The organism is Paenibacillus sp. (assembly GCF_035645235.1).
Taxonomy (GTDB): domain Bacteria; phylum Bacillota; class Bacilli; order Paenibacillales; family YIM-B00363; genus Paenibacillus_AE.
The window spans coordinates 1-52,421 of sequence record NZ_DASQMZ010000059.1 but is presented as its reverse complement, the minus strand read 5'-3'; the positions used below and the strand labels follow the sequence as shown (position 1 = coordinate 52,421).

The following is a 52,421-nucleotide window of genomic DNA, read 5'->3' as shown; positions in this document are numbered from 1 at the left end:
GAGGCCCAGCTCGTCCTGCGAGGCGAGCCACGCGTCGCGCCGCTGCGCGAGACGCTGCAACGCATCGTCGAACGTCAGCCCGAACTTGTCCATCTGCTTTTGCACGGTGCCTTCCAGCAAGGTGAACTGCTGCCGCGGGACGACGATCGGCGTCGAGAAGCCGAGCAGCGCGAACGCCTCCTTGAGCGTGCTCCAATACGCGATTTCGCTCGGCCCGAGTACGGTCGCGAGCGTCGGGAACACATACTCTTGCATGAGCGGACGCGTCAGCGCGTTATTGCTGAAGTCCCCGGGAGCGTCCTCCGCGCGGCGAAGCAGCTCCTCGCGCGTCAACCGCACCGTGCCCTTGCGGTCGACCGCGCCGGCGCCGCGCTCGTCGAGGAACAACAGCTTCCGCTCGCCCCCGTCGAACAGAAACAAGTTGAAGCCGTCGGCCGCGGATTCGGCCTGCAGCGGGTATCCCGCCGCCGACACCGACCGTTCGCCTTCTCGAAGCGCGGCGGACAACGCCTCGCGGCGCTCCAGCAGCGCGCGGAACATCGGCGCTTCCGCTTCGCGCAGCGCCGGGTTGTCCGCGTCGATCAACACGAGGCCGTGCTTGCCGAATAAGAGAGACATCGTCTTCGCGAACGCCTCCGACAAATTCGCGGACGCGTCGGCGACGCGCCGGAGCGCATCCAGGACGCCCGGTTTGAACTCGGTGTCCAGCATCGTCTCCGCGAGCGCCTCGATCGCCCCCGCCCACGCCTCCGGACCGACCGGCGTACGGCTGACCGCCGTCCGCCCCTCGCCCGTCGGATGCGCGATCGCGATCTTGCGAAGCTCCAGCTGCGGGGTGACGGCGTATGTATGGTTCGCTTCGTCCCAATCGTGGTCCTCGCCGGCGATCCAAAACACCGGCACGACCGGACGGCCGAGCCGCTTCTCGGCTTCGCGGGCCGTGCGCAAAATCGTCATCGCTTTATAAACGACAAGCATCGGTCCCGTAAACAGCCCCGCTTGCTGCCCGCCGACGACGACGAGCGCCTCCGGATCCCGCAGCCGTTCCGCGGCCGCGAGCGCCTCCGGTACCGGATTATGCTCGCGATTGTACCGAATTACCGCCGATGCGACCGCCTCGCGGCTCGCGGCGAGCCCGCCGCCCGACCGAGCCCGGTCGACCGCGGCGGCCCGTTCCGTCCAAGCCCGGTCCGGCTCGGCGTACGGGCTCGGCGCGTCGAAGCGGGACGTCGCCGCCGGCTTGCCGGCGGCGTAATCCGCGGCGATCGGGTGCATGCTTATATGGTCGTACGTCTCAAACCGCATCGGATACCCCTCTCTCGTGCTCGTGACTTTCATTTTACCCCTGAGGGGCGCTCTCGTCAAAAGGCAGCCTCCCGAGAGAACGACGAAAGGCCGCGTCTCGGGTGCATGTCGCACCGGACGCGGCCTTCGGCGGCCGAACGTTACACGTAATGGCAAGCCGCCCAATGGCCCGGCTTCGTCTCGACGAATTTCGGCTCTTCCTTGGCGCACTTCTCCGTCGCCGCGGGGCAGCGCGTTCGGAAATGGCAGCCGCTCGGCGGATGAATCGGCGACGGGATGTCGCCCTTGAGCACGATGCGCTCGCGCGTCGCCTCGATTTCCGGGTCGGGGATCGGAATCGCGGAAAGCAGCGCCTTCGTGTACGGATGCAGCGGGTTCGCGTACAGCTCCTCCGACGTCGTCAATTCCACCATCTTCCCGAGATACATGACCGCGACGCGGTCGCTGATATGCTTTACCATCGCAAGGTCGTGCGCGATGAACAAATACGTCAGGCCGAATTGCTTTTGAAGCTTCATCAGCAAGTTAACGACCTGGGCTTGAATCGAAACGTCCAACGCGGAAATCGGCTCGTCGCAGACGATAAATTTCGGATCGACCGCGAGCGCCCGGGCGATGCCGATCCGCTGGCGCTGGCCGCCGGAAAATTCGTGCGGATACCGCGTCGCGTGGTCGGGGTTGAGCCCGACGAGGTCGAGCAGCTCTTCGACCCGCTTCTTCCGTTCGCCTCGGCTGCCGACGAGACGATGCACGTCGAGCGCTTCCCCGATAATGTCGGTCACCGTCATGCGGGGATTCAGCGAGGCGTAAGGGTCCTGGAAAATCATCTGCATGTTCCGGCGCAGCGCCTTCATCTTCGAGCCGCGCAGCGAGTAGATGTTCGTCCCCTCGAACTTCACCTCGCCCTTCGTCGGCTCGTACAGCCGGAGGATCGTTCGGCCGGCCGTCGACTTCCCGCAGCCGGATTCGCCGACGAGCCCGAGCGTCTCGCCCTTGCGCAGCGAGAAGCTGATATCGTTCACGGCTTTGAGAGTGTTGCCTCCGCCGACATTGAAATACTTCGTCAAATTGCTGACTTCGAGCAAATTGGAGCTCATTGCGCCCCCTCCTTCCCTGCCGCCACCTGCGCGCTCGGCGCCATCGGATGGAGCAGCCAGCATGCCGCTTTATGGCTCGGGCTGATCTCCGTCATGTCGACGTCCCGCGTCTGGCAAATCTCCATCGCCTCGTCGCAGCGCGCGCAGAAGCCGCAGCCCGCCGGCGGCTTAATCAAATCCGGCGGCGTGCCGATGATCGGAATCAGCTCCTCGTCCTTCTTCTGGTCGAGGCGCGGCACCGACCGCAGCAAGCCTCTCGTGTACGGATGCTTCGGATTTTTAAACACTTCCCACTTCGTGCCCGTCTCCACGACCTTGCCCGCGTACATGACGATGACGCGGTCGCACATGTCGGCCACGACGCCGAGATCGTGCGTGATCAGAATGATCGACGTGCCGAGGCGCGTCTGCAAATCCTTCATCAGCGTCAAAATTTGCGCTTGGATCGTCACGTCGAGCGCCGTCGTCGGCTCGTCCGCGATGAGCAGCGCCGGGTTGCACGCCAGCGCGATCGCGATCATCGCCCGCTGGCGCATCCCGCCGGAAAATTCGTGCGGGTACTGCGCGAAGCGAGCCTCCGGGTTCGGGATGCCGACGAGCTTCAAAATTTCGATCGCCCGCTCCTTCGCTGCGTTCCTCGACATCTTCTGATGCTTGATCAGACCTTCGGTAATTTGCCGTCCGATCGTCAACGTCGGGTTGAGCGACGTCATCGGGTCTTGGAAAATCATGCCGATATCTTTGCCGCGCACGGCTTCCATTTCCTTTTCCGACTTCTTGGTGAGTTCTTCGCCTTTGAATCGGATGGAGCCGTTCTTAATCACGCCCGGAGGATTCGGGATGAGGCGCATAATCGTCTGCGCGGTCACGCTCTTGCCGCAGCCCGATTCGCCGACGATCGCGACGGCCTCGCCCTTCTTCACGTCGAAGCTGACGCCGCGCACCGCCTGCACCTCGCCGCCGCGGACGTTGAAGGAGACTTGCAAATCCTTTACTTCCAAAATCGTTTCCGACATCGTCGGTCACCTCCTACTTTTTCATTTTCGGATCGAATGCATCCCGCAGACCGTCGCCCATGACGTTAAAGGCGAGCATCGTGAGCGACAAGCAGAACGCAGGGAACAAGAAGCGCCACGGATAAATTTGAATGACCGCGAGCGAATCGTCGATCATCGTGCCCCACGATGCGTTCGGCACTTGCACGCCTAAGCCAAGGTAGCTGAGGAACGCTTCCGCGAAAATCGCGCCGGGAATCGTCAGCGTCAACGTAACGATGATCGGCCCCATCGCGTTCGGCACGAGATGGCGGAACATAATGCGCCACATGCTTGCGCCGAGCGATCGGGAAGCGAGCACGTACTCCTGATTCTTTAATTGTATGATTTGGCCGCGCACGATCCAGGCCATGTTGATCCAGCCCGTAATCGAGAGCGCCAAAATAATAACGAGGATGCTCGGCTCGAACACGACGACAAGCAGGATCGATACGAGCAGGTTCGGGATGGCGTACAAAATTTCCGCCGTCTTGTTCATGACCTCGTCGACGCGGCCGCCGACGTATCCCATAATCGCGCCGTAGACGACGCCGATCAACAGGTCGACGAGCGCGACGCACAGGCCGACGAGCAGCGACACCTTCGCGCCTTCCCACGTCCGCGCGAACAGGTCCCGCCCGAAGTCGTCCGTTCCGAACCAATGCGCGTTCCAGCTCGAAAGATTCGGCGGTTCGTTCGTCGCGAACAGGTCGTTCACGGTCGCGTCCCACGGCACGATCATCGGGCCGAACAACGCGAACAGCGTCATGACGACGATAATATACAAACCGGCCATCGCGAACGAATTTTTCCGGAATCGATACCAAATATCGGCCCAGGCGGACAAGCTTTCGCGCTCGATTTTCTCCGCCTTGGCCTCGTCCTTCGTAATTTTCCGGAACAGCTCCGGCTTCAAATCGGAAGGCTTCAATTGCGTCATGTCGGTCAACCTCCCTTTCCGCCGGAAAGCTTAATGCGCGGGTCGACCAACACATAAGCGATATCCGTTAAAAATCTGCATACCATCAAAATAATGCCGTAAAAAATCGTAAGGCCCATAATGAGCGTATAATCGCGGTTGTTGATGCTTGTGACGAAATGCTCGCCGATGCCGGCGATGCCGAATACTTGCTCGATGACGATCGAGCCGGTAATAACGTTCGCGGTGAGCGGGCCGATGTAGGTGACGACCGGCAGCAGCGCGTTGCGAAGCGCGTGGCGGGTCGTGACGACGAACGAGGACAAGCCCTTCGAACGCGCGGTCCGAATGTAATCGGAGTTCAGCACCTCGACCATCGTCGAACGGGTCAATCTCGCGATGAAGGCGACGGACAACGCGCTGAGCGCGATCGTCGGCAGCACGTAATGCAGCGGCGACTTCAATCCAGTGACCGGGAACCACCGCAGCTCCGCCGAAAAATAATATTGCAGCAGCGGCGCCAAGACGAAGCTCGGAATCGACACGCCGAGCACCGCCAGCACCATCGTCAAATTGTCGAGCAGCTTGCGGTGATACAGCGCGGCGAGGACGCCCATGCCGACGCCGAACATGACGGACGCGATAATCGATACGATCCCAAGCTGGGCGGACAAATAAAACGATTCGTTAATCATCGTCGCGACCGAACGGTATTGGTATTTCATCGAAATGCCCAGATCTCCGCTGAACAGCTTGCCCATATACGTCAAGTATTGCTCCCAAATCGGGCGATCGAGCCCGTAATGCGCCATGATGCGTTCTTGAATCGCCTTCGGCGTCTTTTCCGACAAGAACGGATTGCCGGGAATGAGCTTCATCAGCACGAACGTAGCCGTAGCGAGTACGTAGAGCGAGGCGAGCGTGAAGATCAGTTTTTGTAGCAGGAAACGTAGCAAGCGCGAAACACCTCTTCCTCGACAGAATTCTATTCTAATATTGTAAACGGCGGCAACCATTCTTTCTATTTTAAAATGTTGCCAAGCGCGCCGGAGTGATCGATTTCATAGAAGTGCCTATCCACGCAGAAAAAGGGGCATATATAGGGACGCTATATATACCCCAATTCCGAAAAGCGTTACAAGCTTACTTGCCGATTAGTGAGCCTCGATATACCCGCGAGTATAATCCATGTTGCCGGAGTAGTCGATGACGACGTCTTTCACGTACGGCTTGTTCATCCAAATCCGCGTGTAGTAGTACAGCGGGAGGAGCGCCATCTCATCGCCGATCAAAATTTTCTCGGCTTGCGCCATCAGCTTCATGCGCTCCGCGTTGTCTTGCGTCGCGTATGCGTCTTTGACGAGTTGATCGTACTGCGCGTTGTTGAACCCGAGGTCGTTGTTGCCGGACGTCGACGTGAACATGTCGATGAACGTCATCGGATCGTTGTAGTCCGCTCCCCAGCCTGCACGTGCGACGTCATAGTTGAGCGCCGTGCGGTTTTGGAGGAATACGGCCCATTCTTGCTCTTCGATCTTGACATTAACGCCGAACGTCGATTTCCACATGTCGGCGACGGCCGTAGCGATCTTCTTGTGGCCTTCGCTCGTGTTATGAAGCAGCGTGAAGCCCGTTGCCGGGTCCCAACCCGCTTCCGCGATGCCTTCCGCCCACAGCTTCTTTGCTTCTTCCAAATCTTCTTTAAAATATTGCGTATGGTCGACTTCCTCGCGGAACGTCGCTTTCTCGCCTTTGATGCCCGCGGCTACGAAGCCGTATGCCGGCGCTTGGTTGCCGAGCGTAACCTTGTCGATCAGCAATTGACGGTTTACCGCCATCGTCAGCGCCTTGCGCACTTTCGCGTTGTCGAAAGGCTTTTTCTTGTTGTTGAAGTTATAGTAGTACGTGGACGCGATACCTTGGATGATCAAGTTCGCTTCCGGATCGTTCTTCAGCACCGGAATTTGCTCCGTCGGAATTTCGCCGTTCGGACCGCCTGCCCAGTCGAGTTCGCCCGTGTTGTACAGGTTAAGCTCGGTTTGCGGCTCGGCAATCATCGCCATCGAAACTTCCGAGAAGTTGACTGCGTCTTTGTCGAAGTACGTGTCGCTCTTCGTCAGCTTGATGGAGTCGTTGTGCGTCCACTCCGTCAGGTTGAACGGACCGTTGCCGACGAATTTCGCCGCTTCCGTCGCCCATGCCGGGTCGCCTTCGACCGTAGCCTTATGCACCGGATAGTACGTGAAGAAGGACGTCAGGCTCAGGAAATAAGGCGTCGGGTTCACGAGCTTTACTTCAAGCGTGTAGTCGTCAAGCGCTTTGACGCCGACTTGGTCGGCCGTTAGGCCGCTGTCCGGCGTGTTGTACTCCGCCGCGTTTTCGATGTAGTACAACTGATAAGCGTAAGGCGCCGGCGGATTCAGGTTCGGATCGAGCGTCCGCTTCCAAGAATACTCGAAATCATGCGCCGTCACCGGATCGCCGTTGCTCCACTTCGCGTCTTGGCGAAGCTTGAACGTCCACGTCTTGCCGTCATCGGAAGTCGTCCAGGATTCGGCGACCGCCGGCTCCGCTTCGCCCGCCGCGTTCATGCGAGTCAACCCTTCATAAAGACCGATCATGACCGTGAAGGAAGTTTGGTCTTGCGCCTGCGCCGGATCCAAAGAAGGCGGCTCCGTCGAGATATTCATGCGGAACACCTGGTTGTCCGCTTTTCCTCCTGCTGCAGGCTCATCCGCCGTAGCGTTGTTGCCCTCCGTGTTCTTGCTGCCTTCGCTCGTGGACGGCGTGTTCGTCGTCTCGCCCCCGGAGCTGCTTCCGCAAGCCGCCAGCACCGTGCCCATCATTAGTACGATGGCCAAGATCGCCAGCGTGCCGCGTTTGATCCCCTTCGACATTAGGCTTTTCCTCCTCAAAAAAATTAGTAGTAAACTACCTGCAACATAATATACAACCACCGGTCAAAAAGGTCAATAATGAATTTTCCAAGTTTGTAAATCAATCTCACACTTATGTAACATAAATATTCCATTCGGTGAGATTTCCGTTCAAGCCGCTTGACCCGGGCCCGCAACGCTATTAACCGTAGTTTAAATAAACGCAGGGAAAAAGGCAAGCAAACGCTTTCAAATTTTACAAAAAAAATCGACCGCAAGCTGCGGGCGATGTCGTTAGCGATCTTTCGTTATCTTGGCGATTTCGTGACAATCTTGTATGCCTCGCTTAATTCGCGGTATACATCGCTCTCGAGCTGGGCGCGGACCTGCGACTTTACGATGACCTCGCCGCGCGTCGTCGTCGTATATCGCGGCGGCAGCTTGTTCAGCGCGATCGCCATCATATCGTCCCGATGGATCGGCTCGAGCTTCTCAAGCTCCGGCATGGCCGTAATCATCTCCTTCAATACTTTGGCGACGATCTCTTCCATTAAGTTATGTACCGCCACGCCCATCCCCCGCTCACCATAAATTTTTCGTGATCCCGACCGCCATCAGCAAAATATACGCGGCGGAGAGTCCTAGAAACCCGATGCGCCATACCGCCCGAAGCGTCCGTTTGACGTCGAACGCCCCCTTCGCACGCTGCTGCAGGTTGCCGAGCACCCCAAAGCCCAGAAGAAACATCAACAACAACAGATACAATCCGAACGTCGATTGGAACAATTGGTTATAAAGGGCGGCGACGATGCCGATGAGCGCGAAGGTCGTGACGTCCATCGCACGCTTCGTCGCGAGTTTCTTTTCCTTCCTATATACGTATACCCCGCCCCACACCAGCGCGAACGGCAGGAATGGAGCGATCGCCAAAATCGCGTAAATCCGTATGACCGCGTCTATGACCCATGACACGAAGTCCCCCAACGTTCGACACCTGCCTTCCGTTCCGCGGCTGCGCCGATCGGGAACGAGCATATATTGTGTCATATTATACCATGAGGTCGTTTTCAAACAAAAGATCCCTAGCCATTTTCTATGAGAATAGGGCCGGGATCCTGTTGCATCGCATTTCTATTCGATTCGTTCGAGATTTCCGTTCGCATCCATCTTAAAGCGAGACTTTAACTCTTCCTCGTCCTCGACGAGGAACGCCATCTTCCGGGCTCGATCCATAATTTGAATCAACGCCTTGTAATCGTCGTTCACCGTCCGATAATCCGTCTGCACGTGATTCACTTCGCTCGATAGTCTCTCATTTTCTTCCCGAAGCCGCGCCAGCTCCTCGTCCTTCTCGCGAAGCTCCTTCTCGAGCTGGCGAATCTGGCGGTTAAGCTCCGTCTGCGTACCCTTCCACTGCCGCAGGAAGCGAATGATGCCGTCGAACGAAATCGCCTCCTCCGCGCCGCTCTCGTAACGAGTCCCGCTGTCGACGTCCGCGGTCGCAACGCTCGCCGTTCTCGCTTCCTCCGACATCGCGTGTTTGCGAGAGCTCCGCTTTTGTCGCTGCGCCTTGGCGATTTGGATCGCGGCTTCGTATTTTTTCCGCACGCAAGAGTTCCACCGGAACCCGCAAGCGGCTGCCGTACGCCCGATACGCTCCCCGACCTCCTCGAACGCGAGCAGCTGCGTGCTGCCCTCCCGTATATGCCGGAGGGTGACCTCCGCCAACATTAAATCGTCCTCCGGACTCCATGCGTCTTGTCGAACTGCCGACATGATCCGTAAACCTCCTAACCAATGTTTCGGGTATAGATGCACAATTTATCTCTATGCCCATAGTAGAGTTCATAGAATCTATTTCATACTATTTTGTATGTCCAAAAAAACGGCTCGACATACGTCTTTGGTCCTATCTGAAAAGTTTCCGTTTCTGTCACGGATGCGTCGTTTACACGGATGTGCGAAACGGATATAATGACCATTAGATGATTTTTTACGACTGCAATGTAGAGAGGGGGAGCGTCATGCCGCGCATGTTTCGAGTTCTCGGCTTCTGGACTCTCGTCATCGGCTTGATGGCGTTAGCGGGCGATATGTACGCGATGGCGTTGCTGTTCTTTTTTCAGACGGCCGCCTTCGTCGTTTTGGGTTACATGAATTTGTCCGAACGGACCTACATACTCCTGTTCTGGGGGTACATGATCCTGTCGTTCACAGGATTCACGTATTGGTCCTTCTTCAAACTGGAGACGTTCTAAATTCGATTTTCGGAAACAAAGGGCTGCCGAGGACGTTCCTCGGCAGCCCTTTCTCGTCGCTCGGCGTCGGTTCCTTATGCGGGAGCGCCGTCCGTCTTTTCCATCGTCATGACCTTGAACAGCTCGCTCATGCCGTCGCTGATCAACAGCTGCCGAATGGCCCGATTCGCGCGCGCCTCCGGAGAGAACGGATCGCGACCGGCGTGATTTTGCAGCTTGTTCAGGACGCCTTCGTCGACGAGGAACTGCTTTTGCGTCACGACGCGGACATCGGCGAATCCGGCCGCTTCGGCCGCTTCCGCGCACCACTCGAAGTTGACGTGAGCGGTGATGTCCTGGGCGCCGGGCCGCTGGAGCGCATCGTCGCTCGCCGTATGGCCGCGGTACGTTAGGAGCGTCCCGGCCATCCGATGCGGTCCGTACAGCTCCGCGGAGACGTCGCCGTAATCGGCCAGCAGCGCAAAGCCCCGGCGCATAGTCGCGCCGAGACGCTCGAGCCAGCGCAAGCCGGCCAGCCCGACCTCGAGACGCTGCCCCTCGGCCGCCTCGATTCGTGCCGACGTCAGCCGTTCCGCGACCGCCTCGTCCTCGATCGGGCCGACCGCTTCGCGCAGCGCGCCGCTCGCTTCGTCCCGTTCGACGTATATTTCGTACCACTCGCCGCCAAGGCGAACGATTCGGTGCACCGGGAACGCGTCCAGCAGCTCGTTCGCGAACAGGAGCGTCGTCTCCTCCCGCAGCGTCCGTTCGACCTGCGCGTCGCCCGGGTCGCACACGCCCGCGATCCGTTCCGCATGCGAGGCCAGCCGTTCCCGTTGCAGGCGCCGGTGGTGCGGGCTGCCCTCGACCGCCAGGAACGCCATTCGGGCATACGTATCCGGGAACGCTTGGCGCAGCTCGTCCAGCACGGCGCACGCCAGCCTCCCGTCGCCCCCGCCCCACTCGACGATCGCGATCCGCTCGCCGGCCGGCGCCGTTCTTCGCGCCGCGGCGTCCAGCCGGGAGGCGATGCATCCGCCCATCACGTTGCCGATATGCGCGCTTGTGTAAAAGTCCCCGGCTTTGCCGAGCTTCGTCTCGCCGCGTTGGTAATAACCGATGCCAGGCTCGTATAAACATAATTGCATATACGCGGCGAACGTCATGCGACCGCCCCGCTCGCGCAGCCTTCGAGCCACGGCGGCTTCGACCGCCCGATTGCGAACTTCCGTCAACGTCTTCCGCCCCTCTCGCGATTGCCAACCATTCGCATCGCCGCCGTACAGACAAACGGCGGCTCCGTCGTTATAATAATACTAGGCTTTCAGGAAGGAGTCACACGTTCATGGCGTACCCTACGAATTCGAGACAACATCCGTTGCTTCGCGCCGCCGTCCTTACCGCGCTCTCGCTCTCGCTGCTTGCCGGCTGCAAGTCGGCGCCGGTCCGCGATTACGCCGCCGAGGGCGCCGTATGGAAGGCGCGCATCGCCGAGGCTTATGAACGGAACGACTCGTTAGACAATTTCAAATTCGACGGACATTTTTCTTATGAAGCATCGGAACCTACGAAGGCCGCCGACGCTCCGAACGGCGTGCTGCCCACGTTGGCGGACGGCCTCGCCTGGTCCGGCGTCTGGTACCGGGAGCCGCTGCGCCTTGAAGCCGAACTGCGGCTCGGCGAAGCCGAGACGGCTCCCTCCATGCCGTTCCTTGTCCAAGACGACAAGCTTTATGTCCATATCCCTTCGCTGAACCGTCAGGACGAGTACTTCTCCGTCGACCTGTCGGCGAACGAAGCCGACGGACCGCTCCCGATCGAGCCGCTCGTCCGCGCCGCCGGCGCTTTCGACGAGCTCGCGAAGGCCGTCGTCGAGCGCGTCGATCCGGCTTGGGTCCGCGCGGCCGACGGCTCGGCTCCCCCGGCGGAAGGCGAAGGGACCCGCGACGAGACCGGCGTCGAGGCAGCCGAAGCCGAAGCGGCGGCGAACCGCCTGCCGGACGTCTTCGTCGTCGAAGCGACCCCCGATAACGCCGAGCATCTCGCCTCCGCTTTCCGCGACGGCTACGCCGCGTGGTCGTCCGCGTTCCCCGATCGGCTCGGGGCGTCCCAAGCCGCGTTCCTGGACGAGACGCTCCGCGTCGGAGAAGGAAGCGTGCTTCGGATCGCCCTCGACGAGGCGGGCTACATCGTCGAGCAATCGATCGACTGGACGTTCGTCCGCGCTCAAGACGGCGAGGCGTCCTCGAGCGAAGCCGCTCCGGCGTCCGAGCCGGCCGTCGAAGCCAGGCTCGCCTACGCGGCGCGCCTGGCCGAACCGAACGGCGCCCCGGCGATGAACGCCGTGCCGCCGTCGAACGTCTTGCCGCTCGAGCATGTGCTCGCCTTCTTGAAAGCGGGGCAAGCGCAAACGCCGGCGCCGTAACCAAGCGATCGATAGCGGACCTCGCCAACGTCAAAGGCGAAGCAGGAAACTTTTATTTCACGGACGGGCGGTGAGCAACGATGCGAAGATGGATCGCGGGGTACGCGGCGGCGGCGTTAACGGCGACGACGCTGTTTTCGTTCCCGGCCGGGGCGAGCCCGGTCGTCGGCGAACCTACGCAGGAGCCGTCTGCCGTACAGGAGACGGAAGCCGTAACGGACGGCGGCTCGCCGTTCGTCCAGCAGGGGTTGACGATTTACGAGCTGGATAAGGAGTTGCTTCGGCTTCAAGCCGAGGAAGCCGACGTCGACGCGTCGATCGAGGAACAACGGCAACAAATCGCCCGTCAGCAGGTCGCGCTCGATCAGCGGACCGCTTCGGCGGGCCGCGTGCTTCGATCGTATTACATGGGTCAGCGCGATCGGATGTGGCTGCTCCTGTTTCGCATGAGCTCCCTGAGCGAGGCGCTGACCGTATTGGATTATTTGCAGGCGATCGTCACGAACGACTTTCGGACGTTGGAGCTGTATCGGGAAGCGTACCGGGAGCGGCAGTCGCTCCTCGCGGAGCTGACGTCCCGTCAGGCACGGCTCGACTTCGTCATCGCGGAGCACGAGAGGCAGCGCGTTCGACTGCTCGAAGAGCAAGCCGAGCTGGACCGGCGGCTGGCCGAGTTGGACGAAGCCGAACGGGAAGCCCAGCTGGCGGCGATCGCGGCCGCGACGACCGAATGGGAGGAAGAAGGAATCCCTCTGTTCGAGGAGGTGTTGTCCGCGCTCGGCGCGGCCATGACGGATTTGCCGGCGCTGCTCTCCGACCCGGAGCTCATTTCGGTAAAAGGCGGATCGATGGAAATTCGATTGACCGAGGATGCGTTCAATGCGTTCCTTATGGAGCGCAATCCGATTTTCGAAACGTTCCGCTTCGGCTTTGCGCCATCCGGATTGACGGTAACGGGCGCCTACGAGGAGAAGACGGCGACGCTGCAAGGCGCTTACATATTGGAAAAGGAACCCGCGAACGCGCTTCGCTTCCAGATCGACAGCGTGCGCTTCAACGGCTACGAGCTGCCGGAGCCGACGCGAGCGGCCATGCAGGATCGATACGATCTTTCCTTCGAGCCGGGTCGTCTCGTCGCCGGTCTCGAGGTTTCCGAGCTGATCAACGAACAAGGCGTACTGCGCGTCAAGCTGCGCTTTGCGATCGGCGCCTCGCGCCAGTAGCTCTACGGCAAGGCCGCATACGCCGGCGCGGCGGTCGGAGCCCCGTAGGATGCCGGCGCGGCGTCGATCGCCCTCATTAGAGGCCGAAGCGCGAACCGCACCTCTGTCGCATCCAGACCGCCCCCGAGCGGGAGCGGAGAAGCGGTCCAAGCGCCTGCGCCGCCAAGCATGGTGGGCGTCCCCGCCGCGAGCGACGCCGATAGACCGAACGACGAGCGCGTCACGGGCAAGTAGGCGCCGACCCGCCCGTCGCGTTCGAACGATGCCGGGTCGGTCACGAAACGAATCCACTCGGCGGCCTCCGCCGGATGCGCCGTCGACGGCGATACGACGTAGCTGCTGCCGGCGAACGGCGGCAGCCCGCCCGGCGCCGCCCCTTCGTCCGCCACATAGGCGGCAGCCAACCACGCGCCCCCTTCCTCGCCGGATAACGTCTCGAACGCTTCGCTCAGCCGCACCAACGCCCATGGCGCCTCCCCGCTCGACACCGCGGCGATCGAATCGACGATCGGCGCTTCCGGCAGTCCCGCTGTGCGCTCGCTCCCATCCGCCTCCGCCTCCGCCTCGGCTTCCGCCTCCGCCGCAGGCGCCTCTTCGGATATCGCCGTCGCCTCGGCGGCTGCTTCGCCGCCCCCTTCCCCCGGATCCGCTTCGGCCGTGCCCGCGTCAGCGGCGTTCCCGTCGTCGTCCGCCGCTTCCGCCGGGGGTTCTTGCCCCTCTTCGGGGCTCGCGGGCGCCGGCGCCGCCGCCCCGCCGCGCAGCAGCCGCGAAGCGTATCCGGCATCTTGCGCCGCATCTCCCGTAAGCGCGATCCCTCCGGCCTTCAACCAATCCGACACCCGCATCGGCCGTTCCGCTTGCGGCGCGAACGCCGCATCCGAGCGGTAAACGAACACATAGGGATCCCAATCTGCCGGCACGCCCCACAAATAGCCGTTCCATCGTGCGGCGCCGCGCACCGTCTCGAACCATTGGGATTGGCGTTCGGCCGTTATGTAATCGTCCAACGACAGCAAGCGGCCGCCCGCCGCTTCGTTCCGGACCCACTCCGCAGGGTACAACAAAATATCGGGCGCTTCGCCCGTTTCGGTTTGCGTTCGGTAATCGTCCCTAAGCGCTTCCGGGTCGACGTTGATCACGTCCACGGATACATTGGGACGCTCCCGCTCGAATCGTTCCGTCGCGCGGCGAATCGCCGCGAACGTATCGGCGTCCGTCGAGACGACGGCCCGCAGCGCGACGAGGGGCACCGCCGCTTCGTCGGCTTGTCCCGGCTCGGGCGTTACCGCCGCGCCGAACGGATCGGGGACTTCTTCTCTTGTGACGTCGCCGAGTCCGACCAGCATAAACAGCGTCATGCCGACGGCGCTCATCGCGAGAATGAACCATTTGCGCATGAATGCGTTTCCCCTCCTGCTCCTCCATCTTACCAGATCTCGGAACGGGCGTGGATTTCATTTGTGTTACAAGCCGGACTGGCTTAGAATATATCGAAATGCGACGTGCGGAGAAGGAGCGGAGATGCCATGTTGAAATTCGGCGTGCTTATGGATTTGCCGGAGGGCAAGCGCGCAGGCTATTACGCGCAAATCGTGAAGGCGCTGGCCGATGCGGTCGAAGTGTTCGACCGGGATAAAGAGTTAATCGTCGTCGACGACGCGGAGGCGGCGCGGCGGACGGCGGAGGTGCTGGAGAAATATCGTGTCGGCTGGGAGCCGATGCGCTTGTGGCTCCTCCCGGAAGGCGCCGCGCTGCCGGCGTCCGCGGCGGAATACGGGTTCGAGAGCAAATTCGGCAATGCGTATCTGTATGCCGATCGCGTCGCCCTCTTCCGCGTGCCGAACGAGCAAGAGGCGGGAGCCGAGCTCGCTCCCGCCTTGCTGCAAATCGAGGAATTCGTCTTGCTCGTCTACGTCGAGGGCGCGACGAAGACGTACGCTTGCGAACCGCATCTTCGCGAGACGGTCGAAGGCGTCGCGCGCCGGTACCGCGTCGCGGTACAATTTATCCTCTGACGATTCGAACTTACAATAAGTCCGCGGCGAGCTGCGCGAGATGCGAGCGCTCGCCCTTTTCCAATGTAATATGACCCGATAACGATTCCGTCTTGAAGCGCTCCACGACATGCGACAGCCCGTTGCTGGTGGCGTCGAGATACGGATGGTCGATCTGCTCCGGATCGCCCATGAGCACGATCTTGCTGCCCTCGCCGACGCGGGAGACGATCGTCTTCACCTCGTGACGGGATAAGTTTTGCGCCTCGTCGATGATAATGAACTGACCCGGGATCGAGCGGCCTCGGATATACGTCAGCGCTTCGACCTGGATGCTCGTCAGCCCCGCCAAAATTTTGTCGATGTCCCCGTTCTTCTTCGTGTCGAACAAATACTCGAGGTTATCGTAGACCGGCTGCATCCACGGCCGCAGCTTCTCCTCCTTCTCCCCGGGCAGGTAGCCGATATCCTTGCCCATCGGAACGACCGGCCTCGCAATGAGCAGCTTCTTATATTTTCGTTCGTCCTCCACCTTCATGAGACCGGCCGCCAACGCCAGCAGCGTCTTGCCCGTCCCGGCTTTGCCGGTCAACGTCACGAGAGGCACGTCGTCGTTGAGAAGCAGCTCCATCGCCATCCGCTGCTGCGCATTGCGGCCCGAGATGCCCCACACCGGCTCGTTGCTCAAATACAACGGCTCAAGCCGCTTCCCGTCGGCGTTCACCTTCAGCAGCGCCGACTTCGACGAGCCCATCTCGTCCTTGAGAATGACGAACGTATGCGGATACAAAGACGTGTAAGGGGATACGCTCGAGACCGGCAGCATTCGATACGTATAAAACTCGTCGATGACCGACGGATGCACCTTCATCGTCATATAACCGGTATACATATCGGACAGACTGACCGTTCTATCGTTTAAATAATCCTCCGCCCGCAGTCCCAGCACATCCGCTTTAATACGGACCAGCACATCTTTGCTGACGATGACGACCGGCTTCGGATTCGGATTTTCTTGTTCTTCGTAATAATAATTCAGCGCAACCGCCAAGATTCGATTATCGACCGTCGATTCGCCGAAAAGCTCTTGCATGCGGGCAAAGCTGCGGTGATTCAGCTCGACCTTGAGCGTTCCCCCGCTCTCCAGCGCGATCGAATCGTGCAGCCTTCCCTTGCCGCGGAGGCCGTCCAACAGCCTCGAGACGTATCGGGCGTTCCGGCCGAGTTCGTCCGCGTTGCGTTTCTTTGTATCGATTTCCTCGAGCACGACAGCGGGAATGATGACGTCGTTGTCTTCGAACGCATAGATGGCATTCGGATCATGGAGCAGTACGTTCGTATCCAGCACGTAAATTTTCTTCATCGCAATTCCCTCCATAGCATCGGTTGGCGGTTCGGGAATACATAGTCGGAGCCTCGTCAGAGCACACTACCTGCAATGAAACTTCATTTTCCCGAAAGGACGGAACCGAGATGCGAAAGCAAACACTTGGACTCGCGGGCGCGCTTCTCGCCCTAACCTTCGTCGCAACGGCCTGCGGCGGACGCGGCGATGCGAATTCGGAGGCGCAAGGGGCGAATGACGCCTACGAGGTGCGCGTGCAGCAATCGGCGCCGAACGTAGACGAGGAACGGTCTCGCGCGACCGAAGCGCGGCTCGAGCAGCTCGCCGAAGGCATTCAAGAAGTCAAGCATGCCAATTGCGTCATCGTCGGCAATACGGCGATCGTCGGCATCGACGTCGGAGGCGATGTCGAGCGGTCCCGCGTCGGCACGATCAAATACGCCGTAGCGGAGGCGTTGCGCAAAGACCCCGTAGGGATTCACGCGATCGTCACCGCCGATATGGATCTAAATCACCGCCTTCAAGAAATTCGGCAGGACATGGCGAACGGGCGGCCGATCGAGGGCATTGCCGAAGAGCTGGCGGATATCGTCGGTCGCATCGTTCCCCAGCTGCCAAGGGATACGCAACGGATCGGGGGCGAGCCCGAGGATCCGATGGCGGCCACCCAAGAGCGCGGGGTGAACCAAGTCGAATCGGAGCAGAACGGTTCGACGAAGGCGTCGAATGCTGGAGAACCGAAAGACAACCGAGATTTTCCGGGTCACCCTTCCAATCGATAATGCCGTCGAAATGTCGAATATCCCCTTACAAACACGGAAAGCCTAGTCGAATAATCGACTAGGCTTTCTTCATGGCGGCGAACACCTGATTGTCCAGCTTCTCCGCCGCGCGCTTGTCATACGTCTTCTCATACGCCGGCTCGACGGAAATCCGCGCGCCGTAAAACATCGAGTCGCGCACCGATTCCACCTCGATGTCGATGCACACCAAGGCGAAAGGCACGCCCTCGAGCGCGTCCTTCACGATCTTCGCCGCGCCGTACACCGTGTGTACGCTGCCCGCCGCGAATAAGGTCGCGTTCACCCGCGGATTCGCGCGCACGTTGCCCGCGATGCGCGACCGTCCGTCGACGGCGAAGCGCATGGTGCGTTCGTTAGGCGCGTACACCCACGAGATCGCGTTCGCGACCGGTCCGCCCGTCTCCGCATCGATCGTGCCGAGGATGACGAGCTTTTCGTCGTTCAACTGCGAAATCAGTTCCGAAGATAAAACCGTAACGACTTCCGACATGTGTCCGTTAGCCTCCCAGCATATGCCTATGTTGCCGTCCGCAGCCCCATTATACCATAGCCCTGGGGGAAGCGACAGCGGCGAACGCGGCGTTAGTTCGCCGCCGCATTCTCCGCCTCGCCGGCGCCCTCGGCCGCAGGCGCGGGTTCCGCCGGCGGGGGGCCGTCCCGAAGCAGTTGGTTTTGAAGCTTGACGGACGCGGCATCCACGTCTTCTTGGGACAGGCGGACGTACTGTCCGTCCCATTCCCCTTCCAAGTGGATGTATTCTATTTTATCGTTATCGATGCCGATATATGTTTCGATCATATGCTCGATTTGCTTCGACGGAATATCGGTCTTCACGTTGTTCGACACCGCGTCGAAGACGCTGCCGACCTTCAGCAGCCCTTGCGGCGTCTTCATCTTGTCGAGCAGCTTCGAAATGACTTGCTGCTGACGCGCGTTGCGTTCGAAGTCGTTCGACTCCTGCGTGCGCGGGCTGCAGCCGGCCGACGATTTCCGATAACGAACGAAGTCGAGCGACTGTCGACCGTCGAGCGGCTGAACGCCTTTTTTGAGGTTAATGTTCGTGCCGTCGGCGTTGTCGCGGTAACACATATTTTGATCGACGTCGATCGTCAGGCCGCCGTACGAATCGACGACATCGACGAACGTCTGGAAGTCGATGACGCTCACATAGTCGATCGGAACGTCCAAGAAATCACTGTATAACGCTTTGATTTTTTCCATCGCGTATTGCTGTCGTTCGTCTTTGTCCTCCGGCGCTTCCTTCAGGTTCCCATACAAGTAAGCCGCGTAAAAGCTGTTCGCTTTGGCCGCGCGAAGGTCTTCCGGATCGATGAACGTATCCCGCGGAATCGATACGAGCGAAGCCGTCTTGCTGTTCGGATTCAGGGTGGCGACCATGATGACGTCGGTATTGGCGCTGCGCAGCACTTCCCGATAGTCGGTGCCAAGCACCAGAATCGAGATCGGTTTCTCGCTGGCGCGTTCCTCCGGCGCGATCGTCTCGTCCGTGCCGATGTCGGCGACCAAGTCCTTCGCTTCGTAATACAAATACACGCCATAGCCGACGATCGCCAGCAGCGCGATAACCATAAGAATAATGACGCCTTTGAAAAGGCTGAGCCCGCGCGGCTTCGCCGGCTTGGGCGTGCAGATGACCGCCTTGCCGCCGCGCGGCGGCAGCGATGCGTTCGGGGGGTTCGTCATGCGTCTCACCTGATCTATTCGTTATATTTCGGATTGGCGGTAATATCGACGAGCAGCTGCTCGGCCGCTTCGCGGTCGTACATCTGCGTCTTGCGTTTGCCTTCCTTCACATAAGTAACATGATACATGGTGTCGTCGACCTTGCCAATCGCAAATAACTCCAGACCATGATCTTCCTTCAAAATCTCTTCGAAAAAGAGCGCCGTCTCCTTCGCCGCCCCGTCTTCGGGCCGGCCTTCCTCGACTAGCTTAATTTGCAGCCAGTTAAATAGTGCGTCTTCGAGCCGCATGGACTTACTCCTCCTTCAACAGCATCGCCCGCCAGCCGGCGCGCCACCACGCGCGAACCGCGTCGAGACGAGGGTCGGGCGGCAGCCGGTCCGCCGCCGCCAACGCCTCGGCGGGAGAAAGCAGGCGGTCCAGCAGCGCCGCCCCGCAATGAGAAACCGCGAGCGGAGCGGCGAGCGTCACGTCGCCCGGCTCGTCCAGCCGAAGCGAAGCGCCCTCCCCGCCGCAGGCGGCCTCGTCGTCCCCGAGCAGCAAAGCAAGCTTAAAACTGGGCAATAAAAACGGATGCGCCGCCTGCGCCAAGCGCCGCAGCGCATCTCCTTCCTCCGCTTCCAGCGGAAACCTCGCCGAGAGGAGCGTAGGCGCGTCGGGCGTTCCGACGACGGGCGTCGCCCAATACCGATAAGCCGCCACGCCGCCGCTATCCCTTCGTATCGCCGTTCGCTTCGCGCTTGCGCCGCTCGCGGCCTTCGACCCAATATCGAACGCGCACGAGCAGCATCAGGCCGACGGCGACGAGCAGGCAAAGCACGATCGGCAAGCCGAACATTTGGAAAATCAACAAGACGAACGTGCCGACGCCGATCAACAAATAAATGATCGCATCCTTCAGGAGCGGAAGCTTCCGCACGCGAAACACCTTATTGTATACGTACGTCACCAAGGCATAGATGATGGCGTACGTAATCCAGACATGTTCGAAGAGCCATTCGTTCATGTGTTGACCAACTTCTTATTTTTTTCCGACCGTTCGCGTTCGCTCTTGTTAAGAATCTTCTTGCGAAGGCGAATCGACTTCGGCGTAATTTCGCAATATTCATCGTCGTTCAAGTACTCGAGCGCCTGCTCGAGGCTCATGATGCGCGGCGTCTTTAAACGCACCGTATCGTCCTTCGAAGCGGACCGTACGTTCGTCAGCGCCTTTTCCTTACAGATGTTGACGATGATGTCGTTGTCGCGGTTATGCTCGCCGACGAGCATTCCCTCGTACACCTCGGTGCCCGGCGTAACGAACAAGATGCCGCGATCTTCGACGGACATCATGCCGTAAAACGTCGCCGTTCCGGTTTCGCTTGCGACGAGCACGCCCTGGTGGCGTCCGCCGACGCCCGCGCCGGCGTACGGACCGTACGAATCGAACGCGTGGTTCATGATGCCGTAGCCGCGCGTCAACGTCAGGAAGTCCGTCCGGTAGCCGATCAACCCGCGGGACGGGATCAGGAACTCGATCCGCACGTTGCCGCTGCCGTTGTTGACCATGTTGACCATATCGGCCTTGCGCGCGCCGAGGCTTTCCATGACCGCGCCCATGCTCTCCTCCGGTACATCGATAAGCAGACGTTCGATCGGCTCCATCTTCACGCCGTCGACGTCTTTCACGATGACTTCCGGCTTAGACACCTGGAGCTCATAGCCTTCGCGGCGCATGTTCTCGATCAGAATGCCGAGGTGCAGCTCGCCGCGCCCGCTGACGACGAACGCGTCGGGGCTTTCGGTATCTTCGACGCGCAAAGCGACGTCGGTCTCGAGCTCTTTATACAGACGCTCCCGCAGCTTCCGGGACGTTACCCACTTGCCCTCGCGGCCCGCGAACGGCGAGTTGTTAACCACGAACGTCATCTGCAGCGTCGGCTCGTCGATCGTGAGCACCGGCAGCGGCTCCGGATGAGCCGGGTCGGCGATCGTCTCGCCGATGTTGATTTCCTTGATTCCCGCGATCGCGACGATTTCGCCTGCGCCCGCTTCCTCGATCTCGATCCGCTTCAAGCCTTGGAAGCCGAACAGCTTCTCGACGCGCGCTTGGCGCTGCTTGCCCTCGCGATCGAGCACCGCGACGGATTGGCCGGCGCGAATCGTACCGCGGTTAATGCGGCCTACGGCGATGCGGCCGAGGTATTCGTTATAGTCGAGCAGCGTCACTAAAAATTGCAGCGGGTCGACCGTGCTCTCGGTGGGCGCCGGAATGCGCTCGAGAATCGTCTCGAACATCGGCTGCATCGTAGCTTCCTGGGACTCCGGCTCGAGTCCGGACGTGCCGTTCAGCGCCGAGGCGTATACGACAGGGAATTCCAGCTGAGCGTCGTCGGCGCCGAGCTCGATAAACAGATCGAGCACTTCGTCGATGACTTCCGCCGGACGCGCGTTCGGACGGTCGATTTTGTTGACGACCACGATCGGCGTCAAATGCTGTTCGAGCGCTTTGCGAAGCACGAACTTCGTCTGCGGCATGCAGCCTTCGAACGCGTCGACGACGAGCAAAACGCCGTCGACCATCTTCATGATGCGCTCGACCTCGCCTCCGAAATCGGCGTGTCCCGGCGTGTCTACGATATTAATGAGATGATCCTTATACGTAACGCCCGTATTTTTCGCGAGAATCGTAATGCCGCGTTCCCGCTCCAAATCGTTGGAATCCATGGCGCGTTCGACGACGGCCTCGTTGTCCCGGAACGTGCCGGCTTGCTGAAGCAGCTTATCCACGAGCGTCGTCTTTCCGTGGTCGACGTGAGCGATAATGGCGATATTGCGAATCCTGTCTCTTGAAATCATCTCTTTATTCTCCACTCCAGTACTTGTTCTGTTCATAAAAGAAGCGTCGGAGACGAATCCGACGCTGACCTATGTCTTTTAAATTATACGCTTCGCGACGCGAAAAAGCAAATCTTTTAGCGAAAGTTCGGTCTTCTTGCGATAACCGCAACGCCGACGACGATGAACAAGAGCGCTACGACGTACCCGTTCGCGTGAATCAACAGCGCGACGATCCAGGCGAGCGCCGAGACGGCCCCGATCCCGAAAGAAACGACGCGGAGCGTGCCGCTCCGTTCGGCGGAGGCGAGCTCGAACAAACCGACGGCCAGCGACAAAGGAAACAGCGGCCATAGCGCCTTCATCCACGGCCATCCGAACCAAGCGCAAAACAAGCATGCGAGGGAACCGCCGACGAGCAGCGCGCCGGGTAAGTAGACGATAGCGGGGAGCGTCCGACGCCATACCGCGTAATGCAAGTAGACGCCTGCGGCCAGCGGCGCCACCGGCCAAAACCATGCGGCCAATGCGCCGAAGAATCCAAGCTTGCCCAATGCGATCACGATCCCGGCGCCGATAATCGCGAGGCCGAGGGGCAGCGTACGGTTGTTCATCGTCGACCACTCCCGTTTCCACATTGACGCCAAGACTCGACGCCGTTAGCTATCAGTTTATCGGAAACGTGTCGAAATTTCCACCCATACATTTCGCTTTCGGTTATACCGCCGCGCTTCTTCGCTTCTTCCACAAGCCGGCCGCCACGACGAGGGCCGCAGCCGCGATCGGCAGCGCCCAGTGAATCGCGTGCGGCGCGGCGCCGAGCCATGTCTCGACCGTATCGTCCTTCAGGAACATCTCACCGGCCGTATATCCGAGAATGCCTGCTCCGATATAGATGAGTACCGGGTATTTATGAAGCAGCTTCATCACGAACGTGCTTCCCCACACGATCAGCGGAATGCTGATCAAAATGCCGATGACGATGAGCAGCCAGTTCCCTTCCGCGATTGCCGCGATCGCCAGCACGTTGTCGAGGCTCATCACGAAATCCGCCACGATAATGGTCCAGATCGCGGCTCCGAGCGTCGTCGCGCTCTTCACGTCGCCATGGCTCTCGTCGTCGAGCAGCAGCTTTACCGCGATGTACATCAGCAGCAAGCTGCCGAGCAATTGAATCATCGGGATTTGCAGCAGGAACACCGCCGCGACCGTTAACACGATCCGAAGCCCGACCGCCCCCGCGGCGCCCCACCATACCGCCTTCGCCCGCTGCCGCTCCGGCAAATTTTTGCTCGCCATCGCGATCACCACCGCATTGTCCCCGCTAAGGACAATGTTCACCATAACGATTTTAAGTATTAAGAAGAGGCCCTCCACGCGCCCTTCCCTCCTTACGGTTGTCCGATTCGATACGATTCATTGTATGTGACAAGCTTTCGGAATATGTGCGCGGAACGCCCGGCGGGCCGCTTGACGGGACGCTTGAGAGGGACATATAATAGAGCCAGTGGAAAAAGGGGAGTAGCTGTACAACAAAGTCGTCAATACGGAGCGGTCTCGTTCCCGGCTTTGTTGGCAACGGATCCGTTGTTAGCAAGACCTTTGCCGAAGGCGTATTTGCCGCATCGGTAAGGGTCTTTTTATATTTATACACATATCTTTTAGGGAGTTGGAAGAATGGACATCATGTCCCCGGAGTTTTGGGTGGCGCTCGGCACAATTATTTTCATCGATTTGATTCTGGCCGGCGACAATGCGATCGTCATCGGCATGGCGGCTCGGAAGCTGGCGCCTGAGCAACAGAAGAAAGCGATTTTCTGGGGCACGTTCGGCGCGGTCGCCATTCGGATCGTGGCGACGGTGCTCGTCGTGGAATTGTTGAAAATTCCGGGTTTACAGCTTGTCGGCGGCCTCCTGCTTGTCTGGATCGCGTATAAGCTGTTAGTGAACGATGATGACCATAAGGATATTCAAGCGAAAGACAGCTTGTGGGCGGCCGTTCGCACGATCGTCATCGCGGACGCGGCCATGGGCATCGACAACGTCATCGCGGTCGCGGGCGCGGCGCACGGCGACTTCGTCCTTGTCGTCATCGGTCTGCTCGTCTCGGTGCCGATCGTCGTCTGGGGCAGCACCTTGTTTATCAAGCTCGTCACCAAGTTCCCGCCGATTATTTACATCGGGTCCGGCGTACTAGCTTATACCGCCGCCAAGATGATTACGCACGAGCCGTTCATTCATGGCTGGTTCGCTCATCCTGCCGTCTACTGGGCGTTCCTCGTCCTCGTCGTCGCAGGCGTGCTTGCCGGCGGCAAGCTGCGCAACGCCAAAGCGGCGCCGAAGCTCGAGCACACTTCGGAGAGCGCGTAAGCCGCCTGGAAGACGCAAAAAATCCAAATAGGGGCGCGCCGCGAGGTAGATGACATATCTACGCTCGCGGCGCGCCCCTATTTTCATGTCCCCCCGAAGGAGGATCGGCGACGCCTATCCTCTCTCCCGGAGCACTTTGCCGACATACGCTTGCGTCTCTTCCGGCAGCCGCTCCATAGCCTGCAACAAATCGGCATCCGTACGAATGCCCAGCCGATCGACGCGGCCCGGTCCGGCATTATAAGCCGCTAGGGCTACGCCTTCGTTCCCGTTGTATTTCGTAAGCAGGAAGGACAAAAACCGCGTGCCTCCGTTCACGTTCTGCACGGGGTCGAACGAATCGGCGACGCCTAGCGAAGCGGCCGTCGCGTCCATCAGCTGCATCAGCCCCTTCGCGCCTGCGGACGATACCGCCTTCGAATCATATCCGGATTCTACGCGGATCACGGCGTGAACGAGCGCGGGGTCGACGCCGTAACGTTCGCTGGCTTGGCGAACGATCGCGTCCACGTCGGCCGGCGCCTCCGCGCGTTCTACGCCGGCCGCCTCAGCCGTCGGGCCGGAGCGGACGAGCGGCCTTAGGCCCGCCAGCGGATCGAGCCCAAACGGCGCGTTCGCGGCGGCGCCGTCGTACGGTCCCATCGCGGCGGTCCCGTTCCCGGATTGCGCCGTAAGCAGCTGCAGCAAGGCCGAAAAATCCGGCGCGTCGCCGTTCGTCCCGCCGAGCGAGGAGGACGTGACGTCGGCTGCCGATAGAAACTGGGTGCGCAGCCATGCGGAAAGCAGCTTCGGGTCCACGGAGGTAGTATGTATGCTCATCTTTGGTCTTCGCTCCGATACGTTAAGTCTTGTCCCTATTATAAGAGATTTTCGCTGCAGGCTCCATCGTTATTTCATGGGAGTCTTCGCCTGTAAAAAACAACGCCGTCCGAACGTACCGGACGGCGCGGGGCGACGGTTAATACACCGCCGTATGCTGAAGCGATAATAAGAACATGACGAACGAAATCGTGCCCAGCAGCATGGACCATGCGCCTAGCGCCTTCCGGCCTTTCGCGTAAGCCATGAAACCGACGACGACAGCCGCGGGGCCGAGGATGCTTTGAAGGAAAAAGAAAGAAACGGCTGCCATCACGATGGCGATCAGCCCGATCGTCGCGCCGGCCGCCATGCCTCCGGTCGACTCGCTTCCTGCCGCGGCGCCGCTCGCGGCGTTCGGCGTCACCGCCGACAGCTCGCCGCCGAATTCGGCGTCGTACGATTCGGCCTTCGCCTCGCCGTCCGCCGAATCGGCGCGCATCGCAACCGGATTTACGCTTTCCTCTTGAAAGAAGGCCTTATCCGACACGGACGACTCGCTTTCGAACTCCGTCTCCGGCCCGAACGAAGCCGATGCCGGGTCGGACGTCGATGCGTCCGCCGCGACCGCCGGCTCGGACGTACCGCCTGCGGCGTCCTCCCCCTCGTTCAACGGGCGTTCCCATTGCTCGCTCATCGACAGCCCCCCTACTCCTTCGGTTTAAAGGTGTGGCAGCACGTCGTCGAGGACGTCTTCGCGGCGTCTTGATGCTCCGTATCGAACGACTCCCCAGCGAACTCCGCGTTGAAATCCATTCGCGCGTGCTTGTCGACGTCGATCATAATTTGATCCGCGCCGCATCGATTGCCTTCCTTATAATAGTGACAATCCGACACGCTGCATTTGACTTGTGTCAAAATCAATCACCCCCTCCTGAGGATGCCCGTCGGGAGGGGGTGATTATGCCGTCCAATATTTTGCGCGGCTTACGCGCGTTCGCCTTGCATACGGCGCTGAGTAACGTAATCCGTCTCGTAGTACGCTAAATCCTCGCGGAGCTCCTCGAAAATTTTCGACAGCGCCAGCGTCAGGTCGCGAACCTCGCGAACCGGCTTCTTCCGAAAGCGAATGGCGTCTTGCCCGGTATAGGCATAACGTCCGTCTTCGGAATAGCACTCATGCTTCGGATAAAAGAAATTGTTGACGGAGCTGTGATAGACGTCGTACAGCACCCGCTCGGCATATTCGTTATTGAACGTCGGGCGACGCAACGCGACGCCGAGCTTCTCGTAATTGACGTCCGAGAAGACGAGCAAATGCCGCATATCCGACAAGAAGCCCCTGTTGAATTCGTCCATCGCCGGGTCTTGATCCGGGTTCAACCCCGCCAGCGTGACGCCGTTCAGAAACGGTTCGATCGCCTCGATCGCTTGCTTTAATTTGGCTTTCGTCGTTTCGCACAATTGTTGCACGTTATGGATCGCCATGAACGCCTGTTCCTCCTAAACCGTCATTGGCCGCCTTTCGCGGCAAGGTACGCTCATCCATCATCCTAACATAAAGTTCGAGAAAACGGTACTCCCCCACGATGAATAACCGCCCCTTCAAATGCCACCCTAATTACATAAACGAAGGGTTTTACGGAAGGGAGCGGGAACGACGTATGGGTAAACGTACACTGCCGATCGGATGGATCGCGGGACTCGCCGCATTGGCGCTGCCGGTCGGTTTTTTTCTAAGCCGCGGGGAGGAGCCGGCCGTGCCAGGCGCGGATGCCGGGGCGGCGGAACGAGGCGCGATGCAATCCGCATCGGCCGAGCAGCTGCGGAAGCTGTCGATCGTTGCGAACGACGTCTCCGTAACGGAGGAGCTTTGCCGGCTGCAATGCCGCGACGATCTCGCTTCGCTGGCCGAACGGCTGAAGAATAACGAACGCGCTGCGAGATCGGCGCTGAAAGAAATGCGCAAGGCTCATCCGCATTTCCATGCGCTGGCCTACGTCGGCCAAGACGGCAAGAAGCGTACCGTCGGCCGCGGCGCACCGTCCGACGACGCCGTGCCGGGCGCCGCCGCGGCATGGAGGGACGCCGTCCGCTCCGTCGGAATGGGGAGAGCCTATCAATCAAGAGCTCTGATCGGACGCGACGGCGATACGTACTTCGTGCTCGGGGAGACGGGGGGGAAAGGCCGCGGCGGCGTCGTCGGCCTCGTGCATCAGGACGTGCTGCGTCGCGTCGCCAACCATCAGGCGCGGAATTTGCGCCTCCGCGAGTTTCCCGACGAGGATAAACGGTTCGGTATCCGAGCGGTCGATCCGAATACCGGTCGGGAGGTCGACGTCGATTCGCCGGAGGAAAACGAAGGCATCAGTCATTACCGCAAACGAGAGGTCGTCGTTCGATTCGCGGAGCCGCCGACGAAGGAGCAGGTAGAGCGAATGCGGACCGAAACCGGCGCCGTTTCCGTCAAACAGCTCGGCTACGCCTTCGTGTTCGACTCCGCCACCATGTCGACGCCGGAGCTGTTGGACTATTTCCGAACGAAGAACGTCGTCTACGCGGAACCGCACTATATGTATGTGACGAACGGAGCCGCCGAGCCGGCCGCCGAGCTTGTGCCGAACGATGAGCTGTATCGTCGATACCAGTGGAACCTGCCGATCATCGGCACGCCGGCGGGTTGGTCGTTCTCGAAGGGCGCGGAAGAGGTGATCGTCGCGGTCATCGATACCGGCGTCACCCTCGGCCACCCGGATCTCGCGGGGCATCTGGTTGAAGGGTACAACGTCGTCGCTCCCGATCGGCCGCCGGACGACGACGTCGGACACGGCACGCACGTCGCCGGCGTCGTATCCGCCTTGACGGATAACGGCCAAGGCGTCGCCGGCATGACATGGTACAACAAGGTCATGCCGGTGAAGGTGCTGGATTCGACCGGCATGGGCAGCACCTATTCCGTCGCGGAGGGCATCGTCTGGGCGACCGATCACGGCGCGAAAGTGATTAACTTAAGCCTCGGCAACTATGCCAGCGCGGAATTTTTGCACGACGCCATTCGTTATGCGTACGACCGCGACGTCGTGCTAATCGCCGCGACGGGCAACGACAACACCGATCAGCCCGGCTTCCCGGCCGCGTATCCCGAGGTATTCGCGGTATCGGCGACGAATCAAGCGAAGGAAAGGGCGTCCTTTTCCAATTACGGCGATTATATCGACGTCGTCGCGCCCGGGGAAAACATCGCAAGCACGTATACGGAAAATCAATATGCCGCCTTATCCGGCACCTCGATGGCGAGCCCGCACGTCGCCGCCCTGGCGGCGCTCATCCGTTCGGTCAACCCGGAATTGAAAAATACCGAAGTGTATGACGTGATGCGTCGAAGCGCCGTCGATCTCGGACCCGCCGGAAGGGATCCCTACTTCGGCTACGGGCAGATCGACGTAGCGCGCGCGCTGCAGCTGGCCTCGGGGAAAGCTCCGCAGGAGGCCGCAGCCGACGGCGAAGCCGAGAGGACGGTCGGCGGCGGATCCTTCCTCGAACGATTGCTGCATGCCCTGCTTGGAATGTAAAAACGGGATAAGCGCACATGAGAAAGAGCTGTCGAGGGTTCGACAGCTCTTTCGCGTGCGAAGCAATGGTGAGTGAGAAGTTTGCCGTAAGCCGGGTTCTGTGCTTCCAGTGGTCGTAACGGGTCACCTGCCCTCCCACCGATGAAGCGACAATCATCTATCTAGGCGACGCATTGCTGCGCCGCTCCAGCGACCAACCCGAACGCACCCCGGGCAAGGGTCGCAGCGCGAAGCTGCCGCGTTCCTCTTAGGTCTTGCTCCAGATGGGGTTTACCAGGAGACAAGTCGCCATGCCTCCTCGTGGTCTCTTACACCACGGTTCCACCCTTGCCTGTGCCTTCTCGCGAAGGCCATCGGCGGTCCATTTCTGTGGCACTATCCTTCGTCTCGCGACGACTGGACGTTATCCAGCATCCTGCCCTGCGGAGCCCGGACTTTCCTCCCGCGGGCAAGCCCGCCGGCGATTGTCTGTCAAACTTCTCGATCAAGTATTCAGTATACTCGGTGCGCGCGCAGGATGCAATGCAGGGTTATTGGCAGCATTGCCACCTTTCCGTCTAAAGAAATGCGAACGGCTCCGTCGACCCGACGGATGCGTACGCCTCGACGCCCCAGCCCTCGGCCTCGGCGACCGCGGCAAGGCGGCCGGCCACCGCAGCCTTCATGATCTGTTCGATATGATGGCCCGGATCGACGAGCGCCAGTCCTGCGGCCAACGCGTCGTGCGCCGTATGATGGTCGAGGTCGCCCGTCACGAACGCATCGGCTCCCGCCCGGATCGCATGCTTGACGAAGCTGCGCCCGGAACCGCCAAGGACCGCAACCTTGCGGATCGGCGCGCTCGGTTCCCCTACATATCGCAGCGTCGGGACGCCGAACGCAGCCTTCGCGTGCTCCGCGAACGCCCTCAGCTCCATCGTCCTAGGCAGCGTGCCGATACGGCCGAGACCGAACTCCCGGCCGGCGAGCTCGAGCCGATACAGATCGTATGCGACCTCCTCGTACGGATGAGCCGCCAGAAGCGCCTTCACGACCGCGTCTTTCCGTCCTTCCGGGACGATCGTTTCGAACCGCCGCTCCGCCGCGCGCTCCAGCGTTCCGAGCTCCCCCGCGAACGGCCGGGCGCCGGCTTCGGGGAGGAACGTTCCCTCGCCTTCGAGCGTAAACCCGCAGTGGCTGTAGTTTCCGATATGTCCGGCGCCCGCGGCGAAGACGGCCTCCCGGACCGCGTCTTCATGCGAGGGCGGCACGTACGTCGCCAGCTTGTAGAGCGTTTCGACGTTCGTAATCTTAAGCGGCTTCGTTCCCTCGAGCCCCAGCGCTTCGGCCAGCAAATCGTTGACGCCCCCGACCGCGACATCGAGATTCGTGTGCGATGCATATACGGCGATATCGTTTAAGAGCAGCTTGCGAAGGAGCTTTCCGTCCGGACGGTCCGTCCGGATGGCCGTCAGCGGCCGGAAAAGAATCGGGTGGTGCGCGATGATCAGCTTCGCCCCGCGCTCGATCGCCTCCTCGACGACGGCGTCGGTCACGTCGAGCGCCACGGCGACCCGTTCCACCGGAGCGCGCATCGAGCCGATCTGCAGTCCGATCTTGTCGTCCGGCTCCGCCAGCTCCGCCGGGGCCCACGATTCCATCCATCGAACGATGCGTCCTACGTCGACAGCCATGCCAACACCTCGCTAATTTCGTCACGCTCTCGCGTCAATTCCTCCAGCTTGCGTTTCGCTTCCGGCTGATCCGATCTCGATATTTGCCGCAGCAAGCCGTCCAGCTTCTCGAGGTATGCCGTCCATTTCTCGAAAAACAACGGGCTTGGGGAACGCAATAGATGCGGCCCCATTAACAGCGCAGCGGAAGCCGACAACGGCGTTCCGGGACGATCCGCGTACAGCGACGCATTCCAAGCCGCCGCGTCCGCTTCGCTCTCGGCCGCATCCGCGGCCAGCACCTCGTAAAGCAAGCCGTCCTCCTTCAGCAGCGTCTCGTCGACGAGCTTCCAGCCCCGGTCCCTTAACCACGCCCGTACAAGTCGTTCCCCGACGTTGGGCTGAAGCACGAGACGGCGGACGCCCGTCAACGCCGGAGTTCCCCCGGAGAGGATGTCCACGATCGTGCCGCCCCCCATGCCCGCGATCGTAATCGTCTGCGCCTCTCCGGGCCGGAGTACGGCTAACCCGTCGCCGAGGCGAGTGTCGATGCGTTCGGCAAGCCCCGCCGCCGCGACCTGACGTTCCGCCGCTTGCAGCGGTCCCGCGTGGACGTCCCCGGCCACCGCGCGCGGAATCGTACCCCGCTGCGCAAGCGCCGTAGGCAGCAACGCGTGATCGGTGCCGATATCGGCGAGCGTCCCGCCGGGCAGCACGTAAGCTGCGACCGCGGCCAGACGCTTTGACAACTGAATCATATTACACAACCCATTCCGTCCAAGTTTTTCGAAGCGCGAACGCGGCCGCCCCGAGCGCTATGGTTTTTCCGATCATGAGCGATTGCGTCACGACGAGCGGCTGCTCGGTCAACGCGAATGCGTACCCCTCGGGGAAAAACCATAGCAGACAAGCCATGATCCAAAAGACGGCCCCCGCTTGCTTAGCGCGGCGGCCGAGAAGCCATCCGATCCAGCCGAACAGCGCCGCGAGCGGTACCCAGCACAGCTCAAGGGCAAGCCAATGCGCCGGCGACACGATGCGATGTACGGCGACCGTATAGGACAACGCAAGGCCGAACCATCCGCAAAGATGAATCCACGGCACCCGGAGCGCAACCCCGAACGCGACCCAAATGAGCGAGCAGCATGCTACGTAAAAGGCGGCCGCCCCCCAATCGCCCGCCTCTGCGCCCGAAGCGAGCAGTAAGGCGCCGCCGAACAATAAAACGCCCGCTCCGAGCCCGAACAGCGCATACGAAAGCAGGGGCTTGCGGTTCCGAAAATACGCGCTGACCCCGTGCGCCGCGACGACGGCGAACACGAAGATGCCGATTTGCAATGGGGGCGGAAACGAGCTAAAATGTAGAGCAACATACAAAAACAATCCAATGCTGCCAATTAGTAGTAACCAGTGCATCGGGTGGCTCTCGACGATCGCGCGTCTGCGCTCCTGCTGTACGGCGGTGCCCGCCGCTTGGGGATCGCGGTATAAATTGAGTAAAAAATCGCAGTAATGATCGGGCAGCAGCTTGCTCCGCTGCCAATGTTCGATCTCTTTGACAATGATCGCCCGTTTCTCTTGATCCATCGGGTTTCGCGTGCCTCCCATTGTAAGGGAAAAGGACCCCGCCCGCGACTCGACGGATGAGGCCCTTCTCGACGAAATTATTCCAAGAAATCTTTCAAACGCTTGCTCCGGCTCGGATGCCGCAGCTTGCGCAACGCCTTCGCTTCGATCTGGCGGATCCGCTCTCGCGTGACGCCGAACACTTTGCCGACTTCTTCCAACGTCCTCGTACGGCCGTCATCCAAGCCGAATCGAAGGCGAAGCACGTTCTCTTCCCGCTCGGTCAACGTGTCCAGCACGTCCTCCAGCTGTTCCTTTAGCAGCTCGTAAGCGGCGGCATCGGCCGGCGCGAGCGCTTCTTGGTCCTCGATAAAGTCTCCGAGATGGCTGTCGTCTTCTTCCCCGATCGGGGTTTCCAAGGATACAGGCTCCTGCGCGATTTTCATGATTTCCCGCACCTTCTCGGTGCTGAGATCCATCTCTTTCGCGATTTCTTCCGGCGTCGGCTCCCGGCCCAGCTCCTGCAGCAGCTGACGGGATACCCGGATCAGCTTGTTGATCGTCTCCACCATATGTACGGGGATCCGAATCGTACGCGCTTGGTCGGCGATCGCCCGGGTAATCGCCTGACGGATCCACCAGGTGGCGTACGTACTGAATTTAAAGCCTTTATCGTGATCGAATTTCTCTACCGCTTTAATAAGACCCATATTCCCTTCTTGAATCAGGTCGAGGAACAGCATGCCCCGTCCGACGTACCGCTTCGCGATGCTGACGACCAGACGCAGGTTCGCTTCGGCGAGGCGCCGCTTCGCCTCTTCGTCCCCGTTTTCGATCCGTTTCGCCAGCTCGATCTCGTCTTCCGCGGATAAGAGAGGAACTCGTCCGATTTCCTTTAAGTACATCCGTACCGGGTCGTTGATTTTGACGCCGGGCGGCAGCGATAAATCCTCGTCGAATTGGAAATCGTCGTGATCTTCGTCCGGCAGCGCGATGCCGCCGTCCTCGTTCTCGTTGACTACCTCGATCCCCTGCTCCGCCAACACCTCGAAAAATTCGTCGATTTGTTCCGCATCTTGATCGAACGGAGACAGGCGTTCCGTAATATCTTTATACGTCAGCGTCGACCGCTTCTTCCCTTGTTCCAATAGTTGCTCTTTGACTTGTTCCAAGGTCAGTTCGGTTTCCTGCTCCGTATGCTGTTCGTTCGTCATTCGACAACTCCCTCCTCCCTAGATCCGTTGACCAAGCGACTTGAGTTCCTTCTCTAGGGTAATGATCTCGATTCCGATTTGCGCGGCGGCGGCGAATTCCTCCGCGCGTTCGGCTCTTGCAAGCATCTGTTGCTTCTGCTTCAGCTTGAGCTCGAGTCCGTGCTTGCGCACTTCCGTCAGACAATCCTCGAGCACCTTGTCGTTGATGGCGTCTTGCGGAACCGATAATAAAATCGAACTGGCCGCAGCCTCCAACGCGTCGTCGTGCAAGCCGCCTACGAACCCGCTCGGGTTCGGCGGTTTGCCTTCGGCATAGTAAGCATATAAATAAGCAGCGATCGCCGCATGAGCTTCCACGTGAAAATCCTCGCCCAATTTCTCTTGGACGAGCTTGGCTGCATCCTCGCTATACATCATGGCGGATAAGAGCTGGCGCTCCGCCGTATAGTAAGCCGGCCGCAACGCGGGAACCGCCGGAGCGGAACTCCCCTTTTCATTCATAACAGTATTCCACGGAATTTCGTCTTTATCCCCTTGCCCTCTCACTTTTTGACGAATTTCGTTCATCTCTTGTTTCAAAGTTTCAAAGGCGTATCCCGTGTCTCCCGCGAGATCCCGAAGATAATGCTCTCGTTCGGTAGGGGATTCGAGCATGGCCACGATGCGAATCGCAGCCCTCGCGTACGCCAGCATCCCGGCGTCATCTTGTAGTGTATGTTGTTTCTTCAAATATAGTATTTTATATTTGGTCGAAGAAACCGGGTTTCGGATCACGTTCGCCAGGAATGCTTCCGGGCCGTGCGCGGCGATATATTCATCCGGATCTTTGCCGCCTTCGAGCAGCGCCACCTCCGCCTTCATGCCGACCTTCTCGCATAAGAGCACGGTCTTATGCGCGGCAGCCTGTCCCGCGCGATCGCCGTCGTAACAAATGAGGATCGAGTCGCAGTACCGCCGCAGGATCGCGAGATGCGATTCCGACAGGGCGGTCCCGAGCGTCGCCACCCCGTTGTCCACGCCCGCTTCCCGGGCCTTGATCACATCAACCATGCCCTCGAAGAGCACGGCCTGCCGCGACTTGCGGATGGCGGCCTTCGCCAGATGCAACGGGTACAGCACCTTGCTCTTCTGAAACAGCGGCGTCTCCGGCGAGTGCAAATATTTCGGCTGGGCGTCGCCGACGGCACGCCCGTTGAAGGCGATGATCTTCCCCCCCGCGTCCCAAATCGGAAACATGACCCGATCGCGAAATCGGTCGAACCGCTCTCCCGTCTCCGCGCGAGAGGCGACCAGCCCCGCCCGCTCCTGCGCCTCCGGCTCGAACCCCTTCGTTCGCAAAAACTGCATGAGGCTGTCCCGAAGGGGAGGCGCGTACCCGATCTCGAACTCGTCGATAAGCTTCTGGGAAAAGCCGCGTCGCTTTAAATAAGCGTAAGCCGACTGACCCTGCTCCGTACCTCCGAGAACGAAATGGAAAAACTTCGCCGCTTCTTCGTTCGCCGCCACGATGCGCTGCGCTTCCCGTTGCTCCTCGGAAAGCTCCGAGGGCGCCTGCGCAAATTCGTACGGAACGCCGGACTCCTCCGCCAGCGCGCGAACCGCCTCCGGGAACGGCAAGCCCTCGGATTTCATCAAGAACCGGATGGCGTTGCCTCCGGCGCCGCAGCCGAAGCAATAAAAAATCCGTTTCTCCGGCAGTACGTTGAACGACGGCGTCTTCTCGGAATGGAAGGGGCATAAGCCAAGGAATCCTCTTCCGCTCTTGGACAACGCCACCGTTCGGCCGATCAGCTCGACGATGTCGGTCTTGTCGAGCACCGCTTGTATGACGTCTTCCGGAATGGAGCCTGTTCTCAACGCTGATCACCACGTTCCGAAATTGCAAATATTATTATTCGCTATGTGGGTGCATTCTCCTGCATCCGGGATAAAACTTTTGTCAAAACATGTAGAAACCTGTCTCGATCTTCCGCCGTGAACGGCTTTGGGCCTTTGGTCCGTCCGCCGGCTCGCCTGCGCTTCGCCGATTGGTGCCGTTCCTCGAGCAGCCGGTCGATGTTGTCGTTCGTGAACATCGTGCCCCTCGGCGACAACACCGTCGTACGCTTCGCCAATCCGATCGTCGCAAGACCGTAGTCCTGGGTCACGAGCACGTCCCCGGGGGACAACCGGTTCGCGATAAACAAATCGGCGGCTTGGTCCGAGGCGTCGACTTGAAAGATCGTGACGCCCGGCAGTTCCGGCAAGCGATGATTATAGGAGGAAACCATCCAAACCGGCACGCCGAACCGGACGGCCGTAGAAGAAATCTGCTCCTTCACGGGGCAGGCGTCGGCGTCGACCACGATTTTCGGTTGCGCGGCCGTCATTCGCGTTCACCGCCGATCTCTACGGAAAAGTCATACCTAATATATACGAGGGCGTCGCGGAAAACTCCTGCTTCCGCCGCCCTCGCAAATTTTACCCCATCGTTCAAAACGCGATTTTGCTCGAGAGGTACGCCTGCAGGCTGTCGATCGGCATCCGTACCTGTTCCATCGTATCGCGGTCCCGCACGGTCACTTGGCCGTCGGTCTCCGACTCGAAGTCGTACGTAATGCAAAACGGGGTGCCGATTTCGTCATGGCGCCGGTACCTCTTGCCGATCGAGCCCGCATCGTCGAAATCGACCATATAGTCCGCTGCGAGTTTTTCGAACACCTTGCGCGCCCCGTCGTTGAGCTTCTTGGAAAGCGGGAAGACGGCGGCCTTGTACGGCGCTAAGGCAGGATGCAGACGAAGCACCACGCGGCTGTCGTCGCCTTCGAGCTGCTGCTCTTCGTAAGCGTCGATCAGGAACGCCAACGTGACCCGGTCCGCGCCAAGCGACGGCTCGATGCAGTATGCGATATATTTTTCGCCGGTTTCTTGATCGTGATAATGGAAATCCTCGCCGGAGTGTTCCATATGCTGCTTCAAGTCGTAGTCCGTCCGATCCGCGATTCCCCACAGTTCGCCCCATCCGAACGGGAATTTGAATTCGATATCTACCGTAGCGTTGCTGTAATGGGACAACTCGTCGTCGGAATGGTCGCGCAGCCGGATGCTCTCTTCCTTCATGCCGAGCTTTAGCAGCCATTCGCGGCAGAACGCGCGCCAATACTCGAACCATTGCAGATCTTCCCCAGGTTTGCAGAAAAACTCCAGCTCCATCTGTTCGAACTCGCGCGTGCGGAACGTAAAGTTGCCCGGCGTAATTTCGTTACGGAAGCTCTTGCCGATTTGCCCGATGCCGAAGGGGAGCTTGCGACGCATCGTGCGTTGGACGTTCTTGAAGTTGACGAAGATGCCTTGCGCCGTCTCCGGACGCAGGTACACCTCGTTCGCGCTCGACGCCGTAACCCCCTGATGCGTCTTGAACATCAAATTGAATTGGCGAATGTCCGTATAGTCGAACGCGCCGCAATCCGGGCAGACGATATGATGCTCTTCGATCAATGCTTTCATCTGGTCGAACGTCATCCCGTCGACGATGATTTCCTGCCCTTTCTCCGCGAGCGCGTTCTCGATCAGCTTATCGGCCCGGTGCCTCGATTTGCATTGCTTGCAGTCGATCATCGGATCGTTGAAGTTGCCGACGTGCCCGGACGCGACCCAGGTTTGCGGGTTCATCAAAATCGCCGCGTCCAGACCGACGTTATAAGGAGACTCCTGAATAAACTTCTTCCACCAAGCGCGCTTGATGTTATTTTTTAGTTCCACGCCGAGGGGACCATAATCCCATGTGTTCGCCAGGCCGCCGTAAATTTCCGACCCCGGGAAAATGAACCCTCTGTGTTTCGCCAACGCCGTGACGGCGTCCATGCTTGCTGCTGCCATAATCGAATCGCTCTCCTTGTATACAAAAAATCCCGTCTCCACGCCCCTTGAGGGACGTAGGGACGGGGTTGTTCTCCCGCGGTTCCACCCTACTTGGCGCCGAACTTCGGCACCCGCCTTTACGCTTGCGCAACGCCGCCTTCGCTCCGGGAACGCCTTCGCTCATGCTGCGGACCCGGGCTTTCACCGTCCCCGGTCGCTGCGCTCCGCGGCGCATCAGCTACTTCTTTCCCGTGATAACGCGTCGAACGACGTCGAAAAACATATTGTGGATAATGATACCAAACGAAATGCGGAGGTGTCAAGCCTGATCCGGCCCGGCATCGTCCGGCGCCGGCTCGTCCGCGTATACGGCCTCGATCTGCTCGAGCACCGAACGCGTCCGAAGCCGCGCATCCGCATGCGTCTCGTACCAGCGTCGCAGCGCTTGCTTCAGGCCTGTCCGCGTCGCGGGCTTCACGCTCACGTCGCCGAGGCGGCGCAGGTCGGCACGCTGCAGCACCGGAAGCAGCTTCTTGACGCCAGGGAGCATCGGCGTACGATCCGCGTACCGCGCCTGGCATCGGGCGCACAACAGGCCCCCGGCCGCCGGGCTCCAGAAAGACGGCTCTTCCGGCTCCGGGACTCGGCCGCAATCGGCGCAGCTGTCGGTTACCGGCGCCACGCCGGCGAAACGGAACAGCTTCAGCTCGAGCAGCGCCCCCACGATGGCCGGGTCCTTCCCGGCCGCCAACGCTTCGTACGCCGCTTTCAGCTGCTCGAATAACGCATCGCTCGCTTCTCCGTCGGGCACGAGCCGGTCCGTCAGCTCGGCGAAATAAGCGGCGTATGCGGAACGGCGAAGATCGCCGCGAATGCCGACGAACGCGTCGATCAGCTCCGCATGGTTGAGCGTGCCGAGCGAGCCTGCGTTCGACTTGTAATACACATATTCCCCGTATGTATACAGCTGGGTGACGGCGGCGTGGCGGCTTCGCGTCTTCTTCGCCCCGCGAACCATCACCCCAACCTTGCCGAGCGTTCCGGTCAGCAAGGTTACGATCAAGTTCCCTTCGCCGTACTCGACGGATCGAATGACGATTCCTTCTACTCGATATAACATGCCTCGGTTTCGTCATCTCCCGGGACCGCGTCGACGTCGATGCCGGTGACGTCTTTCATTTGATCCCATTCCCGATACAGCATATAAGCATCTACATCCCCAGTCAAAGTAAAATACGTCCACGAAAAATCTCGCATCCGAATTCATCCCTTCCGCTTGGTGACATTGACGCTATAGTTCTAGGATGATACCGCGGGGGGATTCCTATGCCTTGCAATTCATGGGAAACGTTTGTCCCGACTTGTCTTAGTCATGTCGAAAGCCTAGGTCCTTCAAGACATGCTCCGTATTGCGCCAGTCCTTCTTGACCTTCACCCAGAGCTGCAGAAAAATGCGGGAGCCGAGGAGCGCCTCCATGTCCTTGCGAGCGGCTTCGCCGATCGCCTTCAGCAGCGCGCCCTTCTTCCCGATGACGATCGGCTTCTGCGAATCCCGTTCGACGAAAATGACGGCCGACACGTCGACGACCCCGTTGTCGCGCACGCTCATCGCCTCGATCTGCACCGCCACCGAGTGCGGAATTTCTTCCCGCGTCAAGTGAAGAATTTTTTCCCGCACCAGCTCCGCGCAGACGAACTGCTCCGGATGGTCGGTCACTTGATCGGCAGGATAGTATTGCGGGCCCTCCGGCAAATATTTGCCGAGCTGACCGAGCAGCGTCTCGACGTTGTTTCCTTTGAGCGCAGAGACGGGAACGATTTCGGCGAAGTCGTACAAATCTTTATACTGCGCGATAACGGGCAGCAGCGCTTCCGGATGGACGAGATCGATCTTGTTGAGGCCGAGAATAACCGGCGTGCGAACGGCCTTCAGATGATCGACGATAAACCGGTCGCCTCCGCCGAGCCCCGCCGATACGTCCACCAAAAACAAGACGACGTCGACTTCCTTCAAGGTGTCGGTCGCGACCTTCACCATATAATTGCCGAGCTTGGAGTCCGGCTTATGAATGCCCGGCGTATCCAAAAACACCATCTGCAGCCCTTCGGCCGTATAGACGCCGTGGATTTTATTCCTCGTCGTCTGCGGCTTATCCGACATGATCGCGATTTTTTGCCCGATGACTTGGTTCATCAGCGTCGACTTGCCGACGTTCGGTCGCCCGACGATGGTGACGAAGCCCGAGCGGAAAGCGCTCGTCTTCGACGGTGCGGTCGCGTCCTTCATAGTTGTGTACGCTCCTCCAAGGTGAAGGCGCCCGGCAGCAGCTCGGACACCGTCATGATTTTCGTGTCTCCCTTAAGATTGCTCATTACGACCGGCATATCCGGAGGGCAAAGCTCCGAAAGCACTTGCCGGCACACGCCGCAGGGAGTGCAAGGCCCGTTCGTATCCGCCACGACGGCGATCGCTCGGAATGCGCCGCGCGGCACCCCGTCGGCGATCGCGCGATACAGCGCCGTACGCTCGGCGCAATTCGTCGGGCTGTACGCGCCGTTCTCCACGTTGCATCCGTAATGGACGCGGCCTTCCTCATCCAAGAGCGCGCTCCCGACCGCGAATTGCGAATAAGGCACATACGCTCGTTTGCGAGCCTCGGCTGCATGCCGGAGCAGTTCTTCGTTCGTCACGCTCATCCCGAAAACCCCTTCTTTCGCCGCGCTTCAAGCGCGCGTTTCCTATTTACGCCGGACTCGACCAACGATCGTACGCCGCCGGCGCCAGCACCGCCGCGGCGACGACCAGCGCGAAGACAGCGGCGGCGACCACCGCGGCCGCCGCAACGTCCTTCGCCGCCTTCGCGAGCGGCGACCGCTCCGTCCCGCAGGTCAAATCCACGAGACGCTCGATCGCCGTGTTGACGCACTCCGCCGACCAGACGAAGGCAATCGACAGCGCCACCCACAGCCATTCGTCCCGGTCCAGCCGACCGTAGACGCCAAGGGCGACGGCCCCTGCGGCCGCCGCGACGTGGATGCGCATATTCCGTTCCGTTCGTACCGCATGCCAGAACCCCGCGAGCGCATATCGCAGGCCGATTCCCCGCTTCAACGCTGCAGCCCCGCCCGGCCCAGCACTTGCTCCTGCTTCTCCGTCATGGCTCGCTCCGCTTCCTCGTCGCCGTGGTCGTAGCCGATCAAATGAAGAAAGCCGTGCACGAACAAAAAGCCTAATTCGCGCTCGAACGAATGACCGTACTCCTCGCTCTGGCGCTTGGCCGTGGCCGCGGAAATGACGATGTCCCCGATCGGATCGTCCGGCAGCTCCATGAACTCGTCGTCCTCCGCCTCTTCCTCCGATTCCTCCGTCTCCTCGCCGTAGCGGATCGGGGTTTCGTGTTCGCCTTCCTCCCACATCGAGAACGACAAGACGTCGGTAGGCTTGTCCAGCCCGCGGTACTGCGCGTTCAACGCGCGGATCGCCTCGTCGTCCACGATCGTGACCGACACGTCCCCGCCGTCGACCGACTCCAGCTCGCCGGCGATGGCAAGCAGCTCCGCGAACCGCTGCTCCAGCCCTTCCGGAAGCGCGATCTCGTCTTGCTCGTTCGTAAGCTCCAATCGAAGCGTCATTGGGTTTCCGCCCTTCCTTTCGGCTTTGCCGCGCCGGACACCGGCGCGTCGCCGGGATATTCGATGCGCGAATGAAAGACGCCGAGCAGCGTCTCCTTCATGCTCTTCGCGACCATGTCCAGCTCCTTGAGCGTCATGTCGCACTCGTGGAATTGTTGATCGTCGAGCCGATCCTTCACGATCTTGCGCACCATGGAATCGACCTGCTCGACCGTCGGGTTGCGCAAGCTGCGCACCGCCGCCTCGACGCAGTCGGCGATGCCGACGATCGCCGCCTCCTTCGTCTGCGCCTTCGGTCCCGGGTAACGGTATTCCGACTCGGGGATCGGCTCGACCGCGGCGGCGGCCTCCGCGTCGCCCGCGGTTTCCGCGATGCGCGCCGCATACTCCTCGCGCTGCTTCACGGCCTTGTGGTAAAAATACTTGAGCAGCGTCGTCCCGTGATGCTGCTCCGCGATATCGCGGATCGGCTTCGGAATTTTGGCCTCGCTCAGCATATCGACGCCGTCTTTCGCGTGAGCGATAATTATCGCCTTGCTCACGCTCGGCTCGAGCGTGTCGTGCGGGTTTTCTCGGTTCATTTGGTTTTCGATAAAATACGAAGGCCGGCGCGTCTTGCCGATGTCGTGATAGAACGAGCCGACGCGGCATAAGAGGCCGTTCGCGCCGATCGCTTCCGCGGCCGCCTCCGACAAATTGCCGACCATCACGCTGTGATGATACGAGCCTGGCGCTTCCGTAAGCAGCTTACGGAGCAACGGGTGATTCGGATTCGACAGCTCCACGAGCTTGAGCGGCGAGAGGATACCGAACGTCGCTTCGAAGAACGGCATCAAGCCAAGGACGAAGACGGCCGTCACGACGCCGCCGGTGAAGGCGTAGGCGATCGTCAGCAGCACCTCCTGGTACCCGCCCATCTCGTGGTTCTCGAGGATCGACAGCAAGGAGACCGCCAGCGCCGAAAACACGGAAACCGAAATGCCGGCCCGCAGGATCGAAGCGCGCTGGCTGACGCGCCGAATCGCGAAGATCGCCACGAAGCCGACGACCATCGCTACGAAGCCGTAGCGGAAATCGAACAGCGCGTCTTGCTCCGGGTGAAAGACGATACTCGCGAAGACGCTGAAGAGCACGGTCGAAATCATCGCCAGCTGATCGTCGAGCAGAACGGCGATCAACATCGTGCCGAGAGCGACGGGCGCCAAATACGCGAGCGATGGATCGAGCCCTTGCGCGATGGAGACGATCTTCATGGCTGCGATATTAATGGCATAAATGAGTAGCAGCATCAGCAGCAACCGATTGTCCGTTCGAATCGCGAGCCGCGAGTGGCGAACGAAGGAGAAGAGCGCTCCGACGAACAACAGACACAGCGCGCCCAAGCCGACGCGGGGCAGCATATTGTTGTTACGGTTCTGGATCAAATTCATTTGTTCCAGCTTCTGGTACTGCTCTTCCGTAATGGTCTGTCCGGCGCGGACGATCGCTTCGCCCTTCTCGATATAAATCGTCTCGGTGTCGTCGGCGGCCGCCTCGCGGGCGCGGATCGTCGCTTCTTCGTCGTAAAACCGGTTGGGCGTCAAGACGAAACGGATGATCTCCTGCGCGAGCCCCCGCGTCACGTTGCTGCTTAAGTTCGATGCATTGACCCATTCCGGCACCTGCATGCGTACGGCCTCGACCTCGCTGATCGGGTCGCTCATCAGCCGGTTGGCGATGTTGATGACGACGGGCTCCATTTCGCTCAACTGGGCTTCGGTCAGCTTCGGCAGCTTGTACAAATCCTCTTCCTGCAGCCGGTATTGCTGCTCGCCCAGCCGGAGACGCATCTCCTCGAGCAAGGTGTCGCTGTAGGTTTTAGCGCTCTTCCAACGCGCGATCGTCGTCTCGAACGTCGTCTGGAACAGGTCGGGCAGCTTGTTGCGGTATACGCTGACCTTCTCCTCGGGCGTTAAACCTTCGTCCGCGTTAATCCGCTGAATTTCGTCGAACAGACGCTCCGCCAGCTCCGTATTTTTCATCGGCACGATCGTCGATACCGGCTGCACCCGGCGCACGGCCTCCGCCTTCGCCGCCTCGGTCGCCAGCTCGTCCGCGATTCGGGCGTTCGCCAAAATCGTCTCCTTGCTGACGGTGTTCGGCTGCACGTCGTACGTCGGCGGGATGACGTTATCCGAGAGCGTGAAATAAAAAAGAAGGGCGAACGACAGCAGTAACGCCGCCCTTACACCCACGCTGTACTTCCAGCCTGTAATTTTATATCGATGCTTGCCGCGAATGCGGACCTCTTTCGACGTCATGAGGGGATTCCTCCTACGACTATTGATGATCCTTGCCTCGCTCGTAAGCCATGATGATTTTCTGCACCAACGCATGGCGGACGACGTCCGTCTCGGCGAACGTGATAAACCCGATTTCCGGGATTCCCTTCAAGAGCCGCTCCGCTTCGACGAGTCCGGAATGCTTGCCGCGAGGGAGGTCGATCTGCGTCACGTCCCCGGTGACGACCATCTTCGAGCCGAAGCCGAGCCGCGTCAGGAACATCTTCATTTGCTCCGGCGTCGTGTTTTGCGCTTCGTCCAAAATGACGAAAGAGTCTTCCAACGTCCGCCCGCGCATGTACGCGAGCGGCGCGACCTCGATCAACCCGCGTTCCAGCGCCTTCGCCACCGCCTCCGGACCCATCATATCGTTCAGCGCATCGTACAGCGGACGCAAATACGGATCGACCTTCTCCTGCAAATCGCCGGGCAGGAACCCAAGGCTCTCCCCCGCTTCCACCGCCGGACGCGTCAGGACGATGCGCTTCACCTTGCCTTCCTTCAGCGCGACGACCGCAAGGACGACGGCCAAATACGTCTTGCCCGTTCCGGCCGGTCCGATGCCGAACACGATATCCTTCTTCCGAATTTGCGTCACGTACTGCTTCTGTCCGATCGTCTTGACCTTGATCGGCTTGCCCTTATACGTCGTTGCGATATCGCCCTTGAACAGATCGAGCAATTGATCGGCTTGCATCGTGCGCGCGAGCTCGAGAGCGTACATGACGTCCCGCTCCGAGAGCGAATAGCCGCCGCGAATGAGCTCGAGCAGCACCTCGAACAGCTGCTGCAGCGATTCGACCTGCTCCTTCGAGCCTTGCGCCGCGAGCTCGGCGTCGCGGGAAAACAGCTGCGCACCGGTCTCCTTCTCGATCAGGCGCAAATAGGCGTCGCCCGGCCCGAACAGAGCCAGCCCTTCCGCCGCGTTCCGAAACGGAATCTTGATGGTGTAGTCAGCGATGCGTTCGTTCAATAGCGTCCTTCACTCCTTGTGCGCGTGTCGAAGTCGCCGATAAAAAAGGCGTCTATAAGGCGGCATGCCGCGTTTCGCGGCGAACGGTCAACGGTTGTGCGCTCGAAGCGTCGTCACGAGCGGCCCTCGGTCTTCTCGGGGGGCGCGAGCTCCTGCTCCATAATCGCCCGCTCCACCGCCACATTTACCTCGGCTTCGAACAGTACATGTACTATCACTTTACCATTGTCGGTTCGCTCATGCAAAATTTTTTCCGCCCGGATGACCGTGTCCCCGCCCAGCGCTGCGATCAAATCCGCCCGGGCGTTCGCAAGTCCCGTCGCTTTGGCCTGCTCGACGGACCGCTTCTCGAGCGTGAGCGTCGCCTCCCGATGCGTCACCGTCATCCAGCCGAGCGGCGCCGTCCAAGGCCCGAATCGAAGCTGCTTCCGCTCCGCCTCGACCCGTTCCCGCGCGAACGGCTTCTGCCAGTAGCCCGTCAGCTGCAGGGCACGCCCGCCGAGCACGAGGTGGAACGTCGATCGTTCGTTGCCCGTGAGCGCCTCATGCTGTCTTTCGATCGGCGCCTGCACCTTATACTCGTACCAGACGAGTCCGCGGACTTCGCCCTCCGCCACGACGACTTCGCGGTTTTCCTCATCCCCTAGAATGCCCGAAATTAAAATATCTCCTCGCTTGACTCGAGAATGCACGCCGACGAGCGGCACGCCCCGATCCGCGATAATGCGCGTGATGACCGCGTCCGATGACGAGACGAGGTGTCTCGGGTTTTGCGCAGGCTTCTTCTGCGGCACGACCGCCTCGACGATGCGGATCTCGACCGTAGAGCCCCGCATCTCGACGCCGACCCAAGCGACGTTCGGGATCGTTCTCGTCAGCCGGTCCGCCAATTCGCCGGGGTCCTGAAGACGAAACCGCCATTGCAGCGGATAGATGCCTTGCGCCGCAGCCTCCTGAAGCACATGCTGCTCGGGAATCGTCTCGTTGCCGGACACCTCTACGGACCAGACGACCTGGGAAAGCATGTACATCCCTAAGAGGAATGCGACCGCGCCGCCGACGAACCATTTTCTTCGTCCGAGTTTGTCCAAGAAAAAAGGAAACCCATAGCGCCCCGTCGTCCGCATCCGGCAGCTCGTCTCGCGCAGCAGCGGCTTTAAGCGGAAATAATCGGGCAAGGCGACGAGGAATTCCCCTCGTCCATCCCCGATGCGCCGAATATCCCATGCCGGGACGCCCTTCTCCACGAGCCGGTTAATCAACCGCTCGAACGCAGGCCCGACGACGGCCAATTTGACATACCCTCTCAGGTATCGGATCAGCTGCGAATTCATCCGTCCTCCCCCTTCGCCTCTCACACGTATTTCACTTCGTCGATCAAGCCCTCGATGAACACTTCCTCGGTCAGGATCGCCCGAATCGACAGCTGCTTTCCTCGAATTTCCATCGTGCCTTGACTGAGGGCGAGCTTCAAATACGTCTCCGTGAAATGAAGCACCCCGCGATGATTTTCCACGTACATCTGCATATTGCCGATCATCGTGACGCGCGGCAGATCGAAGACGACGTCCTGGGGAAGGTCCAGCATGTCCGTGGTCCATTTCGTTAATTTGCGAGTCCAGCGTCGCATGAGTCCGTGGGCGCCCCCCTCCTGTTGCTCTTAACAAATTATGCGAGCCGCCGGGGAAATATGAAGCGGAACGAAACCGCGAACGTTTCGGAAAAGGCGGTCCCGCCGCGCATGCTTCGGGCGCGTCCCCCGAACGCAAAAAATCCCCGTTTCCGGGGAGCGGCGCTCCTCGAAACGGGGACGGTTCGACTGCGTGTTACGATCTGCGGTTCGTGCGATGGTGCGGCCGCGCCGCTCGCGGCGGACCGAGCACCTCCGACCAAATCATGCCTTGCGCCGCGTGCTTCGCGTGCAGTTCCGGGGGGGACGAAGAACGCCTTGCGGCGGCGGCCGGCCGGTTCCCTGGCCGCGCGAGCTCGTTCGGACGGCGGAGCGCTGCGGCCGTCTCGGACGGGCGGTCCGACGGCCGGTCGGACGGGCGATCGGACGGGCGATCGGACGGGCGGTCCCGATCTGCGGAAGCCGGCATCGGATGAAGCGCCGTCTTCTCCTCGTCGGCCGCCTCGGCCGGTTCGCCGCGGCTCATGCCGCCCCCTCTCGGCGGCGCGAAAGGGCCTTCGCCGCCGAAGGGCGGCATTCCGCCGCGCGCCGGCCCGCCCCGGCTCCGCTGCGAACTCGCGCCGCGCGCCGCGTTCACGAAGAACGAGATCGCGGCGAAGGCGAGAATCGCGAACAACGGATTATCGAATACGATATTTAGCAAGATTCTAATAATGTCTTCCAGTTCGGGCACCTCGCTTCCCTTAAGGGCTCGTGTCGGTTACGCCTTATCCGAGTCGCCGTTCATCTTGCCGAACGCGTCGCGCATTTGCGTATCCGCGTCGATATTTTTTAAATTCATGTAATCCATGACGCCCAGCTTGCCGCTGCGCAGCGCCTCGGCCATCGCCTGCGGCACCTGCGACTCGGCCTCGACGACCTTCGCCCGCATCTCCTCGACGCGCGCTTTCATCTCCTGCTCGTGCGCCACGGCCATCGCCCGGCGCTCCTCGGCTTTCGCCTGCGCGATGCGCTTGTCGGCTTCCGCCTGCTCGGTTTGCAGGTTGGCGCCGATGTTTTTGCCGACGTCCACGTCCGCGATATCGATCGATAATATTTCGAACGCCGTCCCCGCATCGAGGCCTTTGCCTAAGACGGTGCGGGAGATGAGATCCGGGTTTTCGAGCACTTCTTTATGCGTCGTCGAGGAGCCGACCGTCGTCACGATGCCTTCGCCGACGCGCGCCATAATCGTTTCTTCGCCGGCGCCGCCGACGAGGCGGTCGATGTTCGCGCGCACCGTGACGCGCGCCTTCACCTTCACCTCGATGCCGTCCTTCGCGACGGCCGCGACCCAAGGCGTCTCGATCACCTTCGGATTGACGCTCATCTGCACGGCCTGCAATACGTCCCGGCCGGCGAGATCGATCGCCGCCGCCCGCTCGAAGGGCAAACTGATGTTGGCGCGCTCCGCCGCGATGAGCGCGTTGACGACGCGGTCGACGTTGCCTCCCGCGAGATAATGGCTCTCGAGCTGATTGACCGTGACGCCGAGGCCCGCCTTGCTCGCCTTGATCATCGGATTGACGATACGGCTCGGGATAACGCGGCGCAGGCGCATCGCGACGAGCGTAATGATGCCGACCCGCACGCCGGAGGCGAGCGCCGAAATCCAAAGCATGATCGGGAAGAAGCTCATAAATACGACGAACGCGATGACGATTACGGCAATGAGCAACAAGGAAACGATATCCATGGTTAAAGTTCCTGCCTCTCTGAATGTTGTTTATTGGTTTGTTCGAACTTCTCGTACGACGACCCGGCCGCCATCGACCTGCACGACGGTCACTTCCGCGCCGGCGGAAATAAACTCCCCGTTCGTCACGATGTCGATGCGCTCCTCCCCGAACATCGCGGTCCCGGCCGGGCGAAGCGGCGTGACCGCCTTGCCGGTCCGGCCGAGGAGCTCCGAACGCGGCGCATGGGAGACGTAACCTTCCTCCGTCCGCAAGGCGTCTCGCAAAATAAATTTATTCCATACGCCCCTATGCTTAAAGTACCGGACGAATACCGCGACGATGACGGCCGCGACCAACGACGCGATCCCGAGCGACGACGCCGCGTTCCCTGAATCGTAAGCGGCTAGAATGACTCCCCCGATCAACGAGGCTATCCCTAGGATACCCAAAATGCCGAAGCTCGGGATAAACAGCTCGAGCGCCAGCAGCAGCACGCCCGCGATGAACATCGCCAAGTGCTCCACCCCCGCGAATCCCGCGACGTAATTTCCTAGGAAGTATAAGCCGAACGAGACGACGCCGACGATGCCCGGCACGCCGAAGCCCGGCACGAGCAGCTCGATCAGCAGCCCCGCGATGCCGAGCACGAACAGCACCGTCGTCGTCGCCGGATGCGTCAAGAAGCGCGCAGCTTCTTCGGCGAGCGTCGGCTCGATCGCGATCGGCGCATCGTCTCCGGCAATTCGGAGCACCTCGTCGATCGACGTCACGACGCCCTCCGCATAGCCGACGGCGACCGCGTCCTTCGCGGACAACGTAATGAGCTCGCCGGGCTCGATCACCCGTCCGATCTCGGGCAGCTCGACCTTCGTCGTGTCGTCGACCATGCCCCTCGCGATATCCGGATTGCGGCCGTTCCGCTGCGCCGCGCTGACCATCTGCTCGACCCAAAACGAGACGATCTTCGAATCCTGCACGCGTTCGCCCGCGCCGTCGACGACGGCCGCCGCGCCGATCGTGCTGCCCTCGTTCATATAAATTTCGTCGGCGTTCAGCGCGATGTAGCTGCCGGCTGAAATCGCTTTCCCCTCGACGTAGGCCACCGTCTTCAGCGGCGACTCGCGAATGGCTTCCCCGATTTCCGCGGCCGCGTCGACCCGGCCGCCGAGCGTGTCGATCACGAGCACGACCGTGCCCGCGCCCGACGCCTCCGCCTCGGCGAGCGCTCGTTGCAAGAAACGCTGCAGCCCGGTTTCGATCGTCCGGTCGATGCGAATCACGGCGACGCGGCCCTCGGCCGCTGCCGCTTTGGCCGCGGGCGCCTCCGACGCGGACGCAAGCCCTGCGCCGGCCAAGGCAAGCGGCGCAAGCGCCGCCGCCATAAGCAAAACGGCTTTCCTTACTCTATTTAGCAAGCTGACCATCTCTTCCTCCCTCTAAGCGGTTATGTAAGGTAGTACGGTAAGAGGGCTGGCGTGTTTCATTTTCTGAAGAACCTCTTGTTGCCAAAAAACGCCCCCGACACGGATGTTCGGGAGCGTCTTGTAGGTTTATACCAGCAGCCGTTGGACGGCGGCGTTCACTTGCTTGCCGTCGGCGCGGCCTTTCACTTTCGGCATTAATGCGCTCATGACTTTCCCCATCTCGGCCTTCGAAGCGGCCCCGACCTCGCTGATGGTTTCCTCAACGATCTTGGCCAGCTCTTCCTCCGTCAACGGTTGAGGCATATACCGCTGTATTACTTCCAATTCCGCCTTCGCTTGATCGGCGAGATCGTCGCGACCCGCTTTCTCAAACTCTTGAAGGGCGTCTCGCCGCTGCTTGACCTCTCGCGTCAGGATGTCCAGAACTTCCTCGTCGCCGAGCGTCTTGCGCGCGTCGATTTCGGCATTCTTGACCGCCGAACGAAGCATGCGCACGACGCCGAGGGCGAATTTGTCACCGCTCTTCATCAACGCTTTCATATCCTCGTTCAGACGTTCGTTTAGATTCATGCTTCGGACAGCCTCCTAGAATTTCCGCTTACGGGCGGCTTCGGACTTCTTCTTGCGCTTTACGCTCGGCTTCTCGTAATGCCGGCGCTTCTTCACTTCGGCCAATACGCCGTCTTTGGAGATGGATCTCTTGAATCGGCGAAGAGCAGCGTCGATTGTCTCGTTTTTGCGAACTTTCGTTTCGGACACGTGTTTTCCCTCCCTCCGACCATACACTCCAAGGATAAACGGCAACGCCGTCCTCTAGGGTCGGCCCCGTCGATCGAGACCTCGCCGCGGCGCTCCCGAAGGTGCGCATACGGCTCGTCAAGAAACACGGGTATATCAAACAACATTATAAGTGATGCGTCAAGAGGGTGTCAACTTGAATCTCCGGCATCAGCCCAAAATCGGTCCGAGCTTCTCTCCGCCGAGCAGGTGAAAGTGAAGGTGGTAAACGACTTGGCCGCCTTCTTCGTTGCAGTTATTGACGAGGCGGTACCCTCGCTCTTTAATCCCGAGCGTCTCCGCGACCTGCTGCGCCGCGAGCGCGATGTCGCCGAGGACGGACGCGTTGTCCGCCGTCACGTCGTTCATCGTAGCGATGTGCCGCTTCGGGATCAGCAGCACGTGCACGGGCGCGGCCGGTTGAATGTCGTGGAACGCGAGCACCGTGTCGGTCTCCAATACTTTCTTCGATGGAATGGCGCCTTCAACGATTTTACAGAAAATGCAATCCATACGGTTGCGGCCTCCTCGTTCTATGCATGTCGTTTCCATATTTTATTACAAACGGCGGCGGCTCGTCCAATCGGCACGTTTGAGGTTTCCTTTGTTTGCCGATTCTTACAAGGAGGAGGCTTGGCCATGGAAGAGTACGGACGCATTGCGCTGGAGCTGCTTGTCGGGTTCGTCGCGCTGTTTTTATATACGAAGCTGCTGGGGAAGGCGCATTTCTCGCAGCTGACGCCTTTCGACTTCATCTCGGTGCTCGTGCTCGGCGAGCTGCTCGGGAACGCCGTGTACGACCGGGAGGCGCACATCGGACATGTGCTGTTTTCCACTGGGCTTTGGGGCTTGCTTATCTTGTCGATCGTCATGATAACGCAAAAGCGCAACGGCTCCCGCAAATTTCTGGAAGGCGAACCGTCCGTCGTGATCCGCAACGGCATTCTCGATTACGAGGCGATGAAACGGTGCCGCCTCGATCTGAACGAACTGCAGACGATGCTGCGGCAAAAAAACATGTTTTCGATGGCTTGGGTCGAATACGCGATCATGGAGACGAACGGGGCGCTCAGCGTCTTGCCGAAGTCGAAGTACGATTCGCCGGTCCGCTACGAGTTCGGGCTGCCGGAGCGGCAGACGACGCTGCCGGTGTCGCTTATTCTCGACGGCCAGCTAATGCGGGACAATTTGCCGGAGGCGGGCGTCGACGAGGCGTGGCTTCGGGAGCGGCTGGCGGCGCGCGGCATCGCGCGGGTCGAGGACGTGTTTTTCGCGGAGTGGAACGGGGACCAGCATCTATACGTGTGTTGTTATGGGGAACAAGCGAAAGGACCGGCCTGAGGCGCGGTCCTTCGTTCGTTCGCTTTAAAAATAGGGCAGCAGCGAAATCGCCGCGAGCGCCGCGAGCGGCAGCGCCAACCGGCGGAACCGTCCGCCGTAGCCGTAGGCCGGGTAGCCATAGCCGTAGCCGGGGTAACCGTACCCCGCAACTCCAGGTCCGTACGCGTATCCCGGGTAACCGCCGTAGCCGTAATAGCCCGGCAGCGCGCGCGCCTGCGGCGGCGCGAGCTCGGCCGCGCCGACCGGCACGGCCAAGTAGACGTATTCGTCGTCGAGGCTTTCGACGATGCCGTCGTATTGCATGCCGTCCGTCGTATGGATGAGTACGTATTTGTGTATATGTTGTTTGCAAATTTCGATCGCTTCGTGCTTGTGCATGAATGTGCACCTCCTTGCCGTTATCCTATTCGGCAAGGAGGTTGTGGGCGCATGTACCGTGCAAGGTTTCGAAAAAAACGTACCGCGCCCGTCCGCCCGGGTCGGACTACGTCGTCTCGAGCCGCACCCGGCTGCCCGCCCCGAGCGGGTCCGCCGGCGTCACGATCAGCTTGCGCGAAAGCCTCGCCTGCAGCTCCGGCACATGCGAGATGACGCCGACCGCGAGCCGCTCTACATGAAGCCGCTCGAGCGCGGAGACGACGTTGTCGAGCAGCTCCGGGTCCAGCGTGCCGAAGCCTTCGTCGAGGAAGAAAAATTCGAGCGGATATTTGCCGCCGAGCTGGATTTGCGCCGACAGCGCCAGCGCGAGCGCCAGCGACGTCAGGAACGTCTCCCCGCCCGACAGCGTCGAGACCGGTCGGCGCACGCCGCCGTTGGCGTCGTCGCGAATGACGAAGCCTCCGGCGGAGTCGAGCTCGATGGCGTACCGCCCCCGCGTCAATCGCGCGAGCCGTTCGGACGCCGCCCGCGTCACCCCGAGCAGCTGCTCCTCGGCGAGAAATTCCACGAAGGCGTTGCCGCGGAAGACGCTCTGCAGCTTGGCGAGCTGCTGCTGCAGCGCGGACGCCTCTTCGTGCAGTCTCGTGACGCTCCGCCAGCGCCCGTGTTTGACCCGCAGCTCTTCGACGGCGCGCTCCGCCTTGGCGCGGGCCGCCAGCGCCTCCTCGCGCAGCGCCTTTGCTTCGGCGAAGCGGCGCTCCGACGACAGCCATTCGTCCTCGGCGACCGATCGGCCGGCCAGCTTCGCCAGCGCCGCCTCGCGCTTCGCCGAGGCGCCGGCGAGCGCCTCGGCGAACGCCGCCGCTTCCCTCCGCAGCGCACCTCGCCGCTCCGGCGCCAGCGCCGCTCGGCGCACGTCGTCCGCCGTCTCGAAGGCGCTCTCCGCGAGCGCCTCGGCCCAGCGGCGTTCGGCCCGTTCCTGCGCCTCCAGCGCTCCCTTCGACGCCTCCTCCGCTGCGGCAGCCCGCCGGCCCGCGGCTTCCGCTTCCGCCCGCGCCGACTCCGCGGCCGCCCGCGCCGCGCGCTCGTCCGCCCGCCAGCGCTCGAGCTGCGCTTCCAGCTCCGCGGACAGCGCCTCCGGCGGCGACGTCTCCTCGCCGAGAATCGCGGCGATTTCCGAGCGGCGTTCCGCCAGCTGCCGCTCTAAGGCCGCCGCCTCCGCCTCCGCCTGCGCGTGCTGCCGCTCCGCGGCCGTCAGCCGCTGCTGCTGGCGCTCTGCGTCTGCCGCGTTCGCTTCGAGGAACGGCTCGCTCTTCTCGAGCCGCAGCCGCAGCTCCTCCGCCCGACGCTCCATCGCCTCCGCGTCCTTCAGCGCCGCCTCGAACGTCTCCGGCGTCCATTCGGGGTACGCCTCCCGCCATCGCGCGGCGGCGTC

57 protein-coding genes and 1 other RNA gene are annotated in these 52,421 nt (G+C 60.6%); 8 read left to right on the top strand and 50 right to left on the bottom strand.

The genetic code is table 11. The features are described 5' to 3' along the window. The 9 genes from bshC to VEZ38_RS05325 form a co-directional block, all read right to left on the bottom strand. A partial coding sequence (gene bshC, locus VEZ38_RS05365; RefSeq protein WP_324892316.1) for a bacillithiol biosynthesis cysteine-adding enzyme BshC occupies window positions 1-1,305 on the bottom strand: 1,305 nt, incomplete at its 3' end. A gap of 140 nt (window positions 1,306-1,445) precedes the next feature. Beyond that, complete coding sequence (locus VEZ38_RS05360) at window positions 1,446-2,402, bottom strand: oligopeptide/dipeptide ABC transporter ATP-binding protein (protein ID WP_324892315.1); 957 nt, start codon at window positions 2,400-2,402, stop codon at window positions 1,446-1,448. After that, window positions 2,399-3,418, bottom strand: coding sequence for an ABC transporter ATP-binding protein (locus tag VEZ38_RS05355; protein WP_324892314.1), 1,020 nt, complete (start codon window positions 3,416-3,418; stop codon window positions 2,399-2,401). Before VEZ38_RS05355 ends, VEZ38_RS05360 begins: the two co-directional genes overlap by 4 nt. Before the next feature lie 13 nt (window positions 3,419-3,431). After that, on the bottom strand, window positions 3,432-4,376 hold the full coding sequence (locus VEZ38_RS05350; RefSeq protein ID WP_324892313.1) for an ABC transporter permease: 945 nt from the start codon (window positions 4,374-4,376) through the stop codon (window positions 3,432-3,434). A gap of 5 nt (window positions 4,377-4,381) precedes the next feature. Beyond that, window positions 4,382-5,311 carry an ABC transporter permease gene (locus VEZ38_RS05345; protein WP_324892312.1) on the bottom strand — a complete coding sequence of 310 codons (930 nt, stop codon included), beginning with the start codon at window positions 5,309-5,311 and terminating at the stop codon, window positions 4,382-4,384. A gap of 198 nt (window positions 5,312-5,509) precedes the next feature. Beyond that, complete coding sequence (locus VEZ38_RS05340) at window positions 5,510-7,252, bottom strand: peptide ABC transporter substrate-binding protein (protein WP_324892311.1); 1,743 nt, start codon at window positions 7,250-7,252, stop codon at window positions 5,510-5,512. Window positions 7,253-7,539: 287 nt separating this feature from the next. Then, the gene (locus tag VEZ38_RS05335; protein ID WP_324892310.1) at window positions 7,540-7,800 is read right to left on the bottom strand and encodes a late competence development ComFB family protein; all 261 of its coding nucleotides are present in this window, start codon (window positions 7,798-7,800) and stop codon (window positions 7,540-7,542) included. A 13-nt stretch (window positions 7,801-7,813) separates the two neighbouring features. Next, on the bottom strand, window positions 7,814-8,203 hold the full coding sequence (locus VEZ38_RS05330) for a DUF3397 domain-containing protein (protein ID WP_324892309.1): 390 nt from the start codon (window positions 8,201-8,203) through the stop codon (window positions 7,814-7,816). Between the two features lie 159 nt (window positions 8,204-8,362). Beyond that, window positions 8,363-9,007: an RsfA family transcriptional regulator gene (locus VEZ38_RS05325; protein WP_324892308.1), complete on the bottom strand. Its 645-nt coding sequence runs from the start codon at window positions 9,005-9,007 to the stop codon at window positions 8,363-8,365. 248 nt (window positions 9,008-9,255) lie between these two features. On the opposite strand from VEZ38_RS05325, the gene VEZ38_RS05320 reads away from it, so the two are divergent. Beyond that, window positions 9,256-9,489 carry a DUF2626 domain-containing protein gene (locus tag VEZ38_RS05320; RefSeq protein WP_324892307.1) on the top strand — a complete coding sequence of 78 codons (234 nt, stop codon included), beginning with the start codon at window positions 9,256-9,258 and terminating at the stop codon, window positions 9,487-9,489. Window positions 9,490-9,563: 74 nt separating this feature from the next. On the opposite strand, the gene VEZ38_RS05315 is transcribed toward VEZ38_RS05320, so the two are convergent. Then, window positions 9,564-10,703, bottom strand: a complete 1,140-nt coding sequence (locus VEZ38_RS05315; protein WP_324892306.1) for a class I SAM-dependent methyltransferase — start codon at window positions 10,701-10,703, stop codon at window positions 9,564-9,566. Window positions 10,704-10,813: 110 nt separating this feature from the next. On the opposite strand from VEZ38_RS05315, the gene VEZ38_RS05310 reads away from it, so the two are divergent. Further along, window positions 10,814-11,893 carry a hypothetical protein gene (locus VEZ38_RS05310; RefSeq protein WP_324892305.1) on the top strand — a complete coding sequence of 360 codons (1,080 nt, stop codon included), beginning with the start codon at window positions 10,814-10,816 and terminating at the stop codon, window positions 11,891-11,893. Between the two features lie 80 nt (window positions 11,894-11,973). Then, on the top strand, window positions 11,974-13,116 hold the full coding sequence (locus tag VEZ38_RS05305) for a hypothetical protein (protein ID WP_324892304.1): 1,143 nt from the start codon (window positions 11,974-11,976) through the stop codon (window positions 13,114-13,116). Window positions 13,117-13,118: 2 nt separating this feature from the next. Here VEZ38_RS05305 and VEZ38_RS05300 read toward each other — a convergent pair whose 3' ends face one another. Then, window positions 13,119-14,513 (bottom strand): extracellular solute-binding protein, encoded by a 1,395-nt coding sequence (locus tag VEZ38_RS05300; RefSeq protein ID WP_324892303.1) that lies wholly within the window; start codon window positions 14,511-14,513, stop codon window positions 13,119-13,121. Between the two features lie 129 nt (window positions 14,514-14,642). Here VEZ38_RS05300 and VEZ38_RS05295 point away from each other — a divergent pair, with 129 nt between their 5' ends. After that, window positions 14,643-15,131, top strand: coding sequence for a hypothetical protein (locus VEZ38_RS05295; RefSeq protein WP_324892302.1), 489 nt, complete (start codon window positions 14,643-14,645; stop codon window positions 15,129-15,131). A gap of 10 nt (window positions 15,132-15,141) precedes the next feature. On the opposite strand, the gene VEZ38_RS05290 is transcribed toward VEZ38_RS05295, so the two are convergent. Continuing rightward, entirely contained in the window at window positions 15,142-16,473 is a 1,332-nt protein-coding gene (locus VEZ38_RS05290; RefSeq protein WP_324892301.1) for a PhoH family protein, read from the bottom strand. 110 nt (window positions 16,474-16,583) lie between these two features. Between VEZ38_RS05290 and VEZ38_RS05285 the strand changes: the two genes are divergently transcribed. Then, window positions 16,584-17,237: a YhcN/YlaJ family sporulation lipoprotein gene (locus VEZ38_RS05285; RefSeq protein WP_324892300.1), complete on the top strand. Its 654-nt coding sequence runs from the start codon at window positions 16,584-16,586 to the stop codon at window positions 17,235-17,237. 58 nt (window positions 17,238-17,295) lie between these two features. On the opposite strand, the gene VEZ38_RS05280 is transcribed toward VEZ38_RS05285, so the two are convergent. From VEZ38_RS05280 to VEZ38_RS05245, 8 genes are all read right to left on the bottom strand, one after another. Then, on the bottom strand, window positions 17,296-17,748 hold the full coding sequence (locus VEZ38_RS05280; protein ID WP_324892299.1) for a pyridoxamine 5'-phosphate oxidase family protein: 453 nt from the start codon (window positions 17,746-17,748) through the stop codon (window positions 17,296-17,298). Window positions 17,749-17,840: 92 nt separating this feature from the next. Continuing rightward, window positions 17,841-18,962, bottom strand: coding sequence for an LCP family protein (locus VEZ38_RS05275; protein WP_324892298.1), 1,122 nt, complete (start codon window positions 18,960-18,962; stop codon window positions 17,841-17,843). 14 nt (window positions 18,963-18,976) lie between these two features. Then, the gene (locus tag VEZ38_RS05270) at window positions 18,977-19,252 is read right to left on the bottom strand and encodes a hypothetical protein (protein ID WP_324892297.1); all 276 of its coding nucleotides are present in this window, start codon (window positions 19,250-19,252) and stop codon (window positions 18,977-18,979) included. A gap of 4 nt (window positions 19,253-19,256) precedes the next feature. Beyond that, entirely contained in the window at window positions 19,257-19,664 is a 408-nt protein-coding gene (locus tag VEZ38_RS05265) for a hypothetical protein (RefSeq protein ID WP_324892296.1), read from the bottom strand. A gap of 7 nt (window positions 19,665-19,671) precedes the next feature. Next, window positions 19,672-19,968, bottom strand: coding sequence for a YlaH-like family protein (locus VEZ38_RS05260; RefSeq protein WP_324892295.1), 297 nt, complete (start codon window positions 19,966-19,968; stop codon window positions 19,672-19,674). Continuing rightward, complete coding sequence (gene typA / locus VEZ38_RS05255; protein ID WP_324892294.1) at window positions 19,965-21,800, bottom strand: translational GTPase TypA; 1,836 nt, start codon at window positions 21,798-21,800, stop codon at window positions 19,965-19,967. The genes VEZ38_RS05260 and typA overlap by 4 nt, the downstream gene beginning before the upstream one ends. Before the next feature lie 116 nt (window positions 21,801-21,916). Further along, window positions 21,917-22,393, bottom strand: a complete 477-nt coding sequence (locus tag VEZ38_RS05250) for a hypothetical protein (protein ID WP_324892293.1) — start codon at window positions 22,391-22,393, stop codon at window positions 21,917-21,919. 103 nt (window positions 22,394-22,496) lie between these two features. Next, window positions 22,497-23,156, bottom strand: a complete 660-nt coding sequence (locus tag VEZ38_RS05245) for a TerC family protein (protein ID WP_324892292.1) — start codon at window positions 23,154-23,156, stop codon at window positions 22,497-22,499. A 300-nt stretch (window positions 23,157-23,456) separates the two neighbouring features. On the opposite strand from VEZ38_RS05245, the gene VEZ38_RS05240 reads away from it, so the two are divergent. Next, window positions 23,457-24,149, top strand: coding sequence for a TerC family protein (locus VEZ38_RS05240; RefSeq protein WP_324892291.1), 693 nt, complete (start codon window positions 23,457-23,459; stop codon window positions 24,147-24,149). Between the two features lie 114 nt (window positions 24,150-24,263). On the opposite strand, the gene VEZ38_RS05235 is transcribed toward VEZ38_RS05240, so the two are convergent. The 4 genes from VEZ38_RS05235 to VEZ38_RS05220 all read right to left on the bottom strand — a co-directional run bounded on the left by VEZ38_RS05235 (window position 24,264) and on the right by VEZ38_RS05220 (window position 26,435). Continuing rightward, window positions 24,264-24,968, bottom strand: coding sequence for a lytic transglycosylase domain-containing protein (locus VEZ38_RS05235; RefSeq protein ID WP_324892290.1), 705 nt, complete (start codon window positions 24,966-24,968; stop codon window positions 24,264-24,266). A gap of 139 nt (window positions 24,969-25,107) precedes the next feature. Beyond that, window positions 25,108-25,644: a hypothetical protein gene (locus VEZ38_RS05230; protein WP_324892289.1), complete on the bottom strand. Its 537-nt coding sequence runs from the start codon at window positions 25,642-25,644 to the stop codon at window positions 25,108-25,110. A gap of 11 nt (window positions 25,645-25,655) precedes the next feature. Then, the gene (locus VEZ38_RS05225; RefSeq protein WP_324892288.1) at window positions 25,656-25,865 is read right to left on the bottom strand and encodes a DUF1540 domain-containing protein; all 210 of its coding nucleotides are present in this window, start codon (window positions 25,863-25,865) and stop codon (window positions 25,656-25,658) included. Window positions 25,866-25,934: 69 nt separating this feature from the next. After that, window positions 25,935-26,435: a YpuI family protein gene (locus tag VEZ38_RS05220; RefSeq protein ID WP_324892287.1), complete on the bottom strand. Its 501-nt coding sequence runs from the start codon at window positions 26,433-26,435 to the stop codon at window positions 25,935-25,937. Between the two features lie 176 nt (window positions 26,436-26,611). Between VEZ38_RS05220 and VEZ38_RS05215 the strand changes: the two genes are divergently transcribed. Beyond that, a complete protein-coding gene (locus tag VEZ38_RS05215; RefSeq protein ID WP_324892286.1) occupies window positions 26,612-28,519 on the top strand; it encodes a S8 family peptidase in 1,908 nt (635 codons plus the stop codon). A gap of 72 nt (window positions 28,520-28,591) precedes the next feature. Here VEZ38_RS05215 and rnpB read toward each other — a convergent pair. The 24 genes from rnpB to VEZ38_RS05095 all read right to left on the bottom strand — a co-directional run bounded on the left by rnpB (window position 28,592) and on the right by VEZ38_RS05095 (window position 49,780). Continuing rightward, an RNA gene (gene rnpB, locus VEZ38_RS05210) (RNase P RNA component class A) lies at window positions 28,592-28,999 on the bottom strand. 77 nt (window positions 29,000-29,076) lie between these two features. Continuing rightward, window positions 29,077-30,192: a Nif3-like dinuclear metal center hexameric protein gene (locus VEZ38_RS05205; RefSeq protein ID WP_324892285.1), complete on the bottom strand. Its 1,116-nt coding sequence runs from the start codon at window positions 30,190-30,192 to the stop codon at window positions 29,077-29,079. After that, window positions 30,177-30,929, bottom strand: a complete 753-nt coding sequence (locus tag VEZ38_RS05200; RefSeq protein ID WP_324892284.1) for a class I SAM-dependent methyltransferase — start codon at window positions 30,927-30,929, stop codon at window positions 30,177-30,179. The genes VEZ38_RS05205 and VEZ38_RS05200 overlap by 16 nt, the downstream gene beginning before the upstream one ends. Window position 30,930: 1 nt before the next feature. Next, window positions 30,931-31,758: a hypothetical protein gene (locus VEZ38_RS05195; RefSeq protein ID WP_324892283.1), complete on the bottom strand. Its 828-nt coding sequence runs from the start codon at window positions 31,756-31,758 to the stop codon at window positions 30,931-30,933. A 77-nt stretch (window positions 31,759-31,835) separates the two neighbouring features. Continuing rightward, entirely contained in the window at window positions 31,836-32,951 is a 1,116-nt protein-coding gene (gene rpoD / locus VEZ38_RS05190) for an RNA polymerase sigma factor RpoD (protein WP_324892282.1), read from the bottom strand. 18 nt (window positions 32,952-32,969) lie between these two features. Then, complete coding sequence (dnaG, locus tag VEZ38_RS05185) at window positions 32,970-34,808, bottom strand: DNA primase (RefSeq protein ID WP_324892281.1); 1,839 nt, start codon at window positions 34,806-34,808, stop codon at window positions 32,970-32,972. A 41-nt stretch (window positions 34,809-34,849) separates the two neighbouring features. Next, the gene (locus VEZ38_RS05180) at window positions 34,850-35,320 is read right to left on the bottom strand and encodes a YaiI/YqxD family protein (protein WP_324892280.1); all 471 of its coding nucleotides are present in this window, start codon (window positions 35,318-35,320) and stop codon (window positions 34,850-34,852) included. A 103-nt stretch (window positions 35,321-35,423) separates the two neighbouring features. After that, on the bottom strand, window positions 35,424-36,809 hold the full coding sequence (locus tag VEZ38_RS05175; RefSeq protein ID WP_324892279.1) for a glycine--tRNA ligase: 1,386 nt from the start codon (window positions 36,807-36,809) through the stop codon (window positions 35,424-35,426). A 301-nt stretch (window positions 36,810-37,110) separates the two neighbouring features. Further along, on the bottom strand, window positions 37,111-37,911 hold the full coding sequence (gene recO, locus VEZ38_RS05170) for a DNA repair protein RecO (protein ID WP_324892278.1): 801 nt from the start codon (window positions 37,909-37,911) through the stop codon (window positions 37,111-37,113). Continuing rightward, window positions 37,896-38,048, bottom strand: coding sequence for a YqzL family protein (locus VEZ38_RS20605; protein ID WP_414694663.1), 153 nt, complete (start codon window positions 38,046-38,048; stop codon window positions 37,896-37,898). Before VEZ38_RS20605 ends, recO begins: the two co-directional genes overlap by 16 nt. Window positions 38,049-38,157: 109 nt before the next feature. Next, on the bottom strand, window positions 38,158-39,078 hold the full coding sequence (era, locus tag VEZ38_RS05160) for a GTPase Era (protein WP_324892277.1): 921 nt from the start codon (window positions 39,076-39,078) through the stop codon (window positions 38,158-38,160). Further along, a complete protein-coding gene (gene cdd / locus VEZ38_RS05155) occupies window positions 39,075-39,488 on the bottom strand; it encodes a cytidine deaminase (RefSeq protein ID WP_324892276.1) in 414 nt (137 codons plus the stop codon). The genes era and cdd overlap by 4 nt, the downstream gene beginning before the upstream one ends. A gap of 46 nt (window positions 39,489-39,534) precedes the next feature. Beyond that, complete coding sequence (locus VEZ38_RS05150) at window positions 39,535-39,903, bottom strand: diacylglycerol kinase family protein (RefSeq protein WP_324892275.1); 369 nt, start codon at window positions 39,901-39,903, stop codon at window positions 39,535-39,537. Next, complete coding sequence (ybeY, locus tag VEZ38_RS05145) at window positions 39,900-40,424, bottom strand: rRNA maturation RNase YbeY (RefSeq protein ID WP_324892274.1); 525 nt, start codon at window positions 40,422-40,424, stop codon at window positions 39,900-39,902. The genes VEZ38_RS05150 and ybeY overlap by 4 nt, the downstream gene beginning before the upstream one ends. Beyond that, window positions 40,421-42,724, bottom strand: a complete 2,304-nt coding sequence (locus VEZ38_RS05140; RefSeq protein WP_324892273.1) for an HDIG domain-containing metalloprotein — start codon at window positions 42,722-42,724, stop codon at window positions 40,421-40,423. Before VEZ38_RS05140 ends, ybeY begins: the two co-directional genes overlap by 4 nt. Window positions 42,725-42,743: 19 nt before the next feature. After that, complete coding sequence (locus VEZ38_RS05135) at window positions 42,744-43,706, bottom strand: PhoH family protein (RefSeq protein ID WP_414694665.1); 963 nt, start codon at window positions 43,704-43,706, stop codon at window positions 42,744-42,746. A gap of 125 nt (window positions 43,707-43,831) precedes the next feature. Next, entirely contained in the window at window positions 43,832-45,052 is a 1,221-nt protein-coding gene (yqfD, locus tag VEZ38_RS05130; protein ID WP_324892271.1) for a sporulation protein YqfD, read from the bottom strand. Window positions 45,053-45,072: 20 nt separating this feature from the next. Continuing rightward, complete coding sequence (gene yqfC / locus VEZ38_RS05125; protein ID WP_324892270.1) at window positions 45,073-45,348, bottom strand: sporulation protein YqfC; 276 nt, start codon at window positions 45,346-45,348, stop codon at window positions 45,073-45,075. 196 nt (window positions 45,349-45,544) lie between these two features. After that, window positions 45,545-46,081 carry a hypothetical protein gene (locus VEZ38_RS05120; protein WP_324892269.1) on the bottom strand — a complete coding sequence of 179 codons (537 nt, stop codon included), beginning with the start codon at window positions 46,079-46,081 and terminating at the stop codon, window positions 45,545-45,547. A gap of 27 nt (window positions 46,082-46,108) precedes the next feature. Next, entirely contained in the window at window positions 46,109-47,083 is a 975-nt protein-coding gene (gene floA / locus VEZ38_RS05115) for a flotillin-like protein FloA (protein WP_324892268.1), read from the bottom strand. Window positions 47,084-47,113: 30 nt separating this feature from the next. Then, on the bottom strand, window positions 47,114-48,448 hold the full coding sequence (locus VEZ38_RS05110; protein ID WP_324892267.1) for an NfeD family protein: 1,335 nt from the start codon (window positions 48,446-48,448) through the stop codon (window positions 47,114-47,116). 168 nt (window positions 48,449-48,616) lie between these two features. After that, window positions 48,617-49,060: a GatB/YqeY domain-containing protein gene (locus VEZ38_RS05105; protein WP_324892266.1), complete on the bottom strand. Its 444-nt coding sequence runs from the start codon at window positions 49,058-49,060 to the stop codon at window positions 48,617-48,619. 15 nt (window positions 49,061-49,075) lie between these two features. Next, window positions 49,076-49,249, bottom strand: coding sequence for a 30S ribosomal protein S21 (gene rpsU / locus VEZ38_RS05100; RefSeq protein WP_138196048.1), 174 nt, complete (start codon window positions 49,247-49,249; stop codon window positions 49,076-49,078). Between the two features lie 189 nt (window positions 49,250-49,438). Then, window positions 49,439-49,780: a histidine triad nucleotide-binding protein gene (locus VEZ38_RS05095; RefSeq protein ID WP_324892265.1), complete on the bottom strand. Its 342-nt coding sequence runs from the start codon at window positions 49,778-49,780 to the stop codon at window positions 49,439-49,441. Between the two features lie 126 nt (window positions 49,781-49,906). Between VEZ38_RS05095 and VEZ38_RS05090 the strand changes: the two genes are divergently transcribed. After that, on the top strand, window positions 49,907-50,608 hold the full coding sequence (locus tag VEZ38_RS05090; protein ID WP_324892264.1) for a DUF421 domain-containing protein: 702 nt from the start codon (window positions 49,907-49,909) through the stop codon (window positions 50,606-50,608). A 24-nt stretch (window positions 50,609-50,632) separates the two neighbouring features. Here VEZ38_RS05090 and VEZ38_RS05085 read toward each other — a convergent pair whose 3' ends face one another. Continuing rightward, entirely contained in the window at window positions 50,633-50,986 is a 354-nt protein-coding gene (locus VEZ38_RS05085; RefSeq protein ID WP_324892263.1) for a hypothetical protein, read from the bottom strand. Between the two features lie 106 nt (window positions 50,987-51,092). Beyond that, the coding region (locus VEZ38_RS05080; protein ID WP_324892262.1) for an SbcC/MukB-like Walker B domain-containing protein at window positions 51,093-52,421 on the bottom strand (1,329 nt) is incomplete at its 5' end.

Bases quoted from the DNA above. Each gene is read 5' to 3' on its own strand.
- VEZ38_RS05095 (WP_324892265.1), bottom strand. From the start codon at position 49,780: ATGGATTGCATTTTCTGTAAAATCGTTGAAGGCGCCATTCCATCGAAG.
- cdd (WP_324892276.1), bottom strand. From the start codon at position 39,488: ATGAGCGTGACGAACGAAGAACTGCTCCGGCATGCAGCCGAGGCTCGC.
- era (WP_324892277.1), bottom strand. From the start codon at position 39,078: ATGAAGGACGCGACCGCACCGTCGAAGACGAGCGCTTTCCGCTCGGGC.
- VEZ38_RS05290 (WP_324892301.1), bottom strand. From the start codon at position 16,473: ATGAAGAAAATTTACGTGCTGGATACGAACGTACTGCTCCATGATCCG.
- rpoD (WP_324892282.1), bottom strand. From the start codon at position 32,951: ATGACGAACGAACAGCATACGGAGCAGGAAACCGAACTGACCTTGGAA.
- ybeY (WP_324892274.1), bottom strand. From the start codon at position 40,424: ATGACGCTTCGATTGGAGCTTACGAACGAGCAAGACGAGATCGCGCTT.
- VEZ38_RS05285 (WP_324892300.1), top strand. From the start codon at position 16,584: ATGCGAAAGCAAACACTTGGACTCGCGGGCGCGCTTCTCGCCCTAACC.
- yqfD (WP_324892271.1), bottom strand. From the start codon at position 45,052: ATGAATTCGCAGCTGATCCGATACCTGAGAGGGTATGTCAAATTGGCC.
- typA (WP_324892294.1), bottom strand. From the start codon at position 21,800: ATGATTTCAAGAGACAGGATTCGCAATATCGCCATTATCGCTCACGTC.
- VEZ38_RS05305 (WP_324892304.1), top strand. From the start codon at position 11,974: ATGCGAAGATGGATCGCGGGGTACGCGGCGGCGGCGTTAACGGCGACG.
- VEZ38_RS05340 (WP_324892311.1), bottom strand. From the start codon at position 7,252: ATGTCGAAGGGGATCAAACGCGGCACGCTGGCGATCTTGGCCATCGTA.
- VEZ38_RS05215 (WP_324892286.1), top strand. From the start codon at position 26,612: ATGGGTAAACGTACACTGCCGATCGGATGGATCGCGGGACTCGCCGCA.
- VEZ38_RS05200 (WP_324892284.1), bottom strand. From the start codon at position 30,929: ATGATTCAGTTGTCAAAGCGTCTGGCCGCGGTCGCAGCTTACGTGCTG.
- VEZ38_RS05250 (WP_324892293.1), bottom strand. From the start codon at position 22,393: ATGAACAACCGTACGCTGCCCCTCGGCCTCGCGATTATCGGCGCCGGG.
- VEZ38_RS05325 (WP_324892308.1), bottom strand. From the start codon at position 9,007: ATGTCGGCAGTTCGACAAGACGCATGGAGTCCGGAGGACGATTTAATG.
- VEZ38_RS05355 (WP_324892314.1), bottom strand. From the start codon at position 3,418: ATGTCGGAAACGATTTTGGAAGTAAAGGATTTGCAAGTCTCCTTCAAC.
- VEZ38_RS05350 (WP_324892313.1), bottom strand. From the start codon at position 4,376: ATGACGCAATTGAAGCCTTCCGATTTGAAGCCGGAGCTGTTCCGGAAA.
- VEZ38_RS05240 (WP_324892291.1), top strand. From the start codon at position 23,457: ATGGACATCATGTCCCCGGAGTTTTGGGTGGCGCTCGGCACAATTATT.
- VEZ38_RS05260 (WP_324892295.1), bottom strand. From the start codon at position 19,968: ATGAACGAATGGCTCTTCGAACATGTCTGGATTACGTACGCCATCATC.
- VEZ38_RS05310 (WP_324892305.1), top strand. From the start codon at position 10,814: ATGGCGTACCCTACGAATTCGAGACAACATCCGTTGCTTCGCGCCGCC.
- VEZ38_RS05090 (WP_324892264.1), top strand. From the start codon at position 49,907: ATGGAAGAGTACGGACGCATTGCGCTGGAGCTGCTTGTCGGGTTCGTC.
- yqfC (WP_324892270.1), bottom strand. From the start codon at position 45,348: ATGCGACGCTGGACTCGCAAATTAACGAAATGGACCACGGACATGCTG.
- VEZ38_RS05140 (WP_324892273.1), bottom strand. From the start codon at position 42,724: ATGACGTCGAAAGAGGTCCGCATTCGCGGCAAGCATCGATATAAAATT.
- VEZ38_RS05180 (WP_324892280.1), bottom strand. From the start codon at position 35,320: ATGACGGCCGCGCAACCGAAAATCGTGGTCGACGCCGACGCCTGCCCC.
- VEZ38_RS05275 (WP_324892298.1), bottom strand. From the start codon at position 18,962: ATGACGAACCCCCCGAACGCATCGCTGCCGCCGCGCGGCGGCAAGGCG.
- VEZ38_RS05085 (WP_324892263.1), bottom strand. From the start codon at position 50,986: ATGCACAAGCACGAAGCGATCGAAATTTGCAAACAACATATACACAAA.
- VEZ38_RS05295 (WP_324892302.1), top strand. From the start codon at position 14,643: ATGTTGAAATTCGGCGTGCTTATGGATTTGCCGGAGGGCAAGCGCGCA.
- VEZ38_RS05220 (WP_324892287.1), bottom strand. From the start codon at position 26,435: ATGGCGATCCATAACGTGCAACAATTGTGCGAAACGACGAAAGCCAAA.
- VEZ38_RS05110 (WP_324892267.1), bottom strand. From the start codon at position 48,448: ATGGCGGCGGCGCTTGCGCCGCTTGCCTTGGCCGGCGCAGGGCTTGCG.
- VEZ38_RS05175 (WP_324892279.1), bottom strand. From the start codon at position 36,809: ATGGCAGCAGCAAGCATGGACGCCGTCACGGCGTTGGCGAAACACAGA.
- VEZ38_RS05195 (WP_324892283.1), bottom strand. From the start codon at position 31,758: ATGGATCAAGAGAAACGGGCGATCATTGTCAAAGAGATCGAACATTGG.
- VEZ38_RS05105 (WP_324892266.1), bottom strand. From the start codon at position 49,060: ATGAATCTAAACGAACGTCTGAACGAGGATATGAAAGCGTTGATGAAG.
- recO (WP_324892278.1), bottom strand. From the start codon at position 37,911: ATGTTATATCGAGTAGAAGGAATCGTCATTCGATCCGTCGAGTACGGC.
- VEZ38_RS05320 (WP_324892307.1), top strand. From the start codon at position 9,256: ATGCCGCGCATGTTTCGAGTTCTCGGCTTCTGGACTCTCGTCATCGGC.
- VEZ38_RS05280 (WP_324892299.1), bottom strand. From the start codon at position 17,748: ATGTCGGAAGTCGTTACGGTTTTATCTTCGGAACTGATTTCGCAGTTG.
- VEZ38_RS05300 (WP_324892303.1), bottom strand. From the start codon at position 14,513: ATGCGCAAATGGTTCATTCTCGCGATGAGCGCCGTCGGCATGACGCTG.
- VEZ38_RS05360 (WP_324892315.1), bottom strand. From the start codon at position 2,402: ATGAGCTCCAATTTGCTCGAAGTCAGCAATTTGACGAAGTATTTCAAT.
- VEZ38_RS05205 (WP_324892285.1), bottom strand. From the start codon at position 30,192: ATGGCTGTCGACGTAGGACGCATCGTTCGATGGATGGAATCGTGGGCC.
- VEZ38_RS05235 (WP_324892290.1), bottom strand. From the start codon at position 24,968: ATGAGCATACATACTACCTCCGTGGACCCGAAGCTGCTTTCCGCATGG.
- VEZ38_RS05230 (WP_324892289.1), bottom strand. From the start codon at position 25,644: ATGAGCGAGCAATGGGAACGCCCGTTGAACGAGGGGGAGGACGCCGCA.
- VEZ38_RS20605 (WP_414694663.1), bottom strand. From the start codon at position 38,048: ATGCGAGATTTTTCGTGGACGTATTTTACTTTGACTGGGGATGTAGAT.
- floA (WP_324892268.1), bottom strand. From the start codon at position 47,083: ATGGATATCGTTTCCTTGTTGCTCATTGCCGTAATCGTCATCGCGTTC.
- VEZ38_RS05270 (WP_324892297.1), bottom strand. From the start codon at position 19,252: ATGCGGCTCGAAGACGCACTATTTAACTGGCTGCAAATTAAGCTAGTC.